The 57,671-nt window shown below is 73.2% G+C and carries 49 protein-coding genes, 1 tRNA gene and 1 pseudogene (2 of these 51 only partly in view); 17 read left to right on the top strand and 34 right to left on the bottom strand.

What is annotated here, in order from left to right:
* Positions 1-1,614: the 5' portion of a protein meaA gene (locus WIS52_RS10325; protein ID WP_349297912.1), read on the bottom strand. Its footprint begins 405 nt before the window's first position; the window shows 1,614 of its 2,019 coding nt (coding positions 1-1,614); the start codon lies at positions 1,612-1,614; its stop codon lies beyond the left edge, outside the window.
* Positions 1,615-1,824: 210 nt separating this feature from the next.
* Here WIS52_RS10325 and WIS52_RS10320 point away from each other — a divergent pair, with 210 nt between their 5' ends.
* Positions 1,825-2,160, top strand: a complete 336-nt coding sequence (locus WIS52_RS10320) for a hypothetical protein (RefSeq protein WP_349297911.1) — start codon at positions 1,825-1,827, stop codon at positions 2,158-2,160.
* Between the two features lie 9 nt (positions 2,161-2,169).
* On the opposite strand, the gene WIS52_RS10315 is transcribed toward WIS52_RS10320, so the two are convergent.
* Positions 2,170-3,021 (bottom strand): DUF1206 domain-containing protein, encoded by an 852-nt coding sequence (locus WIS52_RS10315; RefSeq protein ID WP_349297910.1) that lies wholly within the window; start codon positions 3,019-3,021, stop codon positions 2,170-2,172.
* Between the two features lie 211 nt (positions 3,022-3,232).
* Between WIS52_RS10315 and WIS52_RS10310 the strand changes: the two genes are divergently transcribed.
* Positions 3,233-4,270 carry a hypothetical protein gene (locus tag WIS52_RS10310; protein ID WP_349297909.1) on the top strand — a complete coding sequence of 346 codons (1,038 nt, stop codon included), beginning with the start codon at positions 3,233-3,235 and terminating at the stop codon, positions 4,268-4,270.
* Between the two features lie 18 nt (positions 4,271-4,288).
* Here WIS52_RS10310 and murA read toward each other — a convergent pair whose 3' ends face one another.
* Positions 4,289-5,557 (bottom strand): UDP-N-acetylglucosamine 1-carboxyvinyltransferase, encoded by a 1,269-nt coding sequence (gene murA / locus WIS52_RS10305; RefSeq protein WP_349297908.1) that lies wholly within the window; start codon positions 5,555-5,557, stop codon positions 4,289-4,291.
* A gap of 124 nt (positions 5,558-5,681) precedes the next feature.
* Between murA and WIS52_RS10300 the strand changes: the two genes are divergently transcribed.
* A complete protein-coding gene (locus tag WIS52_RS10300; protein ID WP_349297907.1) occupies positions 5,682-6,269 on the top strand; it encodes a cob(I)yrinic acid a,c-diamide adenosyltransferase in 588 nt (195 codons plus the stop codon).
* 3 nt (positions 6,270-6,272) lie between these two features.
* On the opposite strand, the gene WIS52_RS10295 is transcribed toward WIS52_RS10300, so the two are convergent.
* From WIS52_RS10295 to argS, 22 genes are all read right to left on the bottom strand, one after another.
* Positions 6,273-6,722, bottom strand: coding sequence for a DUF2550 domain-containing protein (locus tag WIS52_RS10295; RefSeq protein ID WP_349297906.1), 450 nt, complete (start codon positions 6,720-6,722; stop codon positions 6,273-6,275).
* Between the two features lie 21 nt (positions 6,723-6,743).
* The gene (locus WIS52_RS10290; RefSeq protein ID WP_349297905.1) at positions 6,744-7,121 is read right to left on the bottom strand and encodes a F0F1 ATP synthase subunit epsilon; all 378 of its coding nucleotides are present in this window, start codon (positions 7,119-7,121) and stop codon (positions 6,744-6,746) included.
* Positions 7,122-7,156: 35 nt separating this feature from the next.
* The gene (gene atpD / locus WIS52_RS10285; protein ID WP_349297904.1) at positions 7,157-8,599 is read right to left on the bottom strand and encodes a F0F1 ATP synthase subunit beta; all 1,443 of its coding nucleotides are present in this window, start codon (positions 8,597-8,599) and stop codon (positions 7,157-7,159) included.
* Positions 8,599-9,588 carry a F0F1 ATP synthase subunit gamma gene (locus WIS52_RS10280; protein ID WP_349297903.1) on the bottom strand — a complete coding sequence of 330 codons (990 nt, stop codon included), beginning with the start codon at positions 9,586-9,588 and terminating at the stop codon, positions 8,599-8,601. Before WIS52_RS10280 ends, atpD begins: the two co-directional genes overlap by 1 nt.
* 13 nt (positions 9,589-9,601) lie before the next feature.
* Positions 9,602-11,239, bottom strand: coding sequence for a F0F1 ATP synthase subunit alpha (atpA, locus tag WIS52_RS10275; RefSeq protein ID WP_349297902.1), 1,638 nt, complete (start codon positions 11,237-11,239; stop codon positions 9,602-9,604).
* Positions 11,240-11,310: 71 nt separating this feature from the next.
* Positions 11,311-12,141, bottom strand: coding sequence for a F0F1 ATP synthase subunit delta (locus WIS52_RS10270; RefSeq protein WP_349297901.1), 831 nt, complete (start codon positions 12,139-12,141; stop codon positions 11,311-11,313).
* A complete protein-coding gene (locus WIS52_RS10265; protein WP_349297900.1) occupies positions 12,141-12,695 on the bottom strand; it encodes a F0F1 ATP synthase subunit B in 555 nt (184 codons plus the stop codon). The genes WIS52_RS10270 and WIS52_RS10265 overlap by 1 nt, the downstream gene beginning before the upstream one ends.
* 55 nt (positions 12,696-12,750) lie before the next feature.
* Positions 12,751-13,002, bottom strand: a complete 252-nt coding sequence (locus WIS52_RS10260; protein WP_349297899.1) for an ATP synthase F0 subunit C — start codon at positions 13,000-13,002, stop codon at positions 12,751-12,753.
* Positions 13,003-13,082: 80 nt separating this feature from the next.
* Complete coding sequence (gene atpB / locus WIS52_RS10255; protein ID WP_349297898.1) at positions 13,083-13,859, bottom strand: F0F1 ATP synthase subunit A; 777 nt, start codon at positions 13,857-13,859, stop codon at positions 13,083-13,085.
* A 368-nt stretch (positions 13,860-14,227) separates the two neighbouring features.
* On the bottom strand, positions 14,228-14,689 hold the full coding sequence (locus tag WIS52_RS10250) for a hypothetical protein (RefSeq protein WP_349297897.1): 462 nt from the start codon (positions 14,687-14,689) through the stop codon (positions 14,228-14,230).
* A gap of 192 nt (positions 14,690-14,881) precedes the next feature.
* Complete coding sequence (locus tag WIS52_RS10245) at positions 14,882-16,696, bottom strand: glycosyltransferase family 4 protein (RefSeq protein WP_349297896.1); 1,815 nt, start codon at positions 16,694-16,696, stop codon at positions 14,882-14,884.
* A 63-nt stretch (positions 16,697-16,759) separates the two neighbouring features.
* Positions 16,760-18,043: a serine hydroxymethyltransferase gene (locus tag WIS52_RS10240; protein ID WP_349297895.1), complete on the bottom strand. Its 1,284-nt coding sequence runs from the start codon at positions 18,041-18,043 to the stop codon at positions 16,760-16,762.
* Between the two features lie 46 nt (positions 18,044-18,089).
* Positions 18,090-18,761, bottom strand: coding sequence for an L-threonylcarbamoyladenylate synthase (locus tag WIS52_RS10235; RefSeq protein ID WP_349297894.1), 672 nt, complete (start codon positions 18,759-18,761; stop codon positions 18,090-18,092).
* 61 nt (positions 18,762-18,822) lie between these two features.
* Positions 18,823-19,701, bottom strand: a complete 879-nt coding sequence (gene prmC, locus WIS52_RS10230; RefSeq protein ID WP_349297893.1) for a peptide chain release factor N(5)-glutamine methyltransferase — start codon at positions 19,699-19,701, stop codon at positions 18,823-18,825.
* A 13-nt stretch (positions 19,702-19,714) separates the two neighbouring features.
* Entirely contained in the window at positions 19,715-20,812 is a 1,098-nt protein-coding gene (gene prfA / locus WIS52_RS10225) for a peptide chain release factor 1 (protein ID WP_349297892.1), read from the bottom strand.
* Between the two features lie 88 nt (positions 20,813-20,900).
* Complete coding sequence (rpmE, locus tag WIS52_RS10220; protein ID WP_349297891.1) at positions 20,901-21,125, bottom strand: 50S ribosomal protein L31; 225 nt, start codon at positions 21,123-21,125, stop codon at positions 20,901-20,903.
* 127 nt (positions 21,126-21,252) lie between these two features.
* A complete protein-coding gene (gene rho / locus WIS52_RS10215; RefSeq protein WP_349297962.1) occupies positions 21,253-23,427 on the bottom strand; it encodes a transcription termination factor Rho in 2,175 nt (724 codons plus the stop codon).
* Positions 23,428-23,946: 519 nt separating this feature from the next.
* Positions 23,947-24,873: a homoserine kinase gene (gene thrB / locus WIS52_RS10210; protein ID WP_349297890.1), complete on the bottom strand. Its 927-nt coding sequence runs from the start codon at positions 24,871-24,873 to the stop codon at positions 23,947-23,949.
* Positions 24,873-25,979 carry a threonine synthase gene (thrC, locus tag WIS52_RS10205; RefSeq protein WP_349297889.1) on the bottom strand — a complete coding sequence of 369 codons (1,107 nt, stop codon included), beginning with the start codon at positions 25,977-25,979 and terminating at the stop codon, positions 24,873-24,875. The genes thrB and thrC overlap by 1 nt, the downstream gene beginning before the upstream one ends.
* 43 nt (positions 25,980-26,022) lie before the next feature.
* On the bottom strand, positions 26,023-27,426 hold the full coding sequence (locus tag WIS52_RS10200; protein ID WP_349297888.1) for a homoserine dehydrogenase: 1,404 nt from the start codon (positions 27,424-27,426) through the stop codon (positions 26,023-26,025).
* Between the two features lie 112 nt (positions 27,427-27,538).
* Positions 27,539-28,990, bottom strand: coding sequence for a diaminopimelate decarboxylase (gene lysA, locus WIS52_RS10195; RefSeq protein ID WP_349297887.1), 1,452 nt, complete (start codon positions 28,988-28,990; stop codon positions 27,539-27,541).
* The gene (gene argS / locus WIS52_RS10190; RefSeq protein WP_349297886.1) at positions 28,990-30,639 is read right to left on the bottom strand and encodes an arginine--tRNA ligase; all 1,650 of its coding nucleotides are present in this window, start codon (positions 30,637-30,639) and stop codon (positions 28,990-28,992) included. Before argS ends, lysA begins: the two co-directional genes overlap by 1 nt.
* A gap of 130 nt (positions 30,640-30,769) precedes the next feature.
* On the opposite strand from argS, the gene WIS52_RS10185 reads away from it, so the two are divergent.
* The 3 genes from WIS52_RS10185 (at position 30,770) to WIS52_RS10175 (ending at position 32,484) form a co-directional block, all read left to right on the top strand.
* Positions 30,770-31,600, top strand: coding sequence for a DUF3105 domain-containing protein (locus WIS52_RS10185; protein ID WP_349297885.1), 831 nt, complete (start codon positions 30,770-30,772; stop codon positions 31,598-31,600).
* A gap of 28 nt (positions 31,601-31,628) precedes the next feature.
* Complete coding sequence (locus tag WIS52_RS10180; RefSeq protein ID WP_349297884.1) at positions 31,629-32,333, top strand: DUF305 domain-containing protein; 705 nt, start codon at positions 31,629-31,631, stop codon at positions 32,331-32,333.
* A 79-nt stretch (positions 32,334-32,412) separates the two neighbouring features.
* A tRNA-Arg gene (locus WIS52_RS10175) sits at positions 32,413-32,484 on the top strand.
* A gap of 84 nt (positions 32,485-32,568) precedes the next feature.
* Here the strand turns inward: WIS52_RS10175 and WIS52_RS10170 are convergent.
* The 3 genes and pseudogenes from WIS52_RS10170 to WIS52_RS10160 all read right to left on the bottom strand — a co-directional run bounded on the left by WIS52_RS10170 (position 32,569) and on the right by WIS52_RS10160 (position 34,814).
* Positions 32,569-33,498: an HNH endonuclease signature motif containing protein gene (locus WIS52_RS10170; RefSeq protein WP_349297961.1), complete on the bottom strand. Its 930-nt coding sequence runs from the start codon at positions 33,496-33,498 to the stop codon at positions 32,569-32,571.
* 94 nt (positions 33,499-33,592) lie between these two features.
* Positions 33,593-33,808, bottom strand: a pseudogene (locus tag WIS52_RS31680) (hypothetical protein); the annotation flags it as partial.
* Between the two features lie 256 nt (positions 33,809-34,064).
* Entirely contained in the window at positions 34,065-34,814 is a 750-nt protein-coding gene (locus tag WIS52_RS10160; protein ID WP_349297882.1) for an SDR family NAD(P)-dependent oxidoreductase, read from the bottom strand.
* A 91-nt stretch (positions 34,815-34,905) separates the two neighbouring features.
* On the opposite strand from WIS52_RS10160, the gene WIS52_RS10155 reads away from it, so the two are divergent.
* The 5 genes from WIS52_RS10155 (at position 34,906) to WIS52_RS10135 (ending at position 40,311) form a co-directional block, all read left to right on the top strand.
* The gene (locus WIS52_RS10155; protein WP_349297881.1) at positions 34,906-35,505 is read left to right on the top strand and encodes a TetR/AcrR family transcriptional regulator; all 600 of its coding nucleotides are present in this window, start codon (positions 34,906-34,908) and stop codon (positions 35,503-35,505) included.
* Between the two features lie 321 nt (positions 35,506-35,826).
* Positions 35,827-37,206 (top strand): ammonium transporter, encoded by a 1,380-nt coding sequence (locus WIS52_RS10150; RefSeq protein WP_349297880.1) that lies wholly within the window; start codon positions 35,827-35,829, stop codon positions 37,204-37,206.
* Between the two features lie 149 nt (positions 37,207-37,355).
* A complete protein-coding gene (locus tag WIS52_RS10145; protein WP_349297879.1) occupies positions 37,356-38,495 on the top strand; it encodes an AI-2E family transporter in 1,140 nt (379 codons plus the stop codon).
* Positions 38,496-38,570: 75 nt separating this feature from the next.
* Positions 38,571-39,803 (top strand): DUF418 domain-containing protein, encoded by a 1,233-nt coding sequence (locus WIS52_RS10140; protein ID WP_349297878.1) that lies wholly within the window; start codon positions 38,571-38,573, stop codon positions 39,801-39,803.
* Positions 39,804-39,900: 97 nt separating this feature from the next.
* Positions 39,901-40,311, top strand: coding sequence for a PPOX class F420-dependent oxidoreductase (locus tag WIS52_RS10135; RefSeq protein ID WP_349297877.1), 411 nt, complete (start codon positions 39,901-39,903; stop codon positions 40,309-40,311).
* 1 nt (position 40,312) lies between these two features.
* On the opposite strand, the gene WIS52_RS10130 is transcribed toward WIS52_RS10135, so the two are convergent.
* On the bottom strand, positions 40,313-40,690 hold the full coding sequence (locus tag WIS52_RS10130; RefSeq protein ID WP_349297876.1) for a VOC family protein: 378 nt from the start codon (positions 40,688-40,690) through the stop codon (positions 40,313-40,315).
* Positions 40,691-40,889: 199 nt separating this feature from the next.
* Between WIS52_RS10130 and WIS52_RS10125 the strand changes: the two genes are divergently transcribed.
* Positions 40,890-41,996 carry an alpha/beta hydrolase gene (locus tag WIS52_RS10125; protein WP_349297875.1) on the top strand — a complete coding sequence of 369 codons (1,107 nt, stop codon included), beginning with the start codon at positions 40,890-40,892 and terminating at the stop codon, positions 41,994-41,996.
* A gap of 76 nt (positions 41,997-42,072) precedes the next feature.
* Here WIS52_RS10125 and WIS52_RS10120 read toward each other — a convergent pair whose 3' ends face one another.
* Positions 42,073-42,885, bottom strand: coding sequence for a PRC and DUF2382 domain-containing protein (locus tag WIS52_RS10120; protein WP_349297874.1), 813 nt, complete (start codon positions 42,883-42,885; stop codon positions 42,073-42,075).
* Between the two features lie 483 nt (positions 42,886-43,368).
* On the opposite strand from WIS52_RS10120, the gene WIS52_RS10115 reads away from it, so the two are divergent.
* From WIS52_RS10115 to WIS52_RS10105, 3 genes are all read left to right on the top strand, one after another.
* Complete coding sequence (locus WIS52_RS10115; protein WP_349297873.1) at positions 43,369-45,156, top strand: phosphatidylglycerol lysyltransferase domain-containing protein; 1,788 nt, start codon at positions 43,369-43,371, stop codon at positions 45,154-45,156.
* A 17-nt stretch (positions 45,157-45,173) separates the two neighbouring features.
* Positions 45,174-47,216, top strand: a complete 2,043-nt coding sequence (locus tag WIS52_RS10110; RefSeq protein ID WP_349297872.1) for an NAD(+) synthase — start codon at positions 45,174-45,176, stop codon at positions 47,214-47,216.
* Positions 47,217-47,618: 402 nt separating this feature from the next.
* On the top strand, positions 47,619-47,879 hold the full coding sequence (locus WIS52_RS10105) for a hypothetical protein (protein WP_349297871.1): 261 nt from the start codon (positions 47,619-47,621) through the stop codon (positions 47,877-47,879).
* 141 nt (positions 47,880-48,020) lie between these two features.
* Here WIS52_RS10105 and WIS52_RS10100 read toward each other — a convergent pair whose 3' ends face one another.
* Positions 48,021-49,367, bottom strand: coding sequence for an MFS transporter (locus WIS52_RS10100; protein WP_349297870.1), 1,347 nt, complete (start codon positions 49,365-49,367; stop codon positions 48,021-48,023).
* Positions 49,368-49,673: 306 nt separating this feature from the next.
* On the opposite strand from WIS52_RS10100, the gene WIS52_RS10095 reads away from it, so the two are divergent.
* Positions 49,674-50,495, top strand: a complete 822-nt coding sequence (locus WIS52_RS10095; protein ID WP_349297869.1) for a hypothetical protein — start codon at positions 49,674-49,676, stop codon at positions 50,493-50,495.
* 54 nt (positions 50,496-50,549) lie between these two features.
* Here WIS52_RS10095 and WIS52_RS10090 read toward each other — a convergent pair whose 3' ends face one another.
* Positions 50,550-52,676, bottom strand: a complete 2,127-nt coding sequence (locus WIS52_RS10090) for a PhoX family protein (protein ID WP_349297868.1) — start codon at positions 52,674-52,676, stop codon at positions 50,550-50,552.
* Positions 52,677-52,952: 276 nt separating this feature from the next.
* Positions 52,953-53,624 (bottom strand): response regulator transcription factor, encoded by a 672-nt coding sequence (locus tag WIS52_RS10085; protein ID WP_349297867.1) that lies wholly within the window; start codon positions 53,622-53,624, stop codon positions 52,953-52,955.
* 416 nt (positions 53,625-54,040) lie between these two features.
* Here WIS52_RS10085 and WIS52_RS10080 point away from each other — a divergent pair, with 416 nt between their 5' ends.
* Entirely contained in the window at positions 54,041-55,540 is a 1,500-nt protein-coding gene (locus tag WIS52_RS10080) for a GAF domain-containing protein (RefSeq protein WP_349297866.1), read from the top strand.
* A gap of 19 nt (positions 55,541-55,559) precedes the next feature.
* Here WIS52_RS10080 and WIS52_RS10075 read toward each other — a convergent pair whose 3' ends face one another.
* Positions 55,560-57,671, bottom strand: the 3' portion of a protein-coding gene (locus WIS52_RS10075; protein WP_349297865.1) for an ABC transporter ATP-binding protein. Its footprint extends 1,743 nt past the window's final position; only the last 2,112 of its 3,855 coding nucleotides appear in the window; the start codon falls outside the window, past its right edge; it ends in the stop codon at positions 55,560-55,562.

The following is a 57,671-nucleotide window of genomic DNA, read 5'->3' as shown; positions in this document are numbered from 1 at the left end:
CTGGCCCAGCTCGTCGCCGGTGCCGCGGACCCGCTCGCGCACCTCGGCGATCTCGCCGGCGCCCTCGCCCGACGCGGTCGCCGCGGACACCCCGGTCGGCGCCCGGAACTCGCCGAAGACCCCGCGCAGCGCGCCGGCCCACTCGCCGGTGGTCACCCCGGCCTTGGCACAGTCGATCGAGACCTGCATCAGGTTCTGCTCGGTCTTCGCCGCGTCCCGCAGCGCGCGCAGCGCCTCGGAGACGGCGCCGGCGTCCCGCTCGGCCCGCCAGCGCCCGATCGCCTCGATCGCGGCCCGCTCGGTCTCCGGGTCCACGGTGAAGATCGCCTCGGCGCCCTCGGCCTGCAGCGGGGAGGGCTCGGTGGTCTCGAACCGGTTGACCCCGACCACCACCCGCTCCCCGGACTCGAGCCGGCGTCGCTCCACGGCCAGCGAGCTCACCAGCTCGCCCTTCATGTAGCCGGACTCGACGGCGGCGACCGCTCCGCCAATCTCCTGCACCCGGTCGATCTCGGCGCGGGCACCCTCGACGAGCTCGGCGACCTTGGCCTCGACCACCACCGAGCCCTCGAAGAGGTCCTCGTACTCGAGCAGGTCGGTCTCGTAGGCGAGCACCTGCTGCATCCGCAGCGCCCACTGCTGGTCCCACGGCCGGGGCAGCCCGAGCGCCTCGTTCCAGGCCGGGAGCTGCACCGCGCGCGCCCGGGCGTCCTTGGACAGCGTGACGGCGAGCATCTCCAGCACGATCCGCTGGACGTTGTTCTCCGGCTGGGCCTCGGTCAGCCCCAGCGAGTTGACCTGCACGCCGTAGCGCAGCCGTCGCTGTCGAGGGTCCTCGACGCCGTAGCGCTCGGAGGTGATCTCGTCCCAGAGCCGGGCGAAGGCCCGCATCTTGCACATCTCCTCGACGAACCGCAGGCCCGCGTTGACGAAGAACGAGATGCGCCCGACGACGTCGCCGAAGCGTTCGGGCGGGACCTGGCCGGAGTCGCGCACCGAGTCCAGCACCGCGATCGCGGTGGACAGCGCGTAGGCCAGCTCCTGGGTCGGCGTGGCCCCGGCCTCCTGCAGGTGGTAGCTGCAGATGTTGATCGGGTTCCACTTCGGGATCTCGGTGACCGACCAGGCGACCATGTCGGTGATCAGGCGCAGGCTGGGCCCGGGCGGGAACACGTAGGTGCCCCGGGACAGGTACTCCTTGACGATGTCGTTCTGGGTGGTGCCGGCGAGCTTCGCGCGGACCTCGGCGTAGTCGAGGCCGGTCTCCTCCGCCTGCTCCTCGGCGACGGCGACGTAGAGCGCCAGCAGCCACATCGCGGGCGCGTTGATGGTCATCGAGGTGTTCGCCTCGGCGACCGGGATACCGTCGAACAGCGCCCGCATGTCGCCGAGGTGGCTCACCGGGACGCCGACCTTGCCGACCTCGCCGCGCGCCAGCTCGTCGTCGGGGTCGTAGCCGGTCTGGGTGGGGAGGTCGAACGCCACCGAGAGCCCGGTCTGGCCCTTCGCGAGGTTGCGCCGGTACAGCTCGTTGGTCCGCTGCGCCGAGGAGTGCCCCGCGTAGGTCCGGATGACCCACGGTCGGTCGCGCTCACGATCGGTCGGGTACGGCATCGGAACCTCCGCATCGTTGGGGGGCCGCGCTGAGGCCCGGCGGTCGATGGCCGAAGCATCAGCGCGGATACTACTGGCGGGTAGACCCCTACCGGTGTGATCCGCACCCCTCTTGCGCGGCAAACTACGCGAATGCACGGGAAACCGAGCGCTGGATCGGTTCACCGCCCCACCGCCCGGTCAGGGCGCGCGGGTGCGACCATCGGCGACGTGGACGTCGACGTGATCCCGAGGCTCGGCGCGGTCATCGGGGTCGTCGTCGCGCTCGTGGTGCTCGGACTGCTGCTGCGCTGGACGTTCGGCAGCCAGAAGGACGAGCGGATCCCCACCGACGACCCGGACGACCCGGTCGCGACCGGCCTGCTCACCGAGGTCTCCCGGGTGCCCGGCAGCGAGGCGGCCCGGGTGCTGCGCGACCGGCTCCGCGACGCGGGCATCCGCGCGACGATCTCCCGGCCGACCGACGGCGGCGGCTTCGCCCTGCTCGTCTTCCCGGCCGACGTGGCGGACGCCCGGGTCGTGCTCAGCCGCGGCGCCCTGGAGTAGCGCTGCCGGTCAGGTCACCCGGTGGTACCGGGCGTCGAGGAAGCAGAACACGCCGTAGCAGGCGATGCCCACCCCGACGGCGATCAGCAGGAACACGCCGAACGGCTGCTCGCGCAGGGTCTTCAGCGCCGAGTCCAGCCCGTTCGCCTGCTGCGGGTCGAAGGTGAGCGCGGCGAGCCCGAGCAGGATCCCCAGCACCCCGATCGCGATGCCCTTGGCGATGTAGCCGATCTGCCCGGTGCGCGCGTTGACCCGGCGGGCCCGCCGGTCCGCGCCGCCCAGGTCCTGGTCCTCGGTGAACTTCTTCTGCCAGCCGTTCCAGATCATCACCCCGCCGCCGATCAGCACCCCGAGCCCGACCAGCGCGGTGATGATCTGCCCGCCGGGCAGCCCGAGCAGGCCCGCGGTCGCCTGCCCGCCCCCGCCGGATGACGACTGGCCGCGCACCGCCGTCGTCGCCGCGGTGACCGCCAGCACCGCGTAGACCACGGCCTGGCCGGCCGAGACCACCCGCTTGGTGAGCTGCTTCTTCCGGTCGCCGACGTAGCCGAAGCCCCAGATCGACGACACCGTCCGCCAGAGGACGACCGCCGCGAACCCGAGGACGAGCACCCACAGGAACACCCGGCCCAGCGGCTCGGCGGCGATGGCGCCCAGCGCGCCGTTCTGGTCGGCCTGCCCGCCCGATCCCAGGGCCAGCTGGATCGCCAGCCAGCCGATCAGCAGGTGGAGCACACCGTTGGCGGCGATCCCGCCCCGCGCCGCGATCCGCACCGGCTTCGAACGGGCCGCGTCACGGGCGCCCCGACCGGCCTTCCGACCGGCCCGTGACACGTCCGCTGCATCTGGGGTGCCCACCATGGCCGGTCTCCTCGCGTCGTGCTCCGGGAGGACTCCCGGTGCGCATCGGCAGCCTGCCACCGTCGGAGGAATACCGCAGACCGTGCAACGGTCCGGTGACCGCACGGATCCGGCGCCGGTGCACCGATCAGGGCGTTTCCCTCGTTGAGGTGACGAGGAACGCGCAGAGCGGGTCGCGGGCGACGAGGGAGGTGCGGTGCGTCGAGGTCTGGTGACACTGACCGTCGGGATCGTGCTGGCCGTCCTGGGGTACGTGGCGGCCGGGTGGTGGGGTGAGCGGGCCGAACGGGCGGCACGAGCAGTCGCCGAGGAGGCGCTGCCGGGCGGTCTGCGGGTACTGCAGGTGGAGCCGCCGGACCCGGTGAACGCCCCGGACGGGTCCCGCACCGTGCTGGCCGTCCCGGTCGACGATCCGGACGCCGCCGTCCGCTTCCCGCTCCCCTCCGACGGCCGCTGCGACGCGACGTGCCTCGAGCAGGTACGCGACGCGACCGAGCTCGCCCGGGGACGGGCCGTCGAGCACCGCGTCCTGGTCGCGACCGCCGCCGGGTGCGGGCTGGAGATCGCGGGCGTGACCGGGATCGACCGCTCCGACCGGCGGTCCCGGGACGCCGACAACCCGGTGCTGCTCGTCGGCGTCACGGTCGTCGCCGACGTCCGGCCGGACGCCGGCGCGGCGCTGACCGACCGGCTGGACCGGTGCGCGGCCGATCTGGTGGCGGCGCGCGCGAGGTCGGCGGACAGCGGCCCGGGGGGCACCGCGGAGCTGGACGTGTCGGTGGTCGCGCCGGACGCCGCGGGCCTGGCCGAGCCGGTCGACCCCGCCCTGCCCGCCGTCGAGCGGGCGGCCCGGTCGGCCCGGGCCGTGGCGGCCCAGGTCCGCCACGCCACGACCGTGACGGCCGGTCCGGGCGGTGAGCACCCGCCGTCCCGCACGACGTTCGGGCCGGTCCTGGACGTCGAGGGGCAGCACCGGGTGCACGGGGCGGCGACCGGCGCGCTCCGGTGGCACCTCGACGCGACCGACGTCGAGATCGTGGGCAACCCGCGGTTGCGCGACCGGGCGGTGTACCTGCCGGGCACGCTGGAGCGGGCCCGCTTCTACACGGTGTTCGGCACCCTCACCCCGGGGGAACGCCTGATCGGCGCGGTCGACGTCGACGTCGACGGTGCCGACCCGGTCGTCGCGCGGGTGTTCGCGGGGTCGGAGTACGCGTTCCCCTACGACCCCGACCTGCACGGCGGCTGACGGCCCGGCTCGGGAGTACTACCGCTCGGGCTCGCCCGCGACCCGGGCGATGTCCGCACCCAGCGCGCTCAGGTTCTCCACGAACCGCGGGTAGCCGCGGTCGATGTGCGCGACGTCCCAGACCTCGGTGGTCCCCCGGGCGCACAGCCCGGCCAGCACCAGCCCGGCGCCGGCCCGGATGTCGCTGGCCCAGACCGGCGCGCTGGAGAGCTCCGGCCGCCCGCGGACGACGGCGTGGTGGCCGTCGGTGCGAGCGTCCGCACCGAGCCGGACCATCTCGTCGACGAACCGGAACCGCGCCTCGAACACGTTCTCGGTGATCATCGAGGTGCCCTCGGACACCGCGGAGAGCGCGATCGCCATCGGCTGCAGGTCGGTCGCGAAGCCGGGGTAGGGCAGGGTCACGAAGTCGACCGACTGCGGCCGGTCCGGCATCGCGACGCCGAACTCGTGCTCCCCCACCGTGACCGTCGCGCCGGCGCTGCGGAGCTTGTCGAGCACCAGGTCGATGTGGTGCGGGTCGACGCCCCGCACGGTGACCTCGCCGCGGGTCATCGCGGCGGCGAACGCCCAGGTCGCGCCCACGATCCGGTCGCCGATCACCCGGTGCGTGGTCGGCTGCAGCCCGGTCACGCCGTGCACGGTCAGCGTCGAGGAGCCGACGCCCTCCAGCTTCGCGCCCATCTGCTGCAGCATCACGCACAGATCGATGATCTCCGGCTCGCGGGCCGCGTTGTCGATCACCGTCGTGCCCTCGGCCAGCACCGCGGCCATCAGGATGTTCTCGGTCGCCCCGACGCTGGGGAAGTCCAGCCAGATCTGCGCGCCGTGCAGGTCCTTCGCCGACGCGGTCACGCTGCCGTGCTCGATGTCGGTGGTCGCGCCGAGCTTGCGCAGGCCGTTCTGGTGCATGTCCAGCGGCCGCGAGCCGATCGCGTCGCCACCCGGCAGCGGGACGACCGCGCGCCGGCAGCGGGCCACCAGCGGGCCCAGCACGCACACCGACGCGCGCAGCTTCGACACCGAGCGGTAGTCGGCCTCCGCACCGGGATCGGTCGGGACGTCGATGTGCACGGTCGGTCCCTCGATGGTCACCGTGCAGCCCAGGCTGCGCAGCACGTCCGCCATCAGCGGGACGTCCAGGATCTCCGGGCAGTTCTCCAGCGTCGTGCGGCCCTCCGCCAGCAGGGCGGCCGCCATCAGCTTGAGCACACTGTTCTTCGCCCCGACGACGTCGACGGACCCGCTCAGCCGGGCCCCGCCACGGACCGCGAAATGCTCCACCACGTCCAGAACGGTAACGGGGCGGTCACCGGACGCCGGGCACACCCCGAGGTGCGCGTCCCTGTTCGTCCGTCCGGCGCAGCGGATCGTCTGGTCGTCGCCTGAGATGTCCGCATAGCCTGTCGGAGTGGCGGTACACCTGACGCGGATCTACACGAAGACCGGCGACGACGGCAGCACGGCTCTCGGCGACTTCAGCCGGGTCCGCAAGACCGATCCCCGGCTGGCGGCCTACGCCGACACCGACGAGGCGAACGCCGCCCTCGGGGTCGCGGTGACCGTCGGAGGGCTGGACGAGCGGGTCACGGGACCGCTGCGGCAGGTCCAGAACGACCTGTTCGACGTCGGCGCGGACCTGTGCGCGCCGATCGTGCCGGATCCCGAATATCCGCCGCTGCGGATCACCGAGGGGTACGTGACGCGGCTCGAGGGATGGTGCGACGAGTTCAACCCGGAGCTGCCGAAGCTGAACTCGTTCATCCTGCCCGGCGGGACCCCGGGGGCGGCCTACCTGCACGTGGCCCGGACCGTGACCCGGCGGGCCGAGCGGTCGGTGTGGGCGCTGCTCGAGACCGACGCGGAGCGGACCAACCCGCTGACGGCGCAGTACCTGAACCGGCTCTCGGACCTGCTGTTCATCCTGGGCCGGGTGGCCAACCCGGACGGCGACGTCCTCTGGAAGCCGGGCGGCCCGCACGGCGCCCCGGACGCCTGAGCCCTACGAGGCCTCGCGGTAGCCGCCGTTGCGTCCGGGCGGGGTGGCCTCCAGCCAGGCGAGGAAACCGGTCCGGACGTCGGTGGACATGGCCAGCTCGACGTCGCCCTCCCGGCCGCCCGGGATCCGGGCACGGAAGCGGAGCACCTCGGAGGCCGTCGGGATCGCGAACTCCTCGGACCGGTAGGGCGGCCGCCGGTCGACGATCTCCAGGTCCGCCCGGTCCAGGACGACGGTGGGGCCGATCCGGAAGCTGGTCAGCCGGTACCAGGCGAACCGCTCGCCCTCGTAACGGCCGACGCCGAAGTGCCAGTCCGTGACAGCGAAACGGCGGCGCAGACACAGGTCCACGCCGCCGCCCCGCATGAGTCGCACCCGCCGTACGGCGAGCCAGACCAGCGCGATGACCAGGCACAGCAGCAGAACTCCGACGACCGCGGCGATGAGTTCCACTTCCGTGCCGTCCTCCGCGGTCTACGCGGCCTCGGCGGCCCGGAGGCGGGCCTCGGCCCTGGCCCGGGCCGCGTGTCCCTCGGGGGAGTCGTCGGCCGCGTCGCGGGCCCGCTGGGCCCGCGCCACGTCGATCTCGTCCGCCTGCTCGGCGAACTCGGCCAGGATCGACACCCGCTCCGCCGACACCGACAGGAACCCGCCGTGCACCGCGATGGTGCGCTTCGAGCCGTCGGTGCCGTCGATGCGGACGACCCCGGCCTCCTCGAGCTGGGCCAGCATCGGCTGGTGGCCCGGCAGGATGCCGACGTCGCCGACGGTGGTGCGGGCGACGACGAACGTCGCCTCGCCCGACCACAGGCGGCGCTCGACCGACACCAGGTCGACCGTCATCTCAGCCATCAGAACTCCGCTGTCTCTTCGCTCCGCAAGCTCGCTCAGCCCTCGAGCTTCTTGCGGTTCTTCTCGAGGTCGTCGAGGCCACCGCAGAGGAAGAACGCCTGCTCGGGGACGTCGTCGAACTCGCCCTTGGCGATCTTGTCGAACGCCTCGATGGTCTCCTTCAGCGGGACCGTCGAGCCCGGCTGGCCGGTGAACTGCTCGGCGACCAGCAGGTTCTGCGAGAGGAAGCGCTCGATCCGGCGCGCCCGGCCGACGAGCTGCTTGTCCTCCTCGGACAGCTCGTCGATGCCGAGGATGGCGATGATGTCCTGCAGGTCGTTGTACTTCTGCAGGATCCGCTTGACCTCGTTGGCGACGCGGAAGTGCTCGTCGCCGACGTACTGCGGGTCGAGGATCCGCGACGTCGAGGTCAGCGGGTCCACCGCCGGGTAGATCCCCTTCTGGGAGATCGGCCGGGAGAGCTCGGTGGTCGCGTCCAGGTGGGCGAACGTGGTCGCCGGCGCCGGGTCGGTGTAGTCGTCCGCGGGGACGTAGATCGCCTGCATCGAGGTGATCGACCGGCCACGGGTCGAGGTGATCCGCTCCTGCAGCTCGCCCATCTCGTCGGCCAGGGTGGGCTGGTACCCCACCGCGGACGGCATCCGGCCCAGCAGGGTGGAGACCTCCTGGCCGGCCTGGGTGAACCGGAAGATGTTGTCGATGAACAGCAGGACGTCCTGGTCCTGGGCGTCCCGGAAGTACTCCGCCATGGTCAGCGCGGACAGCGCGACCCGCATACGGGTGCCCGGCGGCTCGTCCATCTGACCGAACACCAGCGCGGTGTTCTTCATGACGCCCGACTCGGTCATCTCCGTGATGAGGTCGTTGCCCTCACGGGTGCGCTCACCGACACCGGCGAACACCGAGGTGCCACCGAAGTTCAGCGCGACGCGCTGGATCATCTCCTGGATCAGCACGGTCTTGCCGACACCGGCGCCGCCGAACAGGCCGATCTTGCCGCCGACCACGTACGGGGTCATCAGGTCGAGGACCTTGATGCCGGTCTCCAGCATCTCGGTCTTGCCCTCGAGCTGGTCGAACCGCGGGGCCTTCTGGTGGATCGAGCGCAGGTCACCCTGCACCTGGAACGACGGGTCGTCCAGGCAGTCGCCGAGCGCGTTGAACACGTGCCCCTTGACCTGGTCGCCCACCGGCACCGAGATCGGACGGCCGAGGTCGGTGACCTCCTGGCCGCGCACGACGCCGTCGGTCGGCTGCATGGAGATCGCGCGAACCAGGTTGTCGCCCAGGTGCTGGGCGATCTCCAGGGTCAGCTTGCGCTTGTCACCGGAGAGGTCGACCTCCAGCGTGAGCGCGTTGTACAGGTCCGGGACCTGGTCACGCGGGAACTCGACGTCGACGACCGGACCGGTCACCTGGACGACGCGCCCGGTGATCGTGCCCGCCGAGGTCACTGTCCCGCCAGTGGTTGCGGTCATCAGCTCTCACTTCCTGCGCTGGCGAGAGCGTCGACACCACCGACGATCTCGCTGATCTCCTGGGTGATCTGAGCCTGACGTGCCTGGTTGGCCTCCAGGGTCAGACTACGGATCAAATCGTTCGCGTTGTCCGTAGCGGCCTTCATGGCCCGCTGCCGGTTCGCCGACTCCGAGGCCGCCGACTCCAGCAGGGCGGCGTAGAGCCGCGACCCGATGTACTTCGGCAGCAGCGCGTCGAACAGCGTGTCCGCGTCCGGCTCGAACTCGTAGAGCGACTGCGGGCCCTGCGCCGACGCGCCGGCGTAGGCCTCCGGGCCGGTCTCGCCCTCCGGGTCCGCCGCCGCCGACTCACCGCCGGAGTAGCTGACCTCCAGCGGAGCCATCCGCCGGGCCTGCGGAACCTGGGTGATCATGTTCCGGAAGCTCGTGTACACGAGGTGGAGCTCGTCCACGCCCTGGATGCCGTCCGCACCCGTGTCGTCGCCGTCGTCGTCGACCCCGGCCATGAACGCGTCCACGAGGACCTTCGCGGCCTCGGCCGCGTTCTCGTAGCCGGGCTGCTCGGAGAAGCCGGTCCAGGACTGCTCGATCTCCCGGTTGCGGAACCGGTAGTACGAGACGCCCTTGCGGCCGATGACGTAGAGCACCGGCTCCTTGCCCTGCTCACGCAGCAGGGACTGGAGCTGCTCGGCCTCCTTGAGCACGTTGGCGTTGTAGCCGCCGCACTGGCCCCGGTCGCTGGTGACGACCAGCACCGCGGCCCGCTTCGGCTCCTCGCGCTCGACCAGCAGCGGGTGATCCAGCGCCGCGTTCGACGCCAGCTCGGACAGCGTGCTGGTCATCAGCTCGGCGTAGGGCCGTGCCTCGTCCACCCGCGCCCGGGCCTTCGCGATCCGTGAGGTCGCGATCAGCTCCTGGGAACGGGTGATCTTCTTGATGGACTGCGTCGACCGGATACGCCGCCGCAGCACACGGATCTGTGCCGCCACTGGGTATCGCCCCTCAGCTCTTCTTGACCGTGACGGTCTCCTGCTCGACGTCGTCCTCGTCGAGAGCCTCGGCGGGCTTCTCCTTCGGGACGACGGAGGAACCGTCGGAGGCGGTGAACTCGTTGCGCTTGAAGTCGTCGACCGCGGTGGTCAGCGTCTCGATCGCGTCGTCCGAGAGCTTCCCGGTGTCGACGATCTCGTTCAGCGGGCCCGAGGCCTTGCGGCGGGAGTACTCGCGGAACTCGGCCTCGAAGCGCTGGACGTCGGCGACCGGCACCGAGTCGAGCTTGCCGGAGGTGCCCAGCCAGATCGAGACGACCTGGTCCTGCACCGAGACCGGCGCGTACTGACCCTGCTTGAGCAGCTCGACCAGGCGCTCGCCACGGCCCAGCGTGGCGGCCGACGCGGCGTCGAGGTCGGAGCCGAAGGCGGCGAACGCCTCGAGCTCGCGGTACTGCGACAGGTCCAGGCGCAGCGAGCCGGAGACCGACTTCATCGCCTTGATCTGCGCCGAGCCGCCGACCCGGGAGACCGAGATACCGACGTTGATCGCCGGCCGGACGCCCTGGTTGAACAGGTCGGACTCCAGGAAGACCTGGCCGTCGGTGATCGAGATGACGTTGGTCGGGATGTAGGCCGACACGTCGTTCGCCTTGGTCTCGATGATCGGCAGACCGGTCATCGAGCCGGAGCCGAGCTCCTTCGAGAGCTTCGCGCAACGCTCCAGCAGCCGCGAGTGCAGGTAGAACACGTCGCCCGGGTAGGCCTCACGGCCCGGCGGGCGGCGCAGCAGCAGCGAGATGGCGCGGTAGGCCTCGGCCTGCTTGGACAGGTCGTCGAACACGATCAGGACGTGCTTGCCCTGGTACATCCAGTGCTGGCCGATGGCCGAGCCGGTGTACGGCGCGAGCCACTTGAAGCCGGCCGGGTCGGACGCCGGGGCGGCGACGATCGTCGTGTACTCCAGCGCGCCGGCGTCCTCGAGGGACTGCCGGACACCGGCGATCGTGGAGCCCTTCTGGCCGACGGCGACGTAGATGCAGCGGACCTGCTTCGTCGGGTCGCCGGAGTCCCAGTTCTCCTTCTGGTTGATGATCGTGTCCACGCAGACCGCGGTCTTGCCGGTCTTGCGGTCACCGATCACCAGCTGGCGCTGGCCGCGCCCGATCGGCGTCATGGCGTCGATCGCCTTGATGCCGGTCTGCAGCGGCTCACGGACCTCCGAGCGGTCCATCACGCCCGCGGCCTGGAGCTCCAGCACGCGCCGCGCGTCGGTCTCGATGTCGCCGAGGCCGTCGATCGCGTTGCCCAGCGGGTCCACGACCCGGCCCAGGTAGCCCTCGCCGACCGGCACCGAGAGGACCTCGCCGGTCCGGCGGACCTTCTGGCCCTCCTCGAGGCCGGTGTAGTCGCCCAGGACGACCGCGCCGATCTCGTTCTGCTCCAGGTTCAGCGCGACGCCGCGGACGCCGCCCTCGAACTCGAGCAGCTCGTTGGTCATGGCCGAGGGCAGGCCCTCGACGTGGGCGATGCCGTCTCCGGTGTCGGACACGACCCCGACCTCGTCACGGGTCGTGTCGTTCTCCAGCGACGAGACGTAGCTGGAGATCGCACTCCGGATCTCCTCGGAGGAGATCGTCAGCTCTGTCATGGCTGCGTCGTTCCTTCTCTCGAACGGGGCTGGCGGGATCGTGGCGCCACCGGCGCACGACTCCGAGCTGGTCAGCTGGGCAGGGACCGGCGCGCGGCGGCGAGCCTGCCCGCCACGGAGCCGTCGATGACCTCGCCGCCGACCTGCACGACCAGTCCTCCGAGGAGGTTCGGGTCGAGCTCGACCTGCAGGGAGATCGTGCGGCCGTAGATCCGGCCGAGGGTGCCCGCGAGCGTCGACTCCTGCTGCGGAGTCAGCGCGACGGGCGTGCGCACCTTCGCCACCGAGCGGTCCCGGCGGGCCGCCGCGAGCTCGGCGAGCTCCTCGGCGACGACCTCCAGGTGCCGGCCGCGGGGCAGCCGGACCGCCTCGCGCAGCAGCGTGGCGGTCACCGGGAAGACCCGGTCACCGAGCACGCCGTCCAGGAGCCGGATGCGGCCGTCGACCGGGCGGGTGGTGTCGGCCAGCAGGCCGTTCAGCTGCGGCTCCCGCGCCAGGATGCGACCGAACCGGAACAGCTGGTCCTCGACCTCGTCGAGCGAGCCGTTCTTGTCGGCGAGGGCGAACGTCGCCCGCCGCGCCACCGACTCGGCCGCGGTGACCAGGTCCCGGGTCTTCGACCAGCGCTTGCGCACCAGCTCGGTGACCAGGTCCACGGTCGGCTGCGAGAGCTGCGTGCCGAACAGCCGGTTCACCAGGTCGGCGCGGGCCTGCTCCGGCGACGCCGGGTCGGCCAGCATCCGCTGGATCCGGCGCTCGCCGTCCAGGAACCGGGCGACGGCGAACAGCTCGTCCGCGGTGGCGGTCAGCTCCCGGGCCGAGGCACCGTCGGCGTAGGCGTCCACCCGCTCGGTCAGCGCGGCCAGCGCCTCCCGGCTCGCGGAGTGCAGGACGGCTGCCATCAGTTCGCCCCGCTCCGCTGGGCGCTCTGCAGGCCGTCGAGCTCACCCAGGAACGAGTCGATCGTCGCGGAGCGCCGGGAGTCGTCGGCGAGCTGCTCGCGCAGCAGCCGCTCGGCCAGCTGGACCGACAGGCCGCCGACCTCGTTGCGCAGCTCCCGCTCGGCGGAGCTGCGCGCCGCGGCGATCTGCTCCTCGCCACGGGCCTTGATCCGGGCGGCCTCCGCCTCGGCCTCGGCCCGCAGCTCGGCCTTGATCTGCTGGCCCTCGGCGCGCGCGTCGTCACGGATGCGCGCGGCCTCGGCCCGCAGGCCGGCCAGCTGGTCCTCGTAGTCCTTCTTGAGCCGGTCCGCTTGCTCCTGCGCCTCCTGGGCGCGCTTGAGCCCGCCCTCGATGGCGTCGGTGCGCTCCTCGTAGAGCTTCTCGAAGGCCGGCACCGCGAACTTCCAGAGCGCGAAGAGGAGGAAGCCGAACGCGATCAGGCCGATGACCAGCTCAGCCGGGTAGACGGCGATCGGTGAGGGTTCCTCGGCGGCGAGGATCATCTGTTCCACCATGTGTCCTTCCGGGATGTGTCCCGCGCCGCCGGGAGCGGGCCGGGATGGGAGATGGTCAGCCGGCCGAGGCGATGAAGAAGACGACCAGACCGATCAGCATGACCAGCTCCGCGAGGACGAAGGTGGCCCAGCCGATGCCCATGAGCTGGCCACGGGCCTCCGGCTGACGGGCGGTGCCGTTGACGACGGCCGACCAGATCAGGCCGACGCCGACGCCGGCGCCGATGGCGCTCAGGCCGTAGCCGATGGCCGCGAGGCCCGCGTTGTTGTCCGCGGCCTGGGCCAGAACCTGCTGCGTTGCACTCACTTCGGGTTTCCTTCCGTCGGGTCCGCTCAGGTGCGGGTCGTTCGGTGGGTACCGGCCGTGGCCGGTGATTCGGGGAGGTGCTAGTGCTCCTCGGCGACCGCGGCGCCGATGAACACCGAGGCGAGCAGCGCGAAGATGTAGGCCTGGATCGTCATGACCAGGGCCTCCAGGAACGTGAAGGCGATACCGGCGACGACCACCAGCAGGCCGGGGGCGATGTAGATGCCGCCCAGGACCAGCAGCAGGAACTCGCCGCCGACCGCGACGAGCACCAGCATCAGGTGGCCGGCGAACATCGCCGCGAAGAGTCGCAGCGCCAGCGAGGCCGGCTGCACGACGAACTTCTGCATGATCTCGATGATGATGATCAGCGGAGCCATCGCCCAGGGGACGCCACCCGGCAGGGTCGCGTGCTTGAGGTACCCGGCGAACCCGTGCTTCTTGAAGCCCGCGTAGTGGTAGAAGACGTAGACGACCAGCGCCAGCGCGATCGGGAAGCTGATCTTCGACATCGTCGGGATCTGGAAGAACGGGATGATCCCGAAGTAGTTGTTGACCAGCACGAAGCTGAACAGACCCAGGATGAGCGGGATGAAGGGACGGAAGTCCTTCTCACCGATCTGGTCGCGGGCCATGCCGTTGCGTGCCACGTTGTAGAACGACTCGAGGGCGAACTGCGCCCGGCCCGGCACCAGCGTCATCCGGCGGGTCGCCATCGTGAAGTAGGCCGCGATGAAGATCGCGGACAACACGATGAGCACCATCGGCTTCGTGACACCCGCGAAGATGGGCGGGTAGTTGAAGACGCTGGGGCCCGGCGGGCTGAACTCCTCGGCCGCCAGTACTAGCTCGCCCAATGGGGGTCCTTCCGGTGCTCCCGCTCCGCGGCCACGCGGAACGGGGGATCGCCTGCAAGGTGCCTCTGGGGCGATGCACCCCGGTGCCCGGACTGAGATGCCGGAAGTCACCCACATCGCCTACGGATGAGGATGCTATCAGCCGTACTTCTACACGCTGTCGGGGCCTACCGCGCAGCTCACCAGGTGGTTCCTGCGGAGAAACGATCTTGGACAAGGTCACGGGAACGGTCGGGAAATCCGGCGTTAACACCGTCTGCGGGGGGCGTGGATCACATCGGCAGGCCCCTGTCACTCCGCCTCCGGACCGCCTCCACAGGGCCGAAGGAACCAGGCACGGGACGACAAATCGGACGACGATCCGCAGGTCACGCCCGCGACGACGGCGGCAGCTCCCCGACCAGCACCCGGAGCCGGTAGGACGCCCACGACTCCCCCGCCGTGGTCACGATCAGGCCGAGCAGCACGGTCACCACGAGTGAGGAACGGTCGATCCCGGCGGCACTCCCCAGGGTGAACAGGACCCCGAAGAGGATGAGGCTCTTGGTGAGCATGCTGGTGAATGAGGCCAGCATCACAACGTACGGTTCCGCGGTCGCGGTGAGGCGCACCAGCATCGGGGTGAGCAGGCCGAACACGGTCGCCACGACGGCCCCGATACCCGCGCCGGCGAGGCCCGGAGTCCCCGCCGTCACACCGGCGCCGACCACGCAGACGATCCCCGCCCCCAGTGCGGCCAGCAGCACGTTGCGCGCCATCGACGCCGACAGCCGGCGCATCGCCTGCTCCTGACCGACCGCGATGCCCTGGTCGTTCGCTGATCCCCACATCGGGCGGTCGCTCCTCGTCGTCCTGCACCTGGTCGCCACCACGGTAACCGCACTCCCGAGCCACCCCCGCGCCGCCGACCGGGTGCCCCGCTCGGCTTCACACCCCGTCGCATCACGTCGCACCTGCTGCGACGGGTGTGAAGAGGGCGAAGGGGTGTGAAGTCGGGGGTATCCGCCGGGAACGGGTCGGCGCTAGCCGGGCCGGTGGTCGTCCGCGCCGGGCCGCGGCGGCCGGTACGCCGGTGTCGGGACGGTCGGCTGGTCGGTGTGCTCGGGCGGTGTCGCCGGGCCCGCGGGATCGTCCGCCCGGCCGTCGACGCGGACCCCTCGGCCGGACGCCGGTTCCCCCCGGTACACCGGGCCGGGGCGGGCCTCCTGCGGGGCCGATCGGCGGGCCGCTGCTCCCGACCCGGCGCCCGCCGGGTCGCGCGGGCGCGGTGCCGCACCCGGACGGGGTGGCGTGCCCGGCCCACCGACCGTCGGGAGGGGGCCCGTGCCGGTCGCGTCCACCGGTGCCCAGCCGCTGGTCCGGGCTCCACCCATCACCGGACGACCGCTCGCCCGGCGCGTCGGCGCCGGGGCCGGAGCGGCACCGGGCTCGCCCGGATCCCGGTGGGCCGGCGCAGGGGACGTCGCTGCCCGACCGGCCGGTCCGGGAAAGCGGGCCCGGGCCGTCGAGCCGTCGGCCCCGTTCCGGGAGGGCGCAGCGGCCGGGTCCGCCCGCGGCGGCGGGCCCGGCCCGTCCGTCCGGGCGGCCGTCCCACCGGGTCCGGGCTCCGGCGGGTCGCCGGCCGGCCGGACCCCGTCCGGGAGGTCCTCCGGGACGGCCGGTGCCTGCGCTGCGGCGCGGGCCCGCGCCCGGTGCGGCACCGCCGACGCGACGAGCGCGATCACCAGCGCGACGCCCGTCGCGGTGAGCACGAGCCCGGTCTCCGGCACCAGCGCGAGCGCGACCGCACCGAACGCGACCACCGCGACCCAGAGGTAGACCAGCAGCACGGCCCGGCGGTGGCTGTGCCCGACCTGCAGGAGCCGGTGGTGCAGGTGCATCTTGTCCGGACTGAACGGGCTGGTCCCGGCCCGGGTGCGGCGCACGACGGCCAGCAGCAGGTCGAGCGCCGGGATCGCCACGATGCCGATCAGCACGATCAGCGGCGCGACGAGGGCGAGGATGTCGGTACCCGAGGTCTCGTCACTGAACGAGAGCTTCCCGGAGGCGCTGGTGATCGCCGCCGCCAGCATCACCCCGACCAGCATCGATCCGGTGTCGCCCATGAAGATCCGGGCCGGGTTGAAGTTGTGCGGCAGGAAGCCGAGGCACGCCCCGGCGAGCACCACGGCGATCAGGGCCGGGACGAACGCGGCCGGGTCGTTCCCGTTGTCCCTGATCAGCCCGATGCAGAACACCGCGGTGGCCAGCGTGGTGATCAGACCGATTCCCGCGGCGAGGCCGTCCAGGCCGTCGACGAAGTTCATCGCGTTGACCAGACCGACGGTCAGCAGCACGGTCAGCAGGACCGCCTGCCCCTGGCCGAGCAGCAGGTAGGACCCGGAGATACCGGTTCCGCCACCGCCCAGCGGGATCCAGATCGCCACCCACTGCACGCCGTAGAGCACCAGCAGCCCACCGGCCGTCACCTGCGCGGCGAACTTGGTGATCGCATCCAGGTCGAAGCGGTCGTCGAGCATCCCGACCCCGAGGATCAGCGCGGCCGCGACCACGATCCCGAGGACCTCGATGCTGTTCTCGAAGAAGGCCAGCCGCAGCGCCGGGAGCTGGAGGGAGAGCAGCAGCCCCACCAGCACGCCGCCGAACATCGCCAGCCCGCCCCAGCGCGGGGTCGGGGTGACGTGCACGTCGCGACCGCGCGGCCAGGCGACCGCCCCGGCCTTGAGCGCCAGCATCCGGACCGGGCCGGTCAGCAGGAGCGTGGTCACCGCGGACACCAGGCCGACGAGGACGAGCTCCCGGATGGGAAGCCCGTAGCTCAGCTGGTCGACCGGCACGCCCGCAGCCCTCTCACTCGGGGGTGGCCCTCGCCCGGCAGCTGCCGGGTGAGGGCACCCGTGTCATCCCCGAGGGTAGGCCGGTGCACGGCCGACGAGTGCGGTGACCGCATCGGCGACGGCGGCGAGCTCCCGATCACCGGCGTCGGTGTCGTGCTCGGCCTTGACCGCGCGGGCCAGCAGCGTGCCGACCTCGGCCATGTCGGACTCGGTCATCCCCTGCGTGGTGACGCTCGGCGAGCCGACCCGGATCCCGGACGGCTTCATCGGCGGGGCCGGGTCGTACGGGATCGCGTTCTTGTTCAGGGTGATCCCGGCCCGGTCGCAGCGGGTCTCGGCGTCGCCGCCGGTGACACCGATCGGCCGCAGGTCCAGCAGCGCGAGGTGGGTGTCGGTGCCGCCGGACACGGCACGCATCCCCTCCGCCTCCAGGCTCTTGGCCAGCGCCTGGGCGTTCGCGATGACCTGGCGGGCGTAGGCCTGGTACTCGGGCTGCGCGGCCTCGCGCATCGCGACGGCCTTCGCCGCGACCGCGTGCATCAGCGGGCCGCCCTGGGAGAACGGGAACACCGCCTTGTCGATCGCCTTGGCGTGCTCGGCCCGGCAGAGGACCATGCCGCCGCGCGGACCGCGCAGGACCTTGTGCGTGGTGGCGGTGACGACGTCGGCGTAGGGCACCGGCGACGGGATCGCCTGCCCGGCGACCAGGCCGATGAAGTGCGCGGCGTCGACCATCAGCGCGGCGCCGACCTCGTCGGCGATCTCCCGGAACGCCTTGAAGTCGATCAGGCGCGGGTACGCCGTCGCCCCGGCGATGATGATCTTCGGTCGGTGCTCCCTGGCCAGGTCACGGACCTGGTCGTAGTCGATGACCTCGGTGTCCTCGCGAACGGTGTAGGACACCGCGTGGAACCAGAGGCCGGAGAAGTTGACCTTGCTGCCGTGGGTGAGGTGCCCACCCTGCTTGAGGTCCATCGCCAGCACGGTGTCGCCGGGCTTGGCGAACGCCGCGTAGGCGGCCAGGTTCGCGCTCGCCCCGGAGTGCGGCTGCAGGTTGGCGTGCTCGGCGCCGAAGAGCTCCTTCGCGCGGGCGTTGCCGATGTTCTCGGCCACGTCGACGACGCCGCAGCCGCCGTAGTACCGGCGGCCGGGGTATCCCTCGGCGTACTTGTTCGACAGCGTCGAACCCAGCGCGGCCAGCACCGCCGGGCTGGTCAGGTTCTCGCTCGCGATGAGCTGGAGACCGCCGCGCAGGCGGTCCAGCTCGTCCAGCACGACGCCCGCGATCTCGGGGTCCTGCTGTTGCAGTGCGGTGAAGTCCGGGCCCCAGAAGGTCTGTTCACTCACGCCGGGACACGCTACCCGCACCCGTCGCCCCTGGCTGCGGGCACGATCACACGCGGTCGATCTCCTGGCCGACGACCTCGGCGACCTGGTCGCCGCTCACCCCGCCCTCCCGGAGCAGCCGGGGCCGGGTGCCGGTCAGGTCCACGATCGTGCTGGCCACCGGGTCCCCGGACGGGCCGCCGTCCAGGTAGACCGCGGCGCTGCCGGCGAGCTGGGTGATCGCCTCGGTGACCGTCGACGCCGGCGGGTTCCCCGAGGTGTTGGCGCTGGAGACCGCCATCGGGCCGACCTCCCGGAGCAGCTCCAGGGCCACCGGGTGCAGCGGCATCCGCAGCATCACCGTGCCGCGGGTGCTGCCGAGGTCCCAGGCGAGCGACGGCGCGTGCTCGAGCACCAGCGAGACCTCACCGGGCCAGAACGCCTCGATCAGCGCGCGGGCCGACTGCGGGACGTTCGTGACGAGGCCGTCGATCGTCGTCCAGGAGCCGACGAGCACGCCGACCGGCATGTCCGGGCCGCGTCGCTTGGCCGCCAGCAGGCTGCGCACCGAGGTGCCGCTGAACGCGTCACACCCGATGCCGTACACGGTGTCGGTGGGCAGGACGACCAGCTCGCCGGCCCGGACGGCGCGGGCTGCGGCCGTCAGGCCGCGCAGCCGCGCGTCCGGGTCGCTGCAGTCGAACAGCGGCTGGGTCTCGGCCGACCTCGGTGCGCTCACGACGGGCAGGATATGCCTGCGGCTCGTGAGTGGTTATCGCGGTCCTGACCGCGATAACCACTCACGAGCGCGCCAGCGCCCTCCGGGTGGCGGTCACGAAGCGGGGGCGGCCCGCGAGGTCGTGGTGCTCGGTGACCTCGGCGAGGGTCCGGCGGCGGCGCAGCAGCGCCGGGACGGTCTCGCCGTGCGTGTCGTCGTGCTCGATCGCCAGCGACCCGCCGTGCCGCAGCCAGCCGGTCGCGCCGCGCACCACGGCCTGGATGATCTCGGTCCCGTCCGGGCCGCCGAACACCGCGCCCGGCGGGTCGAACCGTGCGACCTCGGGTGCGACGGGCGTGCCGTCCGGGACGTAGGGCGGGTTGCTGACCACCAGGTCCACCCGCGCCTCGAGCTCGACCAGCAGGTCCGTCCAGCGGACGTCGGCCACGTGCAGGGTCACCGGCCGCCCGCCCGCCGCGGCGTGCGCGTCGAGGTTCTTGCGCGCCCACACCAGCGCCGACGGATCGGCCTCCAGCGCGTGCACCTCGGCGTCCGGCCGGGATGCGGCGAACGCCAGCGCCAGCGCCCCGGATCCCGTGCACAGGTCCAGCACCCGCGGCTCGGCGACGTCGCGCAGCGCCGCCAGGCCCCACTCGAGCAGCAGCTCGGTCTCCGGGCGCGGGGTGAACACCCCCGGCCCGACCGCCACCTCGACCGGGCCGAGGACGGCGGTGCCGAGGATGTGCTGCAACGGTTGCCGGGTCGCCCGGCGCTCGGCCAGCGCCTGCAGGTCGCGCGCGACGCCGGCATCGACCAGCGGGATCATCGGCAACCGCATGCGCGTGGCGCCGAGGACGTGCGCGGCGAGCAGCTCGGCGTCCACCCGCGGGGAGTCCACCCCGGACGCGGCCAGGGTCCGCTCGGCCTCCGCGATCGCGACCCGCAGCGGAACCCGGCTCACCGGTCGCCCCGGGTCACTCGCCGGCCCCGGACTCCCCGGCCGACGCCCCGGCCATGACGTCCGCCCGCTCGGCCGCGACCAGCGCCCCGACCACGTCGGCGAGGTTCCCGTCGAGCACCGAGGGCAGGTTGTAGGCCTTGAACCCGATGCGGTGGTCCGAGATCCGGCTCTCCGGGAAGTTGTAGGTACGGATCCGCTCCGAGCGGTCCACCGTGCGGACCTGCGAGCGGCGCTGCGCCGACGCCGCCTCGGCCGCCTCGGCCTCGGCCTTCGCCTGCAGCCGGGCGCGGAGCACGTCCATCGCCCGCGCCTTGTTCTGCAGCTGCGAGCGCTCGTTCTGGCAGGTCACGACGATGCCGGTGGGCAGGTGGGTGAGCCGCACCGCGGAGTCGGTGGTGTTGACGCTCTGCCCGCCGTGCCCGGAAGCGCGGTACACGTCGACGCGGACGTCGGAGTCGGCGATCTCGACGTCCGGGGTCTCGTCGGCGTCCGGGAACACCAGCACGCCCGCCGCGGAGGTGTGGATGCGGCCCTGCGACTCGGTGACCGGCACCCGCTGCACGCGGTGCACGCCGCCCTCGAACTTCAGCGACGCCCAGACGCCCTCGGCCGGGTCGCGGCCGCGGATCGAGAGCGTGGCGTCCTTGTAGCCGCCCAGGTCCGACGGGGTGGCGCCGAGGACCTCGACCTTCCAGCCGCGGGACTCGGCGTAGCGGCTGTACATCCGGACGAGGTCGCCGGCGAACAGCGCGGACTCCTCCCCGCCCTCGCCGGACTTGACCTCCATGAGGACGTCGTCGGCGTCGTGCGGGTCGCGCGGCACCAGCAGCTCGGCCAGCCGGGTCTCCAGCTCGACGAGGCGGCCGTCGAGCATGTCGGCCTCGGCCGCGAACGCCCGGTCCTCGGACGCGAGCTCACGGGCGGCGTCCCGGTCGTCACGGACCTGTGCCAGCTCCCGCGCGCAGGCCACCGTCGGACCGAGCTGGGCGTAGCGCCGGCCCAGCTTGCGGGCCTGCGCCTGGTCGCCGAGCACGTCCGGGTCGGCGAGGCGCTGCTCGAGCTCGGCGTACTCGTCGAGCAGGGCGTCCACCGACCGGGTGGGGCTGACCATGGCGCGGGATCCTTTCCGAAGCTCTCCGAAACGCGAGACGGCGCCCGCCTCCTCACCGCGGGTGAGGGGACGGGCGCCGTGTCGGTGGCTACTTGCCGGCGCGGGCCGGGCGCTTGCCGTAGCGGGCCTCGAAGCGGGCCACGCGGCCGCCGGAGTCCAGGATCTTCTGCTTGCCGGTGTAGAACGGGTGGCAGGCGGAGCAGACCTCGACGGTGATGGCACCGTTCGACTTGGTGCTGCGGGTGGTGAACTGGTTGCCGCAACCACAGGTGACCTGGGTGTCGACGTACTGAGGGTGGATTCCCTCGCGCATGGCGCTCTCCTCTCGATGGCCGCCGGGTCCCGCTGGTGGGCGGGTGAACCGGAGCGCAGAAGCTGACGTGCTATTCAACCACCCGGGCCCCGGTGGGATTCCCACCGGGGCCGGGCGCCTGAGCTGCCTAGTCGTCGTCCTTGCCGGGCGCGTTCTTCGCGACCTGCATCAGGAACTCGATGTTGGTCTTGGTCTTCTTCAGCCGGTCGAGCACCAGGTCGATGGCCTGCTGGTCGTCCAGCGCGGCGAGCACCCGGCGGAGCTTGACCATCACCGCGTGCTCGTCCGGCGACATCAGCAGCTCTTCCTTACGGGTGCTGCTGTCACCCACGTCGATCGCCGGGAAGATCCGCTTGTCGGCGATCTTGCGGTCCAGCCGGAGCTCCGCGTTACCGGTGCCCTTGAACTCCTCGAAGATCACCGTGTCCATCGTGGACCCGGTCTCGACCAGCGAGGTCGCGAAGATCGTCAGCGAGCCGCCGTCCTCGATGTTCCGCGCCGCGCCGAGGAAGCGCTTCGGCGGGTACAGCGCGGTCGAGTCGACACCACCGGACAGGATGCGTCCGGACGCCGGCGCGGCCAGGTTGTAGGCCCGGCCGAGGCGGGTGAGGCTGTCCAGCAGGACGACGACGTCGTGCCCCATCTCCACCAGGCGCTTCGCGCGCTCGATCGAGAGCTCGGCGACCGTGGTGTGGTCCGACGGCGGGCGGTCGAAGGTGGAGGCGATGACCTCCCCCTTCACCGACCGCTGCATGTCGGTGACCTCCTCCGGACGCTCGTCGACGAGGACGACCATCAGGTGGCACTCGGGGTTGTTCGTGGTGATCGCGTTCGCGATCGCCTGCATGACCATGGTCTTACCGGCCTTGGGCGGCGACACGATCAGCGCGCGCTGCCCCTTGCCGACCGGCATGACCAGGTCGATGACCCGGGTGGTCAGGACGTTCGGCTCGGTCTCCAGACGGAGCCGCTCGTTCGGGTACAGCGGCGTCATCTTGGTGAACTCCGGCCGCTGACGTGCGGTCTCGGGGTCCCGGCCGTTGATGGTGTCCACCCGCACCAGCGGGTTGAACTTCTGCCGCTGCTGCTCGCCGTCGCGGGGCTGGCGGACCGCACCGGTGATCGCGTCACCGCGGCGCAGGCCGTTCTTGCGCACCATCGACATCGAGACGTAGACGTCGGTCGGGCCGGACAGGTAGCCGGTGGTCCGCACGAACGCGTAGTTGTCCAGGATGTCGACGATGCCGGCGACCGGCAGCAGGACGTCGTCGTCGCGGATCTCGGTGTCGACGTTGCCGCCGGCACCGCCGCCGCGGGTGTCGCGGTCCCGGCCCCGGCGACGGTCCCGGAACCGGCGCCCGCGGCGGCCGCGGCCGTCCCCGTCGTCGTCGGAGTCGTCGTCGTTCTGGTTCCGGTCGTTCTGGTTCCGGTCGCTCTGGCCGCGGTCGTTGCGGTCGTTGCGGGCGTTGCGGTTGTTCCGGCCGCCACCGTCGTCGTTGCCGCCGCGGTTGCGCCCGCCGCGCCCGTTGTCACCACCGCGGTCGTCGCCGCGGTTGCGCCGGCGGTCGCCACCGCCGTCGGAGTCGGCGTCGGACTGCCCTGCGTCGCGCTGGGAGTCCCGCTGACCCGCGTCCTTCTGGCCGGCGTCCTTCAGGCCCGAGTCCTTGGGGCCCGCGTCCTTGGCCGAGTCCTTGGCGCTCGGGTCCTTGGGGCCCGAGTCCTTGGGGGAGCCGTCCTCGTCGCCCTGGTTGCGGCGGCGGGTGCGGCCGCGACGGCCGGCGCCGTCCTGCCCGTCCTCGGTGCGCTCCGCACGGTCGGCCCGGGCGGGCTTCTCGTCGGGGACCGCGGGGGCCTCGGCGGGGGCGGCCGGCGCGGCGTCCGCGGCCGGGGCGCTCGCAGCGGGGGCGCTCGCGGCGTCGTCGGCGGGGGCGCCGGCGCTCTCGGGGGCGCCCGCGGGGCGGGTCGCGGCCCGGCGGCGGCGGGTGCGCGGCGCGGGGGCCTCGGCCTGCTCGGACGCGGCCGGAGCGGCCCCGTTCGCGCCGGACGCGGCGGCGCCGTTGGTCGCGGCCGCCCCGTCGCCGGCGGAGGTGGTGTCGCCCAGGGCGAGCTGCGGCGTCGACGCGCCGTCGGAGCCCTCGGTGCCCGGGGAGGCGGCACGCGGGGCCGGCTTCGACCTGCGGGCCGGCGCGGCCGCCCCGCCCTGTCGCTCCTTGATGGCTGCGATCAGGTCACCTTTGCGCATCCCGGAGATGTCCGGGACGTTCAGTTCGGTGGCCAGCTGACGCAGTTCGGCCAGCACCATGCCGGACAGGCCGCCGCGACGGCGCGGCGCCGCCTCGGTCGGCGCGGTCCCGGTACCGGCGAGATCGGTCTCGCTCACGAAGTTCCTTCCTGACCGACCCGGTTGTCCTGTCCAGGTCAGGGGATGTCACACGCTCAGCCGGAGCGGAGAACCCGCTACCGGCAGCATTCACAGATGGAGCCCCCACAACGACGTCGCGGGAGTCAGGCCGCCCGTTCGGGATTCCGAGTCCAGTCAGAAAGGAGATCGGGCGAGCGGGCCCGGCCGCAAGACTACGCCGATGTCGCGTGGATCGCCATGCAGGGGCGACACTAGACGGAACGCCCGCGGGCGGCAACAACCCCCACCCCGGCGCGTCCGCAGCATGTCGTCGCGTTGGTCACGTCCCGGTGGAGATCGCTGCGGCCCGGCAGATGATGATGTCCGTGCCGACGGCCCGGGCCCGTTCGACACCGGTCCGGTGCCCCGCATTCCCGCACGTATCCCTACCTGGGACTTCGGGCCGGCGACGTGCCGTCCTCAGCAGATCTCGACGCGCACGCCCTCGGTGTCGACGGGCAGCGGCTGCACCGCAAAACCCTCGGCGTCGGCGAACGTGTCCACATCGTCCGGCAGCGCGCCGCCGGAGGTCAGCGCCAGCACGGTCGGACCGGCCCCGGAGATCGCGGCCGGCACGCCCCGCGCGCGCAGCCGCTCGACCAGCTCGGCCGACGACGGGTAGGCCGGCCGCCGGTAGGGCTGATGCAGCCGGTCCTCGGTGGCGGCGAGCAGCAGGTCGGGCCGCCGGGTCATCGCGAGCACGGCGAGCGCGCAGCGGCTGCCGGTGAAGGCGGCGTCGGTCAGCGGCACCCGCTCGGGCAGCAGCCCGCGGGTGGTCTTGGTGGACGACTCGGTGCCCGCCACGCAGACGACCGGGTGGACGTCCGGGTGCACGTCGAGCCGCTCGGCGCGGTAGGCCTCCTCGGGCCCGGGCGAGGGCTCGGACGACGACCAGGCGAGCACGAACCCGCCCATGAGACTCGCCGCGGCGTTGTCCGCGTGCCCCTCCATCCCGGCCGCGAGCTGCAGCACGGCGTCGCGCTCCAGCTCCGGGTCGCGCCCGGCGAGCACCGTCGCGGCGGCGGCGCCGGCCACCGCGGCGGCGGCCGAGCTGCCGAGGCCACGGGAGTGCGGGATCGCGTTGGTGCAGCGCAGCCGCAGGCCCGCCGGCGACTCGCCGAACCGCTCGAAGCCCTGCCGCAGGGCGCGCATGACGAGGTGCCGCTCGTCCCGCGGCACGTGCCGGGCGCCCTCCCCGGCGACGTCGACGAACACCCCGGGCGTGTCGAACGTCTCGACCTCGATCTCGTCGTACACCCCGAGGGCGAGGCCCAGGCAGTCGAAACCGGGGCCGAGGTTCGCCGTCGACCCCGGGACCCGGACCCGGACGCGTGTCGGCCGGCCCATCAGCCGAGCTCGAGGGCCGCGGCGACCGCACCCGGGTCGATCGGGACGACCTCGGGGTCGGGCGCGGTGAGCAGCGCGCTGTCCGGGTCCTTGAGGCCGTGGCCGGTGACGGTGCACACCACGAGCGAGTCCCGCGGCAGCAGACCGTCCGACGAGGACTGCAGCAGCCCGGCCACCGACGCGGCCGAGGCCGGCTCGACGAACACCGCCTCCTCGGCGGAGAGCAGCCGGTAGGCGGCGAGGATCTCGTCGTCGGTGACGGCGGCGAAGCGCCCGTCCGACTCGTCGCGGGCGGTGGTGGCGCCCTTCCAGGAGGCCGGCGCGCCGATCCGGATCGCGGTCGCGATCGTCTCCGGTGCGCTGACCGGGGCCCCGTGCACCAGCGGCGCGGCGCCCGCGGCCTGGAACCCGAACATCCGCGGCAGGCCGGAGATCAGCCCGTCGGCCTGGTAGCCGCGGTAGCCCTGCCAGTACGCGGTGATGTTGCCGGCGTTGCCGACCGGCAGGCAGTGGATGTCGGGCGCGCGGCCGAGCTGGTCGCAGATCTCGTAGGCCGCCGAGGCCTGCCCGGCGATCCGGGTCGGGTTCACCGAGTTGACCAGCGCGATCGCCGGGTAGTCGGCGGTGGTCTTGCGCGCCAGCTCCAGGCAGTCGTCGAAGTTGCCGTCGATCTGCAGGATCCGGGCGCCGTGCGCGACGGCCTGGGCCATCTTGCCGAGCGCGATCCGGCCGCGCGGCACGAGCACCGCGCAGGTCATCCCGGCCCGGGTGGCGTACGCCGCGGCCGACGCCGAGGTGTTCCCGGTCGAGGCGCAGAGCACGCTCTGCTTGCCGTCGGCCAGCGCGGCGGTGACGGCCATCGTCATGCCGCGGTCCTTGAAGGACCCGGTCGGGTTGGCGCCGTCGACCTTGAGGAAGACCTGGCAGCCGGTCCGCTCGGACAGCCGCGGCGCCGGCAGCAGCGGGGTCCCGCCCTCGCCGAGGGTGACCACCGTCCAGTCCGGCTTGACCGGCATCCGGTCCCGGTAGGCCTCGATGATCCCGGGCCACGGCCCCGGCGGCGGGGACGCGACGGCGCCCCGGACGTTCTGCGCGCTGCCGGTCATCGCCGTCCCGCCTTCGCTGTTCGAGAATTCATCGGCCGACACGTCATTCGCCCATGCCCAGCGCGCTCACCGCGCGGCCGAGGCCCTCCACCCGCAGCACGCCCGCCACGCCGAGCACGTGGTCGAGGTCGAGCAGCGCGGACACCGTGGCCGACAGCGCGGCCTCCGGCGCGGAGTGCGTGACGACGGTCAGCCGGGCCTGGCTGTGCTCCGAGCCGTCGGCCCGGTCCACCGAGCCGTTGACCCCGCCGGTCTGGCGGACCGCGGCGATCGACACGCCGTGCGTCGCGAAGACCCCGGCGATCGCGGCCAGTGCGCCCTCGCGGTCGGCGACCTCGAGGTCGACGTGGTAGCGGGTGGGCACCTCGCCGATCGGGCGGACCGGCAGGCTCGCATACGCCGACTCGCGCGGCCCGCGGCCGCCGCCGACCCGGTTGCGGGCCACCGCGACCAGGTCGCCCAGCACCGCGGACGCGGTCGGCGCGCCGCCGGCGCCCTGGCCGTAGAACATCAGCTGACCGGCCGCCTCGGCCTCCACGAACACCGCGTTGAAGGCGCCGTCGACCCGGGCCAGCGGGTGCGAGTCGGGCACCATCGCCGGGTAGACCCGGGCCGAGACCGACTCGGCCCCGTCGCCGTCGGTCACCCGCTCGCAGATCGCCAGCAGCTTGATCGTGCAGCCCAGCCGGCGGGCCGCGGCGACGTCCGCGGAGGTCACCTCGCGCATGCCCTCGCGGTGCACGTCGGAGGCGGTGATCCGGGTGTGGAACGCCAGCGAGGCCAGGATGGCGGCCTTGGAGGCGGCGTCGTAGCCGTCGACGTCCGCGCTCGGGTCGGCCTCCGCGTAGCCGAGACGCGTGGCCTCCTCCAGCGCGTCGGCATAGGACGCGCCCTCTGCACCCATCGCGGACAGGATGAAGTTCGAGGTGCCGTTGACGATGCCGGCGACCCGGGTGATCCGGTCCCCGGCCAGCGACTCGCGCAGCGGGCGCAGCAGCGGGATCGCGCCGGCGACAGCGGCCTCGAAGTAGAGGTCGGCGCCGGAGGCGTCGGCGGCCTCGGACAGCGTCGGGCCGTCCTCGGCCAGCAGCGCCTTGTTCGCGGTGACCACGGACTTGCCGGACTTCAGCGCCTCGAGCAGCCAGCCGCGCACCGGGTCGATGCCGCCGATCACCTCGACGACCACGTCGACGTCGTCGCGGGTCACCAGTTCCCCGGCGTCGGTCGTGACGAGCTCGCCGAAGTGCTCGGTCAGCCACGGGTGCCGGTGCGGCCGCCGCACGGCCACGCCGGCCAGCTCGACCGGCGCGCCCACCCGGGCGGCCAGGTCCCCGGCCTGGTCGGTGATCAGCCGGACCACCTCGGTGCCGACGGTGCCGCAGCCGAGCAGAGCCACCCGGACGGCCCCGCTGCTCGCCGACAGTGCGGAGCTCTCGCCGCTCGCCACGTGCCCTCCTCGCGTACCGCGCCCACCGCGGGCGCGCCGATCATTCCTGGTCAGGCCGGTCCCGGTCAGGCCCGGGTGGCCGTTGTCACCCGACACGCCGCACGGGCGCCGCTCACACCTCGAACCGGAACTGGTCGTCGAGTGTCTCGCGGCGCAGCAGCGGCCGGTCGGCCCCCTCGCGCACCGCGACGACGGCCGGGCGGGGCAGCCGGTTGTAACCGGACGCCATCGCGTAGCAGTACGCCCCGGTCGCCGCGACGGCCAGCAGGTCGCCCGGCGCGAGGTCGGCCGGCAGCCAGCAGTCGCGCACCACGATGTCACCGGACTCGCAGTGCTTGCCCACCACCCGGGACAGCACCGGCTCGTCGCCGCCCGGCACGCTGTCTCGTTCCGAGGAACGGGAGACCAGCCGGACGTCGTACTCGGCGTCGTAGAGGGCGGTGCGGATGTTGTCGCTCATCCCGCCGTCGACGCTGACGTAGCGCCGCGCGTACCCGCCGAGCGGCACGTCCTTGATCGTCCCGACCTCGTAGAGCGTGACGGTGCCCGGCCCGGCGATGGCGCGGCCGGGCTCGACCGCGATCGACGGCGCGTCCAGGCCGGCGTTCGCGCACTCGCGCTTGACGATCCCGCGCAGCTCCTCGGCCAGCGCCGGCATCGACAGCGGGATCTCGCCGGGGCGGTAGGCGATGCCGATACCGCCGCCGAGGTCCAGCGTGCGCAGCGCGGCGAGGTTGTCGCTGCCGTGCTCCGCGTGCAGGTCGGCGAGCACCTTCACGACACGGCGGGCGGCGGCCTCGAAGCCCTCGGTGTCGAAGATCTGGCTGCCGATGTGGCTGTGCAGCCCGACGAGCTCCAGGTTCCGGGCGGCGAGCACCCGGCGGGCCGCCTCCAGCGCCGCCGAGTCCTTCTCACCGGTGAGGCTCGCGATCGAGAACCCGAACTTCTGGTCCTCGTGCGCGGTGGCGATGTACTCGTGGGTGTGCGCCTCGACGCCGACGGTCAGCCGGATCAGCACCGGCGCGGTCACCCCGCGCTCCGCGGCGACGGCCTGCAGCCGGGCGATCTCGTCGTCGGAGTCCAGCACGATCCCGCCGACGCCGGCGTCCACCGCCATCTCCAGCTCGGCGGTGGACTTGTTGTTGCCGTGCAGCGCGATCCGCTCCGGCGGGAACTCCGCGCGCAGCGCGACGGCGAGCTCGCCGCCGGAGCAGACGTCCAGCGAGAGACCCTCCTGGGCGATCCAGCGGGCCACCTCGGTGCACAGGAACGCCTTGGCCGCGTAGTGCACCGAGCCCGCGCCGAACGCGGCGGCGAACTCCTGGCAGCGGCCTCGGAAGTCGTCCTCGTCGAGCACGAACAGCGGGGTGCCGTAGCGCTGCGCGAGGTCCCGGACGTCGACGCCGGCGGTGTGCAGCGCGCCGCCGGCGCCGCGCTCGGCGTGCCGCGGCCAGACTGCCGGGGCCAGCGCGTCGAGCTCGGCGGCCGAGGCCGGGCGGGGCCCGGCGGACTCGGGGGCGGGGGTGAGGCCGGCGTGCAGCGGGCCGGCGGGGTGCGCGCGCATCACATGCGCTCCGGGGCGCCGACGCCGAGCAGGCCGAGGCCGTTGGCGAGCACCCGGCGGGTGGCGACGCACAGCGCGAGCCGGGCCCGGTGCAGGTCGGTGACGTCCTCGTCGCCCTGGGGCAGGACGCGGCAGGAGTCGTAGAACTTGTGGTACGCCCCGGCGAGGGCCTCCAGATAGCGGGCGACCCGGTGCGGCTCGCGCAGCTCGGCGGCGGACCGGACGACCTCGCCGAACTCGCCGAGGGTGCGGATCAGGTCGCCCTCGCGGGGGTGTTCCAGCAGGCCGTAGGACTCCCCCGGTTCGACGCCGAGGTCGGCGGCGTTGCGGGCCAGCGAGGACAGCCGGGCGTGCGCGTACTGGACGTAGAACACCGGGTTCTCGTTGGTCCGGCTGGAGACCAGGTCGAGGTCGATGTCCAGTGTGGAGTCCACCGACGACCGGACCAGGGAGTAGCGGGCCGCGTCCACACCGACGGCGTCGACGAAGTCCTCCAGGGTCACGATCGTCCCGGCACGCTTGCTCATCCGCACCGGCTCGCCACCGCGGACCAGGTTGACCATCTGTCCGATCAGGACCTCGACCACGGCCGGGTCGTCACCGAACGCCGCGGCGACCGCCTTGAGCCGCACGGTGTAGCCGTGGTGGTCGGCGCCGAGCATGTAAATGCAGCGGTCGAAACCGCGGGTGCGCTTGTCCCGCAGGTAGGCGATGTCACCGGCGACGTAGGCGGGCGTGCCGTCGCTCTTGATGACGACGCGGTCCTTGTCGTCGCCCTGCTCGGTCGAGCGCAGCCACCACGCGCCGTCCTTCTCGTAGAGGCTGCCGTTCTCCTTCAGCTGCCGGACAGAGTCCTCCACGGCGCCGGCCTCGTGCAGCGAGAGCTCGCTGAACCAGACGTCGAAGTCGGTCCCGAACTCGTGCAGCGAGCTGCGCATCTCCTCGAGCATCAGCGCCACACCGGTGCGGCGGAACGCCTGGTGGCGCTCGGCCTCGGGCAGGTCGAGGATGCCGGGCTCGGCGGCGACGACGCGCTGCGCGATCTCGCCGATGTAGGCGCCGCCGTAGCCGTTCTCCGGGGTCGGCGCACCGGTCGCCGCCGCGATGAGCGACGCGGCGAAGTGGTCGATCTGCGCGCCGGCGTCGTTGATGTAGTACTCGCGGGTCACGTCGGCGCCGCGGGCGCCGAGCACCCGGCCCAGCGCGTCGCCGACGGCGGCCCAGCGGGTCCCGCCCAGGTGGATCGGGCCGGTCGGGTTCGCGGAGACGAACTCGAGGTTCATCCGGGTCCCCGCGAGCTCGTCGCCGGTGCCGTAGCTCTCGCCCGCGGCCAGCACCTCACCGACGATCGCGCCCTGCGCGTCTGCGGCGAGGCGCAGGTTGATGAACCCCGGTCCGGCGATCTCGGCGCTCGCGATCCCGTCCCGCTCGGCCAGCGCCTCGGCCAGCCAGCCCGCCAGCTCGCGCGGGTTGACCCCGGCCTTCTTCGCGGTGCGCAGCGCGACGTTGGTGGCGTAGTCGCCGTGCTCGGGGTTGCGCGGACGCTCGACGACGCCGTCCGCGGGCAGGGCGGAGACGTCCAGGTCGCGTCGGGTCAGCACGTCCCGCGCGACATCACGGACCAGGTCGGCGAGCACGTCGGGATTCACCGTCGGGATTTTACGAGGTGATGCCCGGCACGCCGCCGCCGGACCGGGGCCCGCCCGGGCGGGTGACCGGCCGTCCCTAGACTCGGCCGCGCATCGCTCCCTGCGCCGACCACGAACAGGATCTCCCCCCATGGCCAGCGGCAAGTCGTCCGGCAAGAAGCGCCCGCCGTCGTTGGGCCCGGTCAACCAGCGCCAGATCCCCTGGATGATGATCGCCGCGATCACGGTGCTCGTACTCCTGGCCGGGGCGTTCATCGGCTACCCGCTGGTGCAGCGCAGCCAGAACGCGCAGTGGACGCCGACCGAGGAGAACCAGAACCCGGCGACGGCCATCGAGGGCGTCATCAGCCAGGAGTTCGAGGGCCTGCAGCACGTGCTGGGCTTCCAGCGGGTCGCCTACCAGCACAGCCCGCCGATGGGCGGCGCGCACGACGGTTTCTGGGCCGCCTGCAACGGCGTGGTCTACCCGGAGCCGGTCCGCTCGGAGAACCTCGTGCACTCCCTCGAGCACGGCGCGGTGTGGATCGCCTACAACCCGGACCTGGTCGACGAGGCCGGGCAGGCCGCGCTGCGCGACCGGGTCGAGGGCCAGCCGTACACGGTCATGTCGCCCTACCCCGACCTGGACGCGCCGATCTCGCTGCAGTCCTGGGGCAACCAGCTGAAGGTCGACGCCGCCGACGACGAGCGGATCGACCAGTTCATCCGCTCCCTGCGGCTCAACCGGTTCACCCACCCCGAGGTCGGTGCGACCTGCGACGTCGGCGCCGGCGGCGGTTTCGACCAGGACGCCCCGCCCGCGTTCGAGGCGATCCCGCCGCAGGAAGCGATCGACCGGGAGACCGTGTTCCCGGAGAACGAGGGCGCGGACCTGGGGGCTCCGGTGCCCGACGGGGCGGTCCCCGGCGAGCAGCCGGTCCCGGAGGAGCAGCCCGCCCCCGCACCCGCGCCGGGGCAGTGACGGGCGGGCTCGGGCACACTCGGCAGGTGTGAACGGCCCCATCCCCGACCTCCTCCGCAGCGAGCCCGACCCCACCCCGCCCGCGCCCGAGCGGCCCGCGTGGCGCAACCCGCTGACGATCACCTTCGCCGCGCTCGCGGTCGTCGCGGTGCTCGTGGCGGGGCTGGCGGTGCGGGGCGCGTTCGGCCCGTACGCCCCGGAGCCCGGCTCGGTGGACGTCGGGTTCGCCCAGGACATGTCGACGCACCACCGGCAGGCCGTGGAGATGGCGTCCTGGGAACGGGACCGGACCACCGACCCGCGGCTGCGGCAGCTGGCGTTCGACATCGAGTCGACCCAGAACCAGCAGATCGGCCGGATGCAGGGCTGGCTCGCCCTCTGGAACGCGCCGAACCTGCCGACCGGCGGGCACATGGCGTGGATGGCGGACTCCTCGCACGGCCACTCCCCCGGGGCTCCGGAGTCACTGGCCCGGATGCCCGGCATGGCCACGACAGAGGACCTCGCCCGGATGCGTGCGACGCCGGAGCCGGAGCTCGACGTGGTGTTCCTGCAGCTGATGCTGCGCCACCACGAGGGCGGCGTGTCGATGCTCGAGTACGCCCGCGACCACGCCGACACCGCCGAGGTGCGCAACCTCGCGACCCAGATGTTGGCCTCGCAGGTCCCGGAGGCGGAGCTGATGCGCGGGATGCTCGCCGAGCGCGGCGCGGAGCCGTTGCCGATGAACTGACCGTGCTGATGAACTGATCATGCGAGGGCCCCGGCTGCACGCCGGCCGGGGGCGTGGGTTACTGTTCTCCCATCGCACGGCCCCCGTAGCTCAGGGGATAGAGCACCGCCCTCCGGAGGCGGGAGCGCAGGTTCGAATCCTGCCGGGGGCACTTCCAGTGCCTATGACGAGAATCGGTCCCTCACCTGCTGGACAAGGGTGGGGGACCGATCTCGTCGGGTCCGGGCGCATCGGGTCAGCTGACGAGCTGGGCGACCCGTGGTGGTGGTCGTTGTGCCGGGATCCGCCCGACCAGGTCCGGGCGCTGCAGCATGTTGCGCCGCGGCCCACCCGGCACCCACAGCGGGGGATGGAACCACGGGAACCCGCCCTCCATCGCGATCACCCAGTCGCCCTTGTGGATCAAGGTGTGGTGCTGGGAGCACAGCAGCACCAGGTTGTCGAGGTCGGTGCAGCCGCCGTGGGCCCAGTGCCGCACGTGGTGGGCGACACACCACTGCGGCGGGGCGTCGCAGCCGGGGAACGCGCAGCCGCCGTCGCGCTGGGCCAGTGCCCGGCGCTGGGCCCGGTTCGCGAAGCGCTTGTCCCGGCCCACGAACAGCGGCTCCCCGGTCGAGGCGAGCACGATCGGCACCATCCGGGCATCACAGGCCAGCCGCAACGCCGCCTCGGCATCGATCGCCGCCCGCAGCGTCCCGTCCCCGAACCCGATCAGCGCCCCACCCTCGCCCGTCACGAGGGTCTCCAGCGGGACGGTGACCGTGACCTGCACCGCCTGACCGGCCTCGGTCCCGAGCGCGCCGGTGGCGAGCATCCGCCGGGCCAGCTCGACCAGCCCGTCCGCGGTGCGCTCCGCTGCCGAGCGGGGGTCGCGTTCGCCGGGCTCGTGCCCGGTGTGCTCGCCGTCGGCGCAGCAGTCGGTGTCGGCCGGGACGGTGGGGCACGGCGCGCTCAGCGGCGACAGCGCGCTGCGCAGGATCGCCGCGGACTCGCGGTCGAAGAAGCCGCGTGCCTCGAATCCCTCCCCCAGCGAGCGCAGGGTCAGCGCGTTGCGGGTGGGCCTGGGCTCGCGCGGGCGGGCGCCGTCCGGATCGAGCAGCGCCAGCGCGTGGCGGCCCAGCCGGCGCACCGCGTCGGGGTCCAGGCTCCGGGCGTGCTCGGTCAGGTCGGCCTCCAGCGGGGCGGCGATGCTCGTCGAGATGCGGCGGCAACGCAGCCAGCACGGCCTGGATCTCGCGCACGTGCTCCGGGGTCAACGCGCCCTCGGCGACCGCGGCGGCCAGCACCGCCAGATCCGGCCCCACCGCCTCCCCGCTCACCTGCCGGCGCGGGGCCAGCTCCTCGGCCGCCCGGACCCGGGATCGCGCGGTGGAGCGGGACACGTTCTGCACCGACCGCAGCAGATCCGTCAGATCCTTGTGACCCGTGGCCTCGGCCAGCCCGCGGGAACGGGCCTCGCCGATCAGCTCCACCATCTGCGCGAACGCCTCGTTCACATCCTCCTGAGCAACGCGCAGACCGAGGAGGAGGTCCTCGTCGGTGGCCTGCCAGGCGGTGGTCATGTGTCCGATTCTCCGATCGAACACACGTTCCCCTCCAGTAAGAAGCGACCACCGGTCACATATCAGCGACGAGCGGGGTGAGCCGACGAGTCCGGCACCGCAGTGTGCCCACGGTCCGCACGCCCATGGCGCCGTCCGGGCGGAACGAGAGGACGACAACCGGTGCCGGTCAGACCTGGTTCACGCCGCCGTCGACGTAGACGTTGGCGCCGAGCATGAAGCTGCTGTCCGACGAGGCGAGGAAGGCCACCGCGGCCGCGACCTCGTCCGGACTCCCGATGCGTCCGGCCGGGACCTGGTCGACGAGGCCCGCCCGGTAGGCCTCGATGTTGTCCTCCCCCACGAGCTCGGTGACGCCCGAGGTCTCGGTCGGCCCGGGGGAGATCGCGTTCACCCGGACACCCCGGCCCTTCAGCTCGATGGCCCATGCCCGGGTGAACGCCCGCAGCGCGGCCTCGGACGCGGCGTAGGTCCCGAATCCGGCGACCCCGCGGTCGGCTGAGGTCGACACGTTGATGATCACCGACGCGCCGTCGTTCAGCACCGGCAGCGCCTTCTGGACCGTGCGGAGCGTGCCCTTCACGTTCACGTCGAAGACCCGGTCGAACTCCTCCTCCGCGAGCGTCTCGACGGTCGCGAAGGACGCCGTGCCCGCATTGGCGAAGAGCACGTCGAGGCCCTGCCCGCGCGCCGCGACCGCCTCGTAGAGCCGGTCCAGGTCGTCCGGATCCGTGATGTCACCCGGGACCGCCGTCACCCCCTCCCCGATGACCTCGACGGCCTCGTCGAGCTCGGTCTTCCGCCGGCCGGTGATGAACACGTGAGCTCCCTCGGCCACCAGGCGCGCGGCCGTGGCCCGGCCGATCCCCCGCGTGCCGCCCCCGGTGACGACCGCCGTCCTGCCCTCGAGTCGACGCATGATCAACCTCCACGTAGATAGTTACCGATCGGTGCAGAACTGGACGCTAGCACATCTGCACCGATCGGTGCCGAAAGGCTAGGATGCCGGGGTGGGCAACGCACAGCTGGGCCGGCCGCGGGCCTTCGACGCCGACGAGGCGCTGGAGAAGGCGATGCTGGTCTTCTGGGAGCACGGCTACGAGGGGGCGAGCCTGTCCGCCTTGACCGAGGCGATGGGCATCTCCCGCAAGAGCATGTACGCGGCCTTCGGCAACAAGGAGGAGCTCTTCCACAAGGCGCTGCTCCGCTACGTCGAGGGCCCCGCCGCCTACCCCGTCCAGGCCGTGCAGGCAGCCACCGCCCGCAGGGTGGCCACCGAGTTCCTCGCCGGCGCGATGCGGACGGCGACCCTTCCGGGACATCCCCCGGGCTGCCTGGGCCTGCGGGGCGCGCTGACCGTGGACGAGTCCGTGCGTGCCGCCCGCGACGCCCTCGCCACCTGGCGCATCGAGGGCCACGAGCGCCTGCGGGACCGCTTCCGGCGCGCCGTCGACGAGGGCGACCTACCCGCGGACGCCGACCCCGATCTGATCGCCCGCTACGTCCAGACGGTCGCGAACGGGCTGATCATCCAGGCGATGGGCGGGACGACACGCGACGAGCTGGCACGGGTGGCGGACGCCGCGATGCGGAACTGGCCGCCTGGCTGAACGCGATCACCCCGCAGCTCGACGCCGACGCCGTCGCCGACCGGCTGTGGTTCTGCTTCGGCATCGGCGCGTGGCGCACGCTCGTCGTGGACTGCGGGTGGGGTTACGACGAGGCCGAACGCCGGCTCGGCCGGCAGGCCGTCGGGCTGCTGGACGGGCCCGAGACGTCCCACTCGTCCGGTTGACACCCATTCGTTACGCAATGTGACACCGGGGCAACCACCGGAGTCTCTCGTCAGAAGACCGTGTCAACCCTGGCGAGATCTCGACGTCGAGCGTCCCGCCGGCCTCCGCGTCGGTCGACCTCTCGAGGAGCCCCCCGTGCCCGAAGCAGATCTCGCGTGGCTGCTCGCCGCGTTCGCCCTGGTCCTGCTCATGTTCCCTGGCCTCGCGCTGTTCTACGGCGGGATGATGAGCAGTCGCAACGCCCTGAACATGCTCATGATGGTGATGAGCACCCTCGGCATCGCCTCCGTGCTCTACGTCCTCATCGGACACAGCATGGTCTCCGGCGACTCGCTCGGCGGACTCGGCCTGATCGGTAACCCGCTGGAGTACCCGGGCTTCCTCGGCGTGCACGACGACGGCGGGTCCGGCGGGCCCGAGGACGTCTTCTGGGCCGCGTTCTTCATCCTCTTCGCCGCCATCACGATCGCCATCGTCGCGAGCGGGGCGGCCGGCCGGATGAAGTTCTCCGGGTGGCTGGTCTTCGCCCCGGTGTGGCTGACGCTGGTCTACTTCCCGCTCGCCCACTGGGTCTTCGCGTTCGACGACCCCGAGACCGGCGTCGTCGGCGGCTGGATGGCGAACACGCTGCAGATGCACGACTACGCCGGCGGCACGGCCGTCCACATGAACGCCGGGGTCGCCGCGCTCGCGCTGGCGATGGTGCTCGGGCCCCGCCGCTCGCAGGCCGAGCGCCCGCACAACCTGCCGGTGATGCTACTGGGCGCCGGGATCCTGTGGTTCGGCTGGATGGGCTTCAACGGCGGCACCGCCGGGGGCGCGAACTTCCTGGCCCAGTACGTCATCCTCACCACGCTGCTCGCCGGCGCGGCCGGCATGCTCGGCTTCTGCCTGATCGAGAAGCTGCGCGACGGCCACGCCACCACCCTCGGCCTCGCGTCCGGCATGATCGCGGGCCTGGTCGCGATCACCCCGTCGGCCGACGCGCTCAACTCGCTCGGCGCGCTCGCGGTGGGCTTCGCCGGCGGCGCCGTCGTGGCCTGGGCCTGCACCTGGAAGAAGCGCTTCGGTATCGACGAGAGCCTGGACGCGTTCGCCGTGCACGGCGTCGGCGGGATCGTGGGCACCATCGGCGTCGTCCTGATCGCCGCGTCGAACGCCCCGGCCGGCATCTCCGGCATCCTGCTCGGCGGGAGCTGGGACATCGTCTGGCGCGAGATCGTCGCCGTCGTCGTGACCTGCCTCTACGCGTTCGGCATGACGTACGCGATCGCGTGGGTGCTGCACCGGACGATGGGGCTGCGGGTCGACCCCGACGCCGAGCGCGAGGGGATCGACCGGGTCGTGCACGCCGAGTCCGCCTACGACATCGAGCACGGCGGCCGGATCAGCCATCCGTCGCCGGGCCTGGCCGGCCGGCTCGGGAGCACCGACAGCGACGCCCCCGCCCACGGCACCCCGGGCAACGGCACCGCCGACAACACCGACGACGGTGCGGTCCCCGCAAGCAACTGATCCCTCCGTCGCAGCCCCCACGCCGTACTCATGGGACGGGGGTGGGTGAGGGACCACGGCGGGCACCTCACCCACCGTGGGTGGTGCGCCGCCCGGGTCCCGAGCTGAACGCTCTTCCGCGTGCCGACCGACGGCGGGAGGAACCGGCGATGACCGATCAGCTCGAAACCGGGCCCGACCGTCCACGACGGATGCCGCTGGGCGACTACGCCGCGATCACCGCCGTCGTGCTCGTGGTCCTCGCGGTGGCCGCGGCCGCCGTCGCCGCCCGGTTCGCGCTGGTGCTGGTGTTCGTCGGCTTCTTCCTCGCCACCGGCATCGAGCCCGCGATCCGCGCGCTGCACTCCCGGGGCCTGCGGCGCGGGCTGGCCCTGGCACTCGTCGTGCTCGGGGTGCTCGTGGTCCTCATCGGACTCGTCGCCGTGCTCGTCGTCCCGGCGGCCAGGGAGATCGGCACGCTGGCCACCGAGCTGCCCGCCCGCCTCAGCGCATTGGGCGACCGCGCCGGCGGTCCGGGCGGTGCGGTCGGACGGACCCTGTCCGACCCGGCGAACCACGAGCGGGTGCAGACGCTGCTGCAGGGCCTGGGCACGGCCCTGGCCACGTCGGCGGCAGCGGTCTTCGGCGCGCTCGGTGCCCTGTTCGGCGGGGTGTTCGCCGCCCTGACCTCGCTGGTCCTGATGATCTACTTCAGCCTGGCCATGCCGCGCATCCGTGCCGGGATCGACCGGCTGCTCGTCCGGGAGGACCGCATCGCGGTGGCCGACGCCGCGCTCGGGCGCGTCGGCAGCTACGTCTCCGGGCAGCTCGTCGTGTCCGCGGTCGCCGGGATCGCCGCGTTCGCCTTCTTCCTGGTCGCCGGGGTTCCGTACCCGGCGCTGCTCGCCGTCGTCGTCGCCGTCCTCGACGCCGTGCCGCAGATCGGCGCGACGCTGGCCTCGGTGGTCGGCATCGCCGCGGCGCTGTCGGTCAGCGTGGTGCTCGGCGTCGTCACGCTGATCTTCTTCCTGCTCTACCAGGGCCTCGAGAACTACATCATCGCTCCCCGGGTGTTCTCCAAGGCCATCGAGCTCACCCCGGTCGCGGCCTTCGTGGCCGTCCTCGTCGGCGTCGCGGCCGGCGGGGTGCTCGGCGCGATGACCGCCCTGCCGCTGACGGCGGCCGGCAAGGTCGTCGTCGATCACGCCCTGGCCGAGCGGGCGGCCCGCCGCGGCGTCCCGGCGGCGGGCCCCGCCGCCGTCGCCGACACCGGCCGCGCGGCCGACGAGCCGGAGCTCGGCCACGCCTGATCCGCCAGGACTTGAGTGTGCCGCAGCGGCACGGTCTGTGATGGACACATCGACTCCAGAGAGGAGACCGTTCCCGTGTCCACGACGACCGACCCGGCCGCCGCGTCCGCCCCCACCCCGGTGTCCCAGCGCGCCCTGGCGCCCGACCTCGCCCGCGGTCTGATGCTGCTGTTCATCGCGCTGGCGCACGTGCCGTACTACCTGTTCACCGCGGACACGGGCCTCGCGGGTGTCCATCCGGCCGACGGCGGTCTCGCCGACCGGATCGCGCAGGCCGTCACCATCACGACGGTCGACGCCCGGGCGTACCCGCTGTTCGCCCTGCTGTTCGCCTACGGGATCGGCCAGATGTACTCCCGCCAGATCTCGCGCGGCGCCTCCCCGGCCGACGTGCGACGCATGCTGCGCACCCGGAACCTGTGGATGATCGCCTTCGGGCTGGTGCACGCGACGCTGCTGTTCTTCGGCGACATCCTGGGCGCCTACGGCCTGATGGGGCTCGTGTTCGTGCCACTGTTCCTGAACCGCAGCGACCGTGTCCTGAAGGTCTGGATCGGTGTCCTGCTCGGGCTCGCCGCCCTCGTCTCCGTCGCCGCGACCGCGCTCATGACCCTGACCCCGGGCGGCGCGGGCGCCGAGCGACTGGCGACCGCCGAGCCCGGCTACCTCGCCTCGATCCTCTACCGGCTCACGCTCTGGCTGCCGTCGCTGGTCAGCCCGTTCATCATGCTGGTGCTGCCGGCGGCGTTCCTGCTCGGGCTGCTCACCGCGCGCCACCGGATCCTCGAGGAGCCGGGCCGCCACCTGCCGCTGCTGCGGCGGACCGCGGTCGTCGGGATCGCCGTCGGGTGGAGCGGCGGCCTCGTCCAGGCACTCGTGCACGTCGGTGCCCTGACGCTCCCCGGCGCTCCGGACCTGCTGATGCTGCACAACTACACCGGCTTCTTCGCCGGCATCGGGTACGCCGCGGTGTTCGCCCTGGTCGCGCACCGCATCACGACCGCGGGAACCGATCCGCTGCCCGTCCGCGCGCTGGTCGCCCTCGGGCGCCGGTCGATGAGCGGGTACCTGGCCCAGTCGGTGGTGTGGGCCGGTCTGCTCGCCGCCTCCGGGCTCGCGCTCGGAGCGCACCTGTCGAGCTGGTCCGCGATGGGGGTCGGGATCGCCACCTGGCTGGCGACCGTCGTCGCGGCCTACGCGATGGACCGGGCCGGGATCCGCGGGCCCGCCGAGACCGCGCTGCGGAAGCTCACCTACCGCTCGGTGCGCCGGGCCGGACCGAAGGCGACGGCCACGACCACGGCCTGACGACGCGATCGATGCCCCGCCGGCCGGCACGCTCGTGCTCCGGCATCGCGACGCCGCGGCTTGACCTGAACCTCGGTCGAGGTCCTACGGTCGCGCCATGTTCACCGATCGCGAGCTCGAGTACCTGACCGGCCAACCGCTCGGACGCCTCGCGACGAGCGCGCCCGACGGGACGCTGCAGGTCAACCCGGTCGGCTACCGCGTCGACCGGGATCGGGGGACGATCGACATCGGCGGCTGGGGCATGTCCCGCAGTCGCAAGTACCGCAACGTCGCCGACAACGGGCGGGCCGCCTTCGTCGTCGACGACGTGGCGTCGACCGATCCCTGGCGGGTGCGCTTCCTGGAGGTCCGAGGACACGCCGAGACGATCGAGGATCCGGGCGGGGATCCCTCCGCCGCCGTCATCCGGCTCCGGCCCGAGCGCATCCTCGCGCTCGGGCTCGAACCCGGCGACCTGGAACGCTCCCCGCACGAGCTCACGGTGCGAAGCCGGGACGTCGGTTAGCTCACCACCCCGGAAGGAACAGGCAGAACACGTGCCCGTGCGGGTCCCGCAGCACCCGCACGCCGTCCTGCGGCTGGTGCGCCTCCACCGTCGCGCCCAGCCGCACCGCCCGGTCCACCTCGGCGCCCAGGTCGTCGACCAGCAGGTCGAGGTGCAGCAACATCCGCGGCGCGCCGGGACGTGCCGGCCAGGCGGGCGGAGCGAAGGCGGGTTCGAGCTGGAAGCTCAGGCCGGGCCGCTCGCGGGCCGGGTCGCGCAGCCGGACCCAGTCGGCGGCCTCCTCCCCGACCGTCTCCCAGCCGAGCAGCGCTCGGTAGAAGGCGGCGAGGGCGGGCGGGTCCGGCGTCCCCAGGACGACGGCGCCGAACTCGGCGCTCACGGGTGACCGCCGGCCCCGGAGCGCGGCGGCGCGACACTCCGTGACGAGTGCTCCGGGGCGGAATCCGGCATCTCGACCTCCTGGCGGACAAGGGATACCGGACCACCCTTCCGCGGTGTGAACCGTGCCGCGACCTGCGGCGCGCGGCCGCGGGCGGTGGAACGATCGAGACAGGGTGTCTCTCGTCGTGGGAGGTGTCGTGGACGCACAGGTACGCATGGCCCGTGGGGCCCTGCAGGCGGTGCTGGCCCTGCCGGTGCCGCTCAAGCGGGCGATCGCCGGGCCGCCGGTCCAGGTGGACGGCCAGGAGCTGGATCTCGACGTGCAGCTGCTGCGGCGGCTGCTGACCCCCCGGCGTCCCCCGCCGCCGCCCGTCCCGGAGCGGATCCGCGAGGGTCAGCTGTTCGTCGACCGCGTCCTCGCCGGTCCGGACGAGCCGGGTGTGCGCCGCGAGGACCGCACGGTGCCGGGGGCGGCCGGCGACCTCCCGGCCCGGCTCTACGTCCCCGACCCGGTGCTGCGCGACGGCGTCACCGAGGACTCCGACGGCTCCCCGCTGCTGGTCTACCTGCACGGGGGCGGCTTCGTCGCCGGCGACCTGGACACCCACGACGGGCTCTGCTCGGTGCTCGCCGCGGAGTCCGGCGCCCGGGTGCTGTCGGTCGGCTACCGGCTCGCGCCCGAGTACCCGTTCCCGGCCGCGGTGGACGACTGCCTGGCGGCGTTCACGCACGTCGCCACCCACCCGGCCGAGTACGGCGCGGCTCCGGGGCGGATCGCGGTCGGCGGCGACTCCGCCGGCGCGAGCCTCGCGCTGACGGTGTCCTGGGTGACCTCGCGCCCGGGCGCCACCGGCCGTCCGCCGGTGTTCTGCCTGGCCTTCTTCCCGGTCACCCAGGTGGCCGGCCACACCCGGTCGCGGGAGCTGTTCGGCGACGGCTACTTCCTCACGACGTCGGCGATCGAGACCATGGCCGCCTGGTACGTCCCCGAGGCGATGCGCGACGACCCGCGGCTGCGCCTCGCCGACGGCGACCTGTCCGGCATGCCGCCGGCCTACATCGCCACCGCCGGTTTCGACCCGCTGCGCGACGAGGGCGAAGAGCTCGTCGCCCGGATGCGCGACGCGGGGGTCCCGGCGACGCTGCGCCGGCACCCGGACCTCACCCACGGCTTCGCGACGACGCTGGGGGTCGGCGCCCGGCCACGCCAGGCCGTGTCGGAGGCCGCCGGCGCGCTGCGCACCGCGCTCGCCCTGCTCGACGAGCGCGTGCGGGGCCGCGCGCGCAGCGAGGCACCCCTGTAGACGCGCGCCGGCGCGCCACCGGAACCCCGCGGGAGGACCGGTGGCGCGCCGAGGCTCGCGAGGGAGCGGGAGTGGATCAGCTCCGGTCGCGGTCGTCGCGCAGCGCGTGCGACGGGTCGTCGACGTCGATCTGCTCCTTGCGCACGGTGTCGGAGATCTGCTCGTCCTCGGTCACGGTGCGGGTGCCCAGGCGCACCTTCTCCACGGCCTCGGTGGTCTTGTCCACCACCGGGCGCTCGGCGTGCAGGGTGACCTCGTAGCTGTCGTCGCCCATCGCGCCGGAACGCACGGTGTCGCCGTCGGTGATCGGCTCGCGCTCGAGCCGCACCTCCTCGTGGCTGACCGGAACGGTGACCGTCTGGTCCTCGGTGACGACGTACTTGCGCAGCGCCACCCGGCCGGTCTCCTCCGACTCGGTGCCGACCCGCAGGCGCTCCTCGTGCCGGACCATGGCGTCGTCGCCGGAGACCCCCGCGATGCGGTCGCGGTCGGTGTCCGTGGTGTCGCCGGTCCGCTCGGCGGTGGCGTGCCGTCCCTCGGTGCCGGTCGCGTGCCCGTTCCCGGCGGCTCCGGCCGCGGTGCCGTAGTGGCGGTGCAGCTCCTCCTCGTCGGACCCGGACAGCCGCTCGTCGGACCGGCCCACGTGCGGGCAGTCCTTCACCTGCTGCTTGTCGACGGCCAGGGCGACGCCCGAGTTGTCGGCGTCCGCGCCCTGCAGCGGCACGAAGCTCTCCTTGGTGCCGAACAGGCCGGTGTTGACCGTCGCCCAGGTCGGGTCCCCGCTGCGCTCGTCCAGGTAGACCTGGCCGATCTTGCCGACCTTCTCCCCGTGCGAGTCGATCGCCTGCTGCCCGATGAGCTCCCGGGTCATGTCCTTCGTGATCATCATGCTCGCCTCCGTGGTGTGTCGGTGCGTTGCTGAACGAACACTCCAGGGGTGGGCCGGGACGGTCCGTGCCATGCCGGATTCGGCCCGGTGCCCACCCACCGAGGGATGATCGACACTCCGCCGGAGCAACACGGACACCCATGGCGACAACGGACTGTCGATCATGTTCCCGGTCCGGGCGACCCCGCACGGCACGTTTCGCGCGATCACTTCCGGGGCCGGACCCTCGGCCCGTCGCCCGCGACACCCTGTCTCCATCCGGGTGCGGTGCGGTGCGCACGATCGGCTGCACCTGGTAACCCGCCGGGGTGTGCGACGCCCTCGGCGGGGCCCGAACCGGTCTAGTGTCGAGTTCCGGGTCGGCGCACCTGTCCGGCCGGTCGCCCCGATGCCGGACGCGCGGGCCCGGGTCGGCGGACGAACCCCGCCGGCAGCCCACGCCGGTCGGCCACGCCGCCACCGGCACGGCCGAGGAGGAATGGCGTGGCGGGGTCCGAGACCGCCGGGGACGCGCATCCGGCACCCGCGGGACCACGCGGGCCTGCGCCGCGCCCCGACCCCGAGGCCCGCCGGCGGCGGCTGTCCGAGGGGGCGACCGTCCGCGCCGTGGTCTGGGCGGCCCGGATCGTCGGCCTGCTGACCGTCGTCACCGCCGTGCTCCCGGCTCCGCGCCGCATCCTCGGCAGCGACCTGCGCAGCTCGCTGGGGCTGCCGATCGGCGTCGGGCTGGCCGGGCTGGTGGTGACGACCGTCGCCGGCGTCGGGCTGCTGCTGCTGGCGACCGGACTGCGACGGCGCAAGCAGCGGGCCTGGTGGGTGGCCACCGGCACGGCGACGGTGCTGCTGGTGGTGAACGTCGTGCACGTCGTCGACCAGCGGCGCGGCATCGTCCCGCTGCTGCTCGCCGCCGGGATGCTGCTGGCGCTGGTGGGCGCGCGGCGCTACTTCGTGGCCCGCCAGGACCCGGGCGGGCTCGCCCGGGCGGTGCGCACGCTGGTGCAGTTCGGGCTGGCCGGCTTCCTGGTCGTCTGGATCCTGCTCGCGCTCAACCTGCGGCGCCTGGCCGGGGACCCGTCGGTCGCCGAGCAGGCCGCGCAGGCAGCGCTGTCGCTGATCGGCGTGTCCGGCCCGCTCGCGTTCCGGATGGAATGGCTCGACGACCTCACCGCGGCCGTCGGGCTGACGTTCGGGATCGTCGCCGTCGTCGTCGCGGGGTACCACCTGCTGCGCTCGCCGGAGCCGCGCCCGTCGCTGGAACCGGACGACGCCGAGAAGCTGCGCGAGCTGCTGCGCACACCCGGCGGCGACTCGCTGGGCTACTTCGCGCTGCGCCGGGACAAGGCCGCGGTGTTCGCCCACGGCGGCCGCTCGGCGGTGTCCTACCGGGTGCTCGCCGGCGTGGCGCTGGCCTCCGGCGACCCGGTCGGCGACGTCGGAGCCTGGCCCGGCGCGATCGAGGCCTTCCTCGGCGAGTGCACCCGGCACGGCTGGTCCCCCGCGGTGCTCGGCTGCTCCGAGCGCGGCGCGACGGCGTGGTCGAAGTCCGGCCTCGACGCGCTGGAGCTCGGCGACGAGGCGGTGCTCGACACCGCGACGTTCGGCCTGGAGGGCCGGCCGATGCGCGGGGTCCGGCAGACCGTGCAGCGGATGCGCCGGGCCGAGCACACGGTGGAGGTGCGGCGGCTGTCCGGCTTCGACCCGGACGAGCGCACCCGGATCGCCGAGCGCGCGCACCACTGGCGCGGGGCCGAGCCCGAGCGCGGGTTCTCGATGGCGTCGTCGCGGGTGGCCGACCCGGACGACCCGGACGCCGTGATCGTCACCGCGTCCCGCGAGGGCACGCCGAGCGGCATGCTGCAGCTGGTTCCGTGGGGTCCGGACGGGCTGTCGCTGGACCTCATGGTCCGCGCCCCGGACGCCGACAACGGCGTCAACGAGCTGATGATCGCCGAGCTGATGGCGGCCTGCCCCGGCCTCGGGGTGGCCCGGGTGTCGCTCAACTTCGCGGTGTTCCGGGCCGCCATCGAGCGCGGCGAGCGGATCGGCGCCGGCCCGGTCGCCCGGACCTGGGCCACGCTGCTGCGGGTCGCGTCGCGCTGGTGGCAGATCGACTCGCTGTACCGGTTCAACGCCAAGTTCCGGCCCACCTGGTACCCGCGCTACGTGCTCTTCCCCGCCGTGCGCGACCTGCCGCGGGTGCTGTTCGTGGCGCTCGAGGCCGAGGGGTTCGGCGGGCGCCCGCCCGCGCTGCTGCGACTGCTCAGACGATGATCGGGGACAATGGCGGCGTGGACTTCCGCTCCGTCTACCGCCACCGGTTCCTGCGCGCGGCCGCGGCCACGCTGCACACCACGATCGCCGACCCGGCCGCGAACGCCGCCGCCGTGCTGGAGATCGCCCGCGCCTGCCACGACGAGGGCGCCGGCCTGGTCGTGTTCCCGGAACTGACGCTGTCCGGCTACTCGATCGAGGACGTGCTGCTGCAGGACACCCTGCTCGACGCCGTCGAGCGCGAGCTGCTCGGGCTGGTGGCGGAGACCGCGGACCTGCTGCCGGTGCTCGTCGTCGGGGCGCCCCTGCGGCACCGGCACCGGCTCTACAACACCGCCGTCGTGGTCCACCGCGGCCGGATCCTCGGGGTCGCGCCGAAGTCCTACCTGCCGACCTACCGGGAGTTCTACGAGCGGCGCCAGATCGCGGCCGGCGACGACCTGCGCGGCGCGTCGGTGCGGATCGGCGGCGACGAGTACCCGTTCGGCCCGGACCTGCTCTTCGCCGCCGAGGACCTGCCCGGGTTCGTGCTGCACGTGGAGATCTGCGAGGACCTCTGGGTGCCGATCCCGCCGTCGGCCGAGGCCGCGCTGGCCGGGGCCACGGTGCTGGCCAACCCGTCCGGCTCGCCGATCACCGTCGGGCGTTCCGACGAGCGCCGGCTGCTGTGCCGGTCGGCGTCGTCGCGCTGCACGGCCGCCTACGTCTACGCGGCCGCCGGCGAGGGCGAGTCGACCACCGACGTCGCCTGGGACGGCCAGACGATGATCTACGAGAACGGCGAGCTGCTCGCCGAGTCCGAGCGGTTCCCGGACGGCGCCCGGCACGCCGTCGCCGACGTCGACCTGGACCTGGTCGCGGCCGAGCGGCTGCGCCTGGGCACCTTCGACGACAACCGGCGCGCGCACGCCGAGCGCACCTCCGGGTTCCGCACGGTGTCCTTCCGGCTCGACCCGCCGGGCCACGACATCGGCCTGCGCCGCACGGTGGAGCGCTTCCCGTTCGTGCCCGCGGACCCGGACCGGCTCGAGCAGGACTGCTACGAGGCCTACTCGATCCAGGTCGCCGGGCTCGAGCAACGGCTGCGGGCGATCGGGTCGCCGAAGGTGGTCATCGGGGTGTCCGGCGGGCTGGACTCCACGCACGCACTGATCGTCGCGGCCCGGGCGATGGACCGGGCGGGCCGGCCGCGCAGCGACATCCTGGCGTTCACGATGCCCGGCTTCGCCACCTCCGACCACACCCGCAAGAACGCCGAGGCGCTGTCCGCGGCGCTCGGCGTCAGCTTCGACACCATCGACATCACCCCGACCGCGCGCACCATGCTCACCGAGATCGGCCACCCGTTCGGCCGCGGCGAGCCCGTCTACGACGTCACCTTCGAGAACGTGCAGGCCGGGCTGCGCACCGACTACCTGTTCCGGCTGGCCAACCAGCGCGGCGGCATCGTGCTCGGCACCGGGGACCTCTCCGAGCTCGCGCTGGGCTGGTCCACCTACGGCGTCGGCGACCAGATGTCGCACTACAACGTCAACGGCGGCGTGCCGAAGACGCTGATGCAGCACCTGATCCGCTGGGTGATCTCCAGTGCCCAGTTCGACGACCAGGTGTCGGCGGTGCTGCGGTCGGTGCTCGACACCGAGATCACCCCCGAGCTGGTGCCCGCCGGCGACGGCCGCGAGGTGCAGTCCAGCCAGGCCGTCGTCGGGCCGTACGCGCTGCAGGACTTCACGCTCTGGTACACGCTGCGCTACGGGTTCCGGCCGTCCCGGATCGCGTTCCTGGCCGGACACGCCTGGTCCGACGCCGCCGCCGGGGCCTGGCCACCCGGGTTCCCCGACGACGAGCGCCCCGAGTACTCCCCGGCCGAGATCCGGCACTGGCTGGGCGTGTTCGCGAAGCGCTTCTTCGCCTTCAGCCAGTTCAAGCGCTCCGCGCTGCCGAACGGGCCGAAGGTCTCCGCGGGCGGTGCGCTGTCGCCGCGCGGGGACTGGCGGGCCCCGTCGGACATGGCGGCGACGGTGTGGCTGGACGAGATCGAGCGCGACATCCCCTCCTGATGACCGCCGCGTTTCCCGGCGGAGTGACCATGAAACCCGCCCGGCGCACGACCGGACCCTGTCGTCGATCTTGATCTACCGGTCGTCGATCGCACCCCCGCCTCGCCGAGCGACGGACGGTGACAGGTGCCGGCCCGGCGGCCGCGAAGATCGGCCGGCACCGTACCCGCCGCCGCGGCGGAACCGGGCGGGCACGCGCCCCGCGACCGGACGGACCGCCTCCGACCTGCGAGAACGACGTGTCCACCTCGGACGGCGACGGCGCCCGTCCGGTTGGCGTTGATCACTACGGGTGTATCCGGTGGCCCGTCGCCCCTGGGCCGGGCGGGTGATCCGGGCTACTACTGTCCCCGGCAATCGACCTGGAGGTGAGTCTTGGCGCTCGCGAACATCCTGTCCGAGATGCCGGATCTGCTCGAGCGGACCCTGGCGGAGCACACCCCCGACTCCCAGGGCTACTGCCGGGAGTGCCGGGACGCCACCGGAGTCAGCGCGGCCTGGCCGTGCGTGACCCGCGAACTGGCCGAACAGGCCCGATCCATGAACGATTCCGCGCAGCCCGCCGACTCCGGCAGCGGCACCGTGGCCGGCCGCCGCCGCGCCCGGGGCATGGGCACCGGCGGCTTCGAGATCGCCGGCGACGGGCGTCACCGCTCCCCCTGACCCGCCCGCCGGTCCGCCCCGTGCCGTGCCCCACCGCCGGAGCCCGACTCATGACGCTTTAGTCCGGTATCGCCGAACTAAAGCGTCATGAGTCGGGTTCGGGGCGGGGGCTGCGGCCGGGCCGGGGCTGCGGGGAGCCGGTCAGGACAGCCGGGCGGGCGCGTCCGGGTGGTGGGTCTCCCGGATGAGCACGATGGCCGCCAGCGAGACCAGCGCGACCGCGATCATGTACACCGCGACGGCCGCCGACGTCCCGAAGGCCTGCTGCAGCGACGCCGCGATCAGCGGCGCGAACCCGCCGCCGAGCACCGCGCCGACGGCGTAGGAGAAGGACGCACCGCTGTAGCGGTAGCGGGCCTCGAACATCTCCGCGAACAGCGCCGACTGCGGGCCGTAGGACAGGCCCAGCCCGGCCGTCAGGACCACCACCGAGACGACCATCAGCCCGAGCGCGGTGGTGTCCAGCAGCGCGAAGAACGGCAACGGCCAGAGGACGAGCATCACCGAGCCGACCAGGTACACCTTCTTGCGTCCGATGTGGTCGGACCAGATCGCGCCGGCGACGATGCTCACCAGCCAGCTGACGCTGCCGATGATCACGACCAGGATCATCGTGTTCCGGTCGACGCCGAGCACCTGGGTGCCGTAGGACAGCAGGTAGGCCAGGAAGACGTAGCCGATCGCGTTGTTCGCGACGAAGCTCAGCGAGGCCAGCACCAGCTCCCGCGGGCGGGACCGGAAGACCTCGACGATCGGTGCCCGGCTGCGGGTGCGGGCGGCGCGCAGCTGCGCGAACACCGGGCTCTCCTCGACCTTGAGCCGGATCACCAGCCCGACGACGACGAGCAGGATCGACCCCAGGAACGGGATCCGCCAGCCCCAGGCCGCGAACTGCTCGGGGGTGGTCAGGTTGGACACCACGAGGAACACCAGCTGGGCCAGGATCAGCCCGGCCGGCACGCCGATCTGCGGGAACGAGCCGTAGCGGCCGCGCCTGCCCGGCGGCGCGTGCTCGACCGACATCAGGGCCGCCCCGCCCCACTCGCCGCCCGCGCTGAGCCCCTGCAGCATGCGCAGCACCACCAGCAGCAGCGGGGCGGCGAACCCGATCTGGTCGTAGGTCGGCAGCAGCCCGACGCCGACCGTCGCGAACCCCATCAGCAGCAGCGAGGCGACCAGCATCTTCTTGCGCCCGATCCGGTCGCCGAAGTGGCCCCACACGATCCCGCCGAGCGGGCGGGCCACCAGGCCGACCCCGAGCGTCGCGAACGCGGCGAGCGTGCCGGAGGCCGGGGACAGCGTCGAGAAGAACTGGCTGTTGAAGACCAGCGCCGCCGCGGTGGCGTAGATGAAGAAGTCGTACCACTCGATCGTCGTGCCGATCGCGCTCGTCGCGGCGACGCGGCGCACCTGCGAGGGCGTGGATCCGGTGGTGTCGGCGACGGTCGTCCCCGCCGCGCCCGTCGGTGACGTGCGGTCCGGTGTCATGCGTGTCCTCCCCCGGACCGGGACTCCGTCGTGCCGGCCCGCGGATACTCTGCACCGAACGTCCGGTCGGGTAAAGGGCCGGAACGGTCATTGCAGGACGTGCGGAACTGCGGAAGGGTTGCGACCACTCGTCGCACGAGTTCGCGCAGTCGTCTCCCGTACCGCCCAGCGAACCGGGCATCGGGGGTGACACCACTACCGTCGGCGCTCGAAGGACACGCGGTCCGGCTCCCCCGACGGGCAGGGATTCCCCCGATCCCACGCTCCCCCGCAGCCCGCCCGGCCCGCGTGCCGGAGGAGAAAGCTGTGCCCCGACATCGCCATCGGGCGCAGGCCGGGACCCCCCTGCCCGGCCTGCGCCACGTCGCCACCGCGGCCGCCGTCGCGAGCGGCGCCCTCGCCGTCGCCACCCCCGTCGCGGGGCTGGAGTTCGGCCCGGCCGACGCGAACTTCCGGCTGGCCGCCGACTCCGTCCCCGACGGCTCCGACCCCGGCGACGACGGCTTCGACGTCGGCCTGGACGCCGCGTTCGCCGACGAGGTCGACAGCGGTCCGCGCACCGAGCCGGTCCTGGGCACCGACCTGGTCGACGCGGCCGGCCTGTTCGAGGCCACCGAGGGCGCGGCCCGGGCCGTCGCCGACGAGCAGGAGCGCATCGCCCGCGAGACCGCCGAGCGCGTCCGCTCGGCGACCGACGACATCCCCCGCCCCGGCGAGGGCGCCGGTCGCGGCGGACCGAGCACCGCCTCGTGCGACGCCGACACCAGCGGCCTCGGCGCCGTGCAGAGCTGGGTCTCCGACGCCGCCGAGTTCCTCAGCTGTGCCTACGACCAGCCGCAGCTTCTCGGTGTCGGCGAGCGTGGCAACGCCTCCGACCACCCCAGCGGTCACGCGCTGGACCTGATGGTGCGCGGGGAGAAGGGCGACCGGATCGCCGAGTGCGCCCTCGCGAACGCCGACGAGCTCGGCGTCAAGTACGTCATCTGGGATCAGCAGATGAACCACGGCTCCGGGTGGAGCGACATGGAGGACCGCGGTGGCGACACCGCGAACCACAAGGACCACGTGCACATCTCGTTCGAGAACAGCTCCGGGTCCGGCGATCCCGACCTCGGGAAGTGCGCCTGACGGCTCGTGGGGGGTGGGCGCGGCCCGCCCCGCGACAACCACCCACGAGTGCCGTCAGGTGCCGATCTTCGCCGGGCGGCCGTCCCTGATGTGCCGGATCGCGGCGACCGCGGGCCGCGGCTGGGCGGTGCCGCCGTCCGGCCAGTGCGACGCCGGCGCCTCCGGCGAGGCGTCGTCGACGTCGCCCGGGTGCTGCACCGAGACCAGCACGAAGTCCTCGGTCACCACCGGACCGCAGCACTCCGAGCCGATCGGGACGCTGGCGAACAGCCGCGTCGAGCCCCGCTGCGGGCCCTCCAGCACGACGCCGTAGAGGCCGTCGTTGATCTCCAGCGCGAGCGTGGAGTCGGTGGAGACCCAGAGGTTGCCGTACGGGTCGAACGCCACGTTGTCCGGTGAGGTGATCGGGCTGACCTGGGACTTGTCGAACCCGCCGAAGTAGGTCGACGGGTCCTCCGGGTCGCCGCAGACCAGCAGGATGTTCCAGCCGAACGTCGTCGCGGTCGGGTCGTTGCGGGTCTCGGCCAGCTCGATGACGTGGCCGTGCTGGTTGCTGTTGCGCGGGTTGGCCTCGTCGGCGCCGGCCTTGCTGCCCGCCTTGCCCCGGTCGGAGTTGTTGGTGCAGGCGATGTAGACCTTGCCGGTTCTCGGGTTCGGCTCGACGTCCTCGGGGCGGTCCATCTTGGTCGCGCCGACCTGGTCGGCGGCGAGCCGGGTGAAGACGAAGACCTCCTCGACGCTCATGCCGGGCACGAACGACTCGGTGGTCGAGGCGAGCGGCTTCCACTCGCCGCCGCCGTCGAACCGCCCGTCGGCGGGCAGCGCGCCGGTGCCGGTGATCTCCGCGGCCGGGCTGTTGCCGGTGAAGACGGCGACGTAGAGCGTGCCGGAGTCGAGCAGCGTCGCGTTGTGCTCGCGCGCGGCCCGGCTGCTGCCCTTACGCATCTTCTTGTCGGACACGAACTTGTAGACGTAGTCGAAGCGCTCGTCGTCACCCATGTAGGCGACCGGGCGGCCGTCCTTCGTGAGCTGGATGGTGGCGCCCTCGTGCTTGAACCGGCCGAGCGCGGTGTGCTTGACCGGCTTCGACGTCGGGTCCATCGGGTCGATCTCGACGATGTAGCCGAACCGGTTGGCCTCGTTCGGCTCCTGCGCGAGGTCCCAGCGCGGGTCGACCTTCTCCCACTGCCGCTCCGACGGGCCCTCCTCGATGCCATAACGCTTCATCCGCTCGTCCACCGCACCGGCGGCGAAGTAGCCGTTGAAGTTCTCCTCGCCGGACAGGAACGTGCCCCACGGCGTCGTGCCACCGGCGCAGTTGTTGACCGTGCCCTTGACCAGGCGACCGGTCGGGTCGGCCTTGGTCCTGAGCAGGTCCGACCCTGCGGCGGGACCGGAGACCACGTAGTCGGAGTCCGCGGTGATCCGGCGGTTGAGCTTGCCGGCGCGGTCGTGGTGCAGCTCGCCGGTCTTGGGGTCCCGGGTCACCTCGATCACCGCGCCACCGTGCGCGGCGATCCCGATCCGGATCTGCTCCTCGGTCGGGTTCTCGTCGTCGTAGCCGCGGAACATCAGCGGCTCGAGCGTGTACTCGTGGTTCGAGAACATGACGAACCGGTGGCCGGACCCGTCGAGGGGCACGATCCCGCAGAAGTCGTTGTTGTAGCCGAACTGCTGCGCCTGGGCGGCGGCGGTCTGGTTCTCGAAGTCGAACTCCGGGCCGTCCGGGGTGATCGGGTCGCCCCACCGGATGACGACGTTGCTCTCGTACCCCTCCGGGACACGGATGGCGTCGTCGAGGTTGGTGGGGACGGTCTCGTAGTGCAGACCCTTCGGCCAGCCGTCGCCGCCACCGGTGGCGGCGACGTCGGCGCCGAGCGGGTGCGACGGGGCGGGCGAGGCCGGGGTCGCCGCGCCGGCGGTCCCGGCGAGCGCGACGCCGGCACCGGTGGTCAGGCCGATCACCGCGCCCGCGCGGAGCATCCCGCGGCGGTCGAGGACGGTCTGCATGACGTCGCCGAAGTAGGTGTTCGACGAGGTGTTCGGCTCGGGGGCGGCACACGCGTCGCTGCACTTGTAGCGGCAGGTCAGGCCCTGCCGTCCCGGACGGAGCCGGTCGAGGAGGGGGAGCGTGCGGGCGGGGGCGGCCTCGGGGGCGTCGCCGGGGCAGCACTGGGCCACGGTCGTCCTCCTGGGTTCGTGGTGGGAGCGGATTCGGGCACATCGGTCCGATGCGCAACGAATGACAGCAGCCCCGTCCTCCTTACGGGTGATGCCCAGGTGGCCGACGAGTGAACGAATCACCCGGAGCGACGTGGCGTGCCCCACTCAGCGCCGCCCGCAGGACGCGCACGCAGAACGGCCCTGCTCGCACGATCGCGTGAGCAGGGCCGGAACGGGTGAGCGCCCGGGAGCGCGGGCCGGGGCGGTCTGTCGCGCGCCCCGGCCCGGCAGGATCTAGACGATGCCCTGGCGGGCGGCGGTGTAGACGATCTCGGTGCGACGCCGGACCTCGAGCTTGTCCCGCAGGTTGCGCACGTGGAACTTCACGGTCGCCTCGGAGATGCGCAGCCGGGTGCCGATCTCGCGGTTGCTCAGCCCGACCGCCAGCAACCGCAGCACCTGGTTCTCGCGGTCGGTGAGCAGCGAGGTCTTGCACAGGTCCGCGCCGCCGGCGGGGCTCGGGGCGGGCTCGCGCAGGACCTGCAGCGGACCGGCACCGGCGGTCCCCGGGTCGAAGACGCCCTCGCCGCGGAGCACCGAGCGCAGCGCCCGGACGATCTCCGCGGTGTCCGCGCCCTTGCGCAGGTAGCCGTGCACGCCGAGCCGGACGGTGCGCATCATCGAGTCGCGGTCCCGGCAGCCGGTGAGGACCAGGATCCGGGTGCCGCGACACCGCTCCAGCAACGCGCGGACGAGGTCGAGGCCCGGGCGCTCGTCGCGGCCGAACTCGATGTCGACCACGATCGCGTCCGGGCGGGTGCGCTCGGCGGCCATCAGCGCGTCCCGCGGGGACGCGGCCTCGCCGGCCGGTGCGAGGTCGGGCTCGGCCGTCAGCAGCGCCCGGAGCCCGTGCCGGACGACCGGCTCCGAGTCGATCACCAGGACGCGAGCGGCTCGCCGGACCACGTCCGCGCCATCGCCCCCGCGATTCGACGACTCGGTCCGTGTCGGCGCGGCGCGGCCCTCCCGAAAGGCTTCGAGCGTCATCGCTGTCCTCCGGTGCATCAGTGCTGCCTCGGCACCGGCGACCGCCGGCCGCCCGTGCTGCTGCCTCGGCGCGGCGACCGCCGGCCCAGGTGCGGACCGCCCCCGCGGCGGTCGACGTCACCGTAGGGACGGTCACGTTGCCCGTACGTTGCGCGGACGACGCGGCGCCGGCCGGGTCCGGTCGAACCCTCCGCACAGGTCACAGTGCGGGCGGTGATCAGCAGGTATGCTCGGCGGACCTGCACGGACCCTGGCGATGACGCGCCGGGACGGCGGGGAGACCGCAGTGGCGAGGGCGCCGACCGGCGTCCGGTAGCGGAACGCAGGAGGCGGACATGCTCGACGGCGACGGCGGCTCCTCCGCCGACGAGCTCGTCGCGGACGCGAACCGGCTGCGCCGCATCTACGACGACGACCTCGGCTCCGGCACGTCCGAGGGCGCGCCCCGCCCCGTCGTGTCCGACTCGTGGCGGCGCAGCCTGGCGGCCCGCATCGACCCGGAGAGCCGGTTGCCCCCGCTCGTCTTCCGTGCCGACGAGCTGCGCGAGGTCCGCGAGAACCATCCGCTGCACGCGGTGATGCCGCTGCTGCGCACGACCCTGGTCAGCATCGCCGACGAGGCGATGCACGTCATGCTGGTCACCGACGCCGACGGTCACGTGCTCTGGCGCGACGGCGCGCACGGGCTGCTGCACTCCGCCGACGACGTCGGTCTCGTGGAGGGCACCCGCTGGACCGAGGACGCGATCGGCACGAACGCGATGGGCACCGCGCTCGCCCTCGACGAGCCGGTCCGTATCCACTCCGCCGAGCACCTGGTGCGCACGTACCACGACTGGACCTGCGTCGCGGCGCCCGTGCACGACCCGGACACCGGCGACACGATCGGCGCGATCGACATCTCCGGGCCGCTGCACACCGTGCACCCGGCCCTGGTGCAGCTGGTGACGGCCACCGCGCAGCTCGCCGAGAACCAGCTGCGCGTCCGCCTGGCCATCGCCGACGAGCGGCTGCGGGTGAAGAACATGCCGCACCTGGCCGCGCTGCGCGGTGTCGAGGGCGCGCTGCTCTCGCCGTCCGGGCGGGTGATCGCCAGTGAGCCGTACGGCCGGTTCCCGGAGCGGATCGCGCTGGAGGAGGGCACCGACCGGGTCCGGCTCGGCGACGGCCGGGAGATGGCGGTCGAGCCCCTCGGCGAGGGATTTCTGCTCGCCCCGCCCGCGCGGCGCCGCGGGCGGGTGGCCGCCGGCGCGCCGGAGGCCCGATCGCTGGCGTTGCGCTTCACCGGCCGGGCCGGGCCGCGGATCATCCTCGACGGCACCGAGTCCGCGGCGACCCTGCGCCCCGCCGAGATCCTCACCGCGCTCGCGCTGCACCCGGACGGGCTGTCCGGCGAGCAGCTCACGCTGATGCTCTACGGCGAGGACGGCAACCCGACGACGGTGCGCGGCGAGATCCACCGGCTGCGCGCCTCGCTCGGCGCCGACATGCTGCTGACCCGGCCCTACCGGCTGGCCGCCGAACCCGAGGCGGACTTCCTGCGGGTCCGGGCCGCGCTGCGCGACGGTCGCGCCGCCGCCGCGCTGGACGCCTGCCGCGGCGAGCTGCTCCCCCGCTCGGACGCTCCCGCGGTCCGCGAGCTGCGCGACGAGCTCGTCGCCGGGCTGCGGCACGCCGTGCTCGCGACCGACGACGGCGACCTGCTGCACCGCTTCACCGGACACCCGCTCGGCGAGGACGACCTCGAGGCGCACGAGCGGCTGCTCGGGCTGCTGCACCGCGACGACCCGCGCCGCCCCGCCGTCGCCGCCCGGGCCGAGCGCCTGCTCGCCTGAACACCGGCTCGCTGCGGTGTCAGCGGGTGGCCAGCGGGCTGTCGGGTTCCGGCTCCAGCTCTCCCGCCCGCCACAGCGCGGCGTACCGGCCGCCGGCGCGGACCAGCTCGTCGTGCGGGCCCTCCTCGACGATCCGGCCCCCGGCCAGCACGACGATCCGGTCCGAGCGTCGCGCGGTCTGCAGCCGGTGCGCGACGACGAACGCCGTCCGCCGCGACGCCACCCGCTCACCGGCGGAGAGCACTGCCGCCTCGGTCGCCGGGTCCAGCGCCGCCGTCGCCTCGTCGAAGATCAGCACGTCCGGCTCGACCAGCTCGGCGCGAGCCAGCGCCACCAGCTGCCGCTGCCCGGCCGACAGGCCCTGGCCGCGCTCGCCGACCGCGGTGCGGAACCCCGACGGCAGCGAGCGCACCAGGTCCAGGGCGCCGACCGCGCGGGCCGCGGCCTCGATCCGTTCCGGTGTGGCGTCCGGGCGGCCGTAGGCGATGTTCGACGCCACGTCCCCGGTGAACAGGTGCGCCTCCTGCGGCACCACGCCCAGCCGGGACCGGTAGCCGGCGAGCGGGTACCGGCGGACGTCGACGCCGTCGATCCGCACCTGGCCCTCACCGGTGTCGTAGAACCGGGCGAGCAGCTTGATCAGCGTGGACTTGCCGGCACCGGTCGCGCCGACCAGCGCGACGGTCTCACCGGCGGCGACCCGCAGTGACACGTCGTCCAGCGCGGGGGTCTCGACGCCGGTGTAGCGGAACGTGACGTGGTCGAGCTCCACCTCGCCGCGCAGCCGCCGTGGCACGGCCACCGGGTGCTCCGGGCTGTCCGGCACCGAGGTCGGGGTGCGCAGCAGCTCGGAGATCCGGTTCAGGCCGACCCGAGCCTGCTGGTAGCCGTCGAACACCTGGGACAGCTGCTGCACCGGACCGAAGAACAGCGTGAGGTACAGCAGGAACGCGGTGAGGACCCCCGGGGTCATCTCACCGGCGACGATCCGCGACACGCCGACGCCGAGCACCACCGCGGTGGCGATGTCGGACAGCAGCGCGACGAACGGGAAGTAGGTGGCGATGTAGCGCTGGGCCCGCAGCCGGGACCGGCGGTAGGCGTCCGACCGGGCACCGAACCGGTCGTAGGACAGCTCCTCGCGGACATAGGCCTGCGCGACCCGGACGCCGGTCACGTTCTCCTGCAGGTCTGCGTTGACCACGCTGACCCGCTCGCGGGCCTCGGCGTAGGCCCGCGAGGAGTAGCGGCGGAACACGAACGTCGCGGCCACCAGCAGCGGCAGCAGCCAGCCCAGCGCGTACAGCGCGAGCTCCGGGTCGGTGGCGGTCAGCGCGATCGCGACGCCGCCGATCGTCAGCAGGCTCACCACGGCCTGCGCGAGCCCGGTCTGCAGGAACGTCGACAGCGCGTCCACGTCCGTGGTCATCCGGGTCATGATCCGGCCGGACAGCTCGCGCTCGTAGTAGTCCAGCCCCAGCCGCTGCAGGTGCGCGTAGCTGCGCAGCCGCAGCAGGTAGAGCAGGCTCTCCCCGGCGCGGGCGGTGACCAGCGTCTGGAACCCGACGATCACCGCGTCGGCCAGCACGATCAGCAGGCCCACCAGGGCGGCGATCACCAGCACCCGGGTGGCTCCGTCGACGATGCCCGAGTCCACGGCGACCCGGGCGATCGTGGGCAGCGCGAGGGTGGCGAGCGCATCGGCGGCCATCAGCGCGATCCCCAGCACGAGCAGCGGCCGGACCGGGCGCAGCAGCGAGGTCAGCCGGAAGTCCGGGTCCGGCGCGGTCGGGGACCGCTCGCCGCGCAGCCGGGGCGACTCCGTCGCCGGGGGCAGTGCCTCGACGGCCTCGAGCAGCTCCGGGGTGGCGCTGACCCCGCCCGCCGACCAGGCGGCCGGCCCGCCGCCGACGGTCTCCCGGCCGAGGGTGCGGTCGGTGCCCTCGGCGCGCGCGCCGGCCGCCTCCGGCCACAGCTCGGGACTGACGCCCGGTACCGGGGCGGAGACCACCGCGCCCTCCGCCGCGGTCGCCGCGGCACCGTCGGTGCGGTGCCCGTTCGCGGCGCCGTCCGCACCGTGGTCGGCTCCACCGACCCGGTCGACCGGCCCCGTCGCCAGCAGCTCCCGGAA

Source organism: Pseudonocardia nematodicida, from assembly GCF_040105385.1.
Taxonomy (GTDB): domain Bacteria; phylum Actinomycetota; class Actinomycetes; order Mycobacteriales; family Pseudonocardiaceae; genus Pseudonocardia; species Pseudonocardia nematodicida.
Note: the sequence above shows the minus strand (reverse complement) of the source record. Positions and strands in the feature narration are given on the sequence as shown.

Bases quoted from the DNA above. Each gene is read 5' to 3' on its own strand.
- WIS52_RS10315 (WP_349297910.1), bottom strand. From the start codon at position 3,021: ATGGTGGGCACCCCAGATGCAGCGGACGTGTCACGGGCCGGTCGGAAG.
- WIS52_RS10290 (WP_349297905.1), bottom strand. From the start codon at position 7,121: ATGGCTGAGATGACGGTCGACCTGGTGTCGGTCGAGCGCCGCCTGTGG.
- atpD (WP_349297904.1), bottom strand. From the start codon at position 8,599: ATGACCGCAACCACTGGCGGGACAGTGACCTCGGCGGGCACGATCACC.
- atpA (WP_349297902.1), bottom strand. From the start codon at position 11,239: ATGACAGAGCTGACGATCTCCTCCGAGGAGATCCGGAGTGCGATCTCC.
- WIS52_RS10270 (WP_349297901.1), bottom strand. From the start codon at position 12,141: ATGGCAGCCGTCCTGCACTCCGCGAGCCGGGAGGCGCTGGCCGCGCTG.
- WIS52_RS10265 (WP_349297900.1), bottom strand. From the start codon at position 12,695: ATGGTGGAACAGATGATCCTCGCCGCCGAGGAACCCTCACCGATCGCC.
- WIS52_RS10250 (WP_349297897.1), bottom strand. From the start codon at position 14,689: ATGTGGGGATCAGCGAACGACCAGGGCATCGCGGTCGGTCAGGAGCAG.
- prfA (WP_349297892.1), bottom strand. From the start codon at position 20,812: ATGGTCAGCCCCACCCGGTCGGTGGACGCCCTGCTCGACGAGTACGCC.
- rpmE (WP_349297891.1), bottom strand. From the start codon at position 21,125: ATGCGCGAGGGAATCCACCCTCAGTACGTCGACACCCAGGTCACCTGT.
- rho (WP_349297962.1), bottom strand. From the start codon at position 23,427: ATGGTGCTGGCCGAACTGCGTCAGCTGGCCACCGAACTGAACGTCCCG.
- thrB (WP_349297890.1), bottom strand. From the start codon at position 24,873: ATGGGCCGGCCGACACGCGTCCGGGTCCGGGTCCCGGGGTCGACGGCG.
- thrC (WP_349297889.1), bottom strand. From the start codon at position 25,979: ATGACCGGCAGCGCGCAGAACGTCCGGGGCGCCGTCGCGTCCCCGCCG.
- lysA (WP_349297887.1), bottom strand. From the start codon at position 28,990: ATGCGCGCGCACCCCGCCGGCCCGCTGCACGCCGGCCTCACCCCCGCC.
- WIS52_RS10185 (WP_349297885.1), top strand. From the start codon at position 30,770: ATGGCCAGCGGCAAGTCGTCCGGCAAGAAGCGCCCGCCGTCGTTGGGC.
- WIS52_RS10160 (WP_349297882.1), bottom strand. From the start codon at position 34,814: ATGCGTCGACTCGAGGGCAGGACGGCGGTCGTCACCGGGGGCGGCACG.
- WIS52_RS10145 (WP_349297879.1), top strand. From the start codon at position 37,356: ATGACCGATCAGCTCGAAACCGGGCCCGACCGTCCACGACGGATGCCG.
- WIS52_RS10135 (WP_349297877.1), top strand. From the start codon at position 39,901: ATGTTCACCGATCGCGAGCTCGAGTACCTGACCGGCCAACCGCTCGGA.
- WIS52_RS10120 (WP_349297874.1), bottom strand. From the start codon at position 42,885: ATGATGATCACGAAGGACATGACCCGGGAGCTCATCGGGCAGCAGGCG.
- WIS52_RS10105 (WP_349297871.1), top strand. From the start codon at position 47,619: ATGCCGGATCTGCTCGAGCGGACCCTGGCGGAGCACACCCCCGACTCC.
- WIS52_RS10100 (WP_349297870.1), bottom strand. From the start codon at position 49,367: ATGACACCGGACCGCACGTCACCGACGGGCGCGGCGGGGACGACCGTC.
- WIS52_RS10080 (WP_349297866.1), top strand. From the start codon at position 54,041: ATGCTCGACGGCGACGGCGGCTCCTCCGCCGACGAGCTCGTCGCGGAC.